A 55,008-nucleotide genomic window follows, 5' to 3' on the forward strand; every position below is an offset into this window, starting at 1 on the left:
CCAGCTCGACCGCCGCGGCCAGCGACGTCAGGGCCGCGACGTCCGCGGACACCGGGGCCTCACTCCGCACCGCCGCCCGCACCTCGTCGCGGAGCGCGGCCGCCGCCGCGGGTTCGCGGACCTCCGGCCGCCGGCGCGGGAACAGCCCCAGCACGCGGGACGTCCGCAGCGTGATCACGCCCGCCGCGTCGAGCTGGGCCTCCAGAGACTGCAGCGTCCCGCGCGCTCCGCGGCGCACCCGGGCACCCCACTTCCGGTGCGGGTCGGCGGCGAGCTCGGCGAGCAGGTCGTCGAGCACCAGGTGGCCGGTGCCGCCGTCACCGGTCACCGCCGGACGGCCGTCGTCGTCGGTGATCCGGCCGCGCAGCACCAGGTCCGTCAGCGCGGCCGCGCGCACCAGCAGCGCCACGCGCTCCCGGTCCGGCAGCCGGTCGCGCACGGTGTCGCACGCCAGCAGGTACGCCCGGGCGGGCAGGGAAAGCTCGCTCATGTCCCCAGTCCACCGCGGACCACCCCACGGGCGGAACCGGACGACGAGGGTGCTCGCGGCGACGAACGTTGCGCGCCCGCACGACCGGGTACAACCAAAGTTGCGCATCCGGGGCAGCGGCCCGCGGCAGCGGTTACCGTGACCGCGTGACCCCCGCCCGGCGGCCGCTGTGGCCGAGCCGCTCCGACGCCTGCTGGCTGATCTTCGCGGCCCTGGTGTTCACCGGGATGAACGTCCTGCTCTACGTCCTCGGCGACCGGACGACCGGCGCGTGGGGCCCGGCCGCCGGGCTGGTCCTGCAGATCGTCTGCGACCTCAGCCTGGTGCTGCTGTTCCGCTTCCCCGGCCCGGTGTGCGGGTTCCTCACCGCGGCGGCGGTCGCGATGCTCGCGGCCGACACCTTCGCGCCCGGCCTGCTCATGCCGCTCCACCCGCTCGCCTTGACGACCGTGCCGACGATCACCCCGGTGGTCCTGTCCCAGGCCGCACGCGTCCTGGACCGGCGGAGCGTGCTGCTGGTGGCCGGCGTCCTGGCCGTGATCGCCGCGCGGCCGTGGCCACCGAGCTGGGCGATCACGCCGTTCGGCCTGCTCAACACGGCGTTGCCGGCGCTGGCCTCGCTGTACTTCCAGACCCGGCGGCAGCTGCTGCAGTCCCTGCGCGACCGGGCGGAACGCGCCGAGCGCGAACAGCACCTGCTCGCCGAGCAGGCCCGGGCGGCGGAACGGCGCCGGCTCGCAGGCGAGATGCACGACGTCGTCACGCACCGGCTCAGCCTGATGGTGCTGCACGCCGGTGCGCTCGGCGTGACATCGGCGGACCCGGCCGCGCGGACGGCGGCCGAGGACATCCGCCGGGAAGGCGCGCTGGCCCTGGACGAACTGCGTGACCTGGTCGGCGTGCTGCGCAACGGCGCCGAAACCGGGCCGCGGACGCTCAGCCCGGAGGAGCCCGGCGACCCGGCCCGGCTGGTCGAGGAGTCCCGGTCGGTCGGGGTGGCGACGGACCTGGTGGTGGACGGCGATCCGGCGCAGGTGTCGCCGACCGTCGCGCGCACCGCGTACCGGCTCGTGCAAGAGGCGCTGACGAACGTGCGCAAGCACGCGCCGGGCGGGTCGGCGACGGTGTCCCTGCGCTACCACGCGGGTGGTCTGGACGTCTCGGTCGACAGCACGGCGGCGGCGCACCCGCCCGACCCGGCGCTGGCGGGCAGCGGGTCCGGCGCGGGCCTGGCCGGCCTGCGGCAGCGCGTCGAACTGGTCGGCGGGCGGTTCGACGCGGGCCCGCGACCCGGCGGCGGGTTCCGGGTCGGTGCGATACTGCCCGCCTACGTCCCGACGGCGGAAGGCACGCACTGTGATCCCGGTGCTCGTGGTCGATGACGAGCCGATGGTCTGCGCGCACCTGCGCACGATCCTGGGTTCGGCGGACGACATCGAGGTCGTCGCCCAGGCCGGCGACGGCGCCGAAGCCGTCGAGGCCGTGATCCGGCACCGGCCGCGGGTGGTGCTGATGGACCTGCGGATGCCGGGCGTGGACGGGCTGACGGCGATCGCGCGCATCACGGCGCTTCCCGAGCCACCGGCGGTGGTCGCCCTGACGACCTTCGACGCGGACACCTACGTGATCCGGGCGCTGCGGGCGGGCGCGGCGGGCTTCCTGGTGAAGTCGACGCCCCCGCAGGACCTGATCGGCCTGGTCCGGGTGGCGGCGGACGGCCACACGGTGCTCTCGCCGTCGGCCGCGCGCCGGCTGGTGGCGCTGTCCGCGGACGGCCGCGAACGCGGCGAAGACGCCCGCCGGCGCATCGCGGGTCTCACCGAACGCGAACGCGATGTGCTGGCCTGCCTCGGCGAAGGACTGTCCAATGCGGACATCGCCACCCGGCTGCACCTGGCCGAGGCCACGGTGAAGAGCTACGTCTCGCGGATGCTCGTCAAGCTGGACTGCGCGAACCGGACCCAGGCGGGACTGCTGGCCCACGAGGCGGGGCTGGTCGCCCGTCAGTGAAACAGCAGCGGCGCGGCGTGCCAGATCGCCCAGCCGTTGAGCAGGAACCACCCGCCGATCCACAGCGGCGACGGCATTTTGGTCTGCTTGGCCAGCTTGGCGGCGTCGTCCTTCAAGTCCTTGTACCCGTTCCGCTTGCGGTGGACGACCAGGATCCGCACGCCCCCGAGTTCACTGATCAGCAGCAGCCAGGCTTCGGTGTAGGCGATGGCGGTGCGGAGCCAGTCCGGGGCATGGCGCAGGGCCGCGTACACGACCGCCCCCACCAGGACGATCATGATCAAGGTGCGCAGGTCCCGGGCGAGCAGCAGGAGGAACACCATCGCGACGAGGGTCAGCACGAGCACGGCTTGGACGTGCCCGCGGTGCAGCAGGGCGGCCGCGCCCAGACCGGCCAGTGGCGGCATCGCGTAGCCGGCGGCGTAGACCAGGACTCTGGCGAGGCCCACATTGCCGCTGAACGCGGTGAAGCCGCCTTCGGCGTCTTCGATCTTGACGCGGGAGACGTTTCCGCCCATCAGCAGGGCCATCGCCGCGTGGCCGCCTTCGTGGAACAGCGTGGCCAGGACGTTGGCGTTGCGCAGCAGGCTCCGCCGCCCGTTGGGCGCCGTGACGACCGTAGTCAGCGACACCACGATGGCGAACAACGCGGTGAGGACGACAACTCCCCCGCCCGGCGCGGGGACGGTCTCGTTGAGCACCGCGACAGTGTCCCTGCGGACGGGGCGGCGGAACCCGTACCGGGACGGATTGTCCAGGAGCTGTCCACCGGCGCTAGGCCGACGCGGGCGTGTGCTCCGCGTCGTAGGCGTCCCGGGCCTCCTGGACCGAGGACATGTGCTGCCGGGCCCAGCGGTCCAGCATGTCCAGGGGCTCGGACAGGTTGCGCCCCAGCGCGGTGAGCTGGTACTCGACCTTCGGCGGGATCGTCGGGTACGCCGTGCGGGTGAGGATGCCGTCGCGGACCAGGCTGCGCAGCGTCTGCGTCAGCACCTTCTGGGAGATCCCGTCCACCCGGCGGCCGAGCTCGGTGAACCGCAGGGGGCCGCCGGAGAGGGCGCCGACGATCAGCACCGTCCACTGGTCGCCGATCCGGTCGAGGAGCTGGCGGGTCGGGCAGTTGCGGTCGTACGGATCGGGCCCCACGGCGTGCCTCCTCACTCTCCCGGGGAGAGTAACACGCCGATCAGGCCGTGGCGGCCAGCCCGGCGGCCACCCGCTTGACGAAGGAGCCGAGGAACCACCGGTAGAACCAGCCCGTGCCGGGGATCTTCGGGGTGAACGTCGAGTGCCAGTGGATGTCGGTGCCGCCGTCGCGGGGCGAGAGGTCGACGTAGGCGACGTAGTCCCGCAGCGGCAGGCCGCGCTCCAGCGAGTAACCGAACCGGCGGCCGGGCTCCAGCGCGACGATCTTCTCGTACGAGCTGATGCCGTTGGTCTTGAACAACCGGACCGCACCGAGACCTTCCGGCTCTCCCTCTCCTTCGCGGACCAGCTCGAACGACCCCAGCGGCGACCACGTGGGCCAGCTCGCGCCGTCTCGCAGCAGCTTGTACACGGCATCGGCCGGGGCAGCCGACCGGACGTGGACCGAAATGCGTTGTACCATTTGGTACGTGTACCATCTGGTACATGATCGACGCAAGCCCGCGTGCCAAGCTGCTCGACGCGGCGATCGACCACATCGCCCACCAGGGCGGGGCCGACCGGAGCCTGCGGGCGCTCGCCGCCGACCTCGGCACCAGCCACCGCATGCTGATCTACCACTTCGGCTCCAAGGAAGGCCTGCTCACGGCGGTGGCGCGGGAGGTCGAGGCCCGCCAGCGCGCCGCGCTCGAGGGCCTGGACCCGGCGGACTTCTGGCGCCGGCTCACCGACGACGACCTGCGCGCCAACGAAAAGCTGTTCTTCCAGCTCTACGGCCAGGCCCTCGGCGGCACCCCGGGCACCACGGAGTTCCTCGACGGCGTGATCGAAGACTGGCTCGGCCCGATCGAAGCCCGGCTCGGCGGGCTCGGCGTCCCGGAAGCCGACCGGCCGGCGCACGCCCGGCTCGGGCTCGCCGTGGCCCGCGGGCTGCTGCTCGACCTCGTCACGACCGGCGACCGCGAAGCCGTCGACGCCGCGATGGAGAAGTTCCTGGCGCTCTACGAAAAACCGTGATCCCCTGTCGGAATGCGACTGATACTGGGGTTCTTGGCCGCACTGCTCATTACTTCGGCGCTCACGCCGGCGGCTTCCGCAGCGCCTTCGGAGAGCCGCCCGGCCTATTCCTACGCGGACGCGATCCGCGAGACGGCGTGGGTGGAGACCGGCACGGACAACGACCACGACGGCCGGCCCGACCGGATCGCCGCCGACGTCATCCGGCCGGACGCGCGGGTGCGCGTCCCGGTGATCCTCGACGTCAGCCCGTACTACGCGTGCTGCGGGCGGGGCAACGAAATGCAGAAGAAGACGTATGCGCCGGACGGCACGCCGCAGCAGTTCCCGCTGTTCTACGACAACTACTTCGTGCCGCGCGGGTACGCCGTCGTGCTGGCCGACGTCGGCGGGACGAACCGCTCGTCCGGCTGCTTCGACGACGTCGCGTCCGGCATCGCGGTGGTGAACTGGCTGAACGGCCGGACGAAGGCCTTCGACGCCCCCGACGGCGGGCGCCCGGTGCGGGCGGACTGGGCCACCGGGGACGTCGGCGCGATCGGCAAGTCGCAGGACGGCGCCGCCGCGATCGGGATGGCCGCCTCGGGCGTCGCCGGGCTGAAGACGATCGTGCCGATCGAAGGCGTCGCGGACAACTACGCCCAGGTCATCGGCAACGGCGCGCCCTTCGCCACGCCGGAGAACACCGGGTCGCCCTTCACCTACAACGAGCGCGCGGCGGAGCTGTGCCGGCCGTTCGACGCCGAGCAGAAGGCGCGCGCGGGCACGAACGGCGACTACAACGCGTACTGGGAGAGCGTGGACTACGTGCCGCGCGCCGGGCAGGCGAGCGTGCTCATCGCGCAGGGCTTCGGGGACTGGGTCGTGGCGCCGAACCAGTTCGCCCGCTACTGGGACGCGCTGGGCCGGGCCGGCGTCCCGCGCAAGGCGTGGCTGAGCCAGGCCGGCCACACCGACCCGTTCGACCTGCAGCGCGCGCAGTGGGTCGAGACGCTGCACCGCTGGTTCGACCGCTGGCTGCTCGGCCTGCGCAACGGCGTCGAGCGCGAGCCCGCCGCGCACCTCGAGACCGCGCCGGACCGGTGGACCGACGTCCGGAGCTGGCCGCCCGCCACGGTCCCGGCGACGTTCCGCCCGTCGAGCGACGGCACGCTGGGCCGGCGCGGATCCGGCACGGCCACCGTGGCCGACGACCCCGCCGTCACCCGCGAGCAGTGGGCGGCCGGGGTGTCGGCGGCGAAGTTCACCGGGGCGCCCCTGCCGGCGCCGGTGCGGATCGCCGGCTCGCCGTCGGTGACGATCACGGCCGCGTCGGACAAGACCGCCGCCCGGCTCGGGGTCGCGCTCGTCGACTACGGGCCGGCCGAGCTGCGCAACACCGCCGAATACGGCAGCGGGGTGAAGAACCTGGCCACGCGGTCGTGCTGGGGCTCGAGCACCGGCGGTGACAGCGCGTGCTTCCTCGACACGGCCGCCGACGTGGTCGGTGTGGACCACCGGATCGTCGCGGCCGGCTGGGCCGACCTCGGGCACCACGCGTCGCTGCGGCACGGCGAACCCCTGGTCCCCGGACGGCCCTACACGATGACGTTCGGCCTCACCGCGCTCGACCACGTCGTCCCGGCGGGGCACCGGCTCGGGCTGCTGCTCGGCGGCACCGACGGGCTGCTGTTCGACCCCGCGCTGCCGGACTTCGGCGACACGCTGACGTTCGACCTCGCGCGGACGTCGGTCACCGTCGGCCTTACAAAGCCCGAACACTAGGCGGACGCCCTCCGAACACCACCCGGCCAAAGTTCTCCTCGTACCCGGAACACCGACGAGGAGAGACGATGCGAGGAACCACCTGGACGCGGCTGGCGCTGGCGGGCGGGGCGAGCGCGGCCTGCCTGCTGGTGGCGGCGCCGCTGGCGTCGGCCCAGACCACGTCACCGGCGCCGGTCGCGCCGATCACGCTCAGCCCCGAGGAGTCGCAGCAGGTCTGCGGGGACTGGGTGCCGAAGCTGCAGAAGCGCGCCGCCAACCTGGAGAAGCGGATCAACGGCGGTCCCGAGATCAAGGGCTCGGTCGCCAACCTCAAGGCGCGGGCGGCCGACCAGCGGGCGGCCGGGCACACCGCGCGCGCCGACCAGCTGGACCAGCGCGCCACCAAGCGGCAGGGCCGCATCGGCGAGCTGAACACGGCCAAGCAGAAGCTGGACGCCTTCGCGGCCGCGCACTGCAAGCCGGCCAAGTGAGGGGCGCGAGGGTCGCGGCGGCGGTCGGGGCCGCCGCGCTCATCGCGCTCGGTTGTTCGGCGTGCCGCGACAACCTGATGGGCTCGCCGGCTCCGTCGACGTCGCCGGTTTCGCCGTCTTCCGAGCTGAGCGGGATCGAGTCGACGCTGAACGGCATCGAATCCGACATGAACAGCGATGGCTCGCCCTGACCGGCTAGCGTCTCCCCTCTGAAGTCCGGCGGAGACGGGAGCAGGTATGGGGTCACCGGGACGCGGCCTCGTCCTCGTGGTCGAGGACGAGGCCGCGATCGCCGAGCTGGCGGCGCTCTACCTCAAGCGCGACGGCTTCGGCGTGCACGTCGAGGCCGACGGCGGCCGGGCCCTCGACGCCGTCCGGCGTCTCAAGCCGGTGGCGATCGTGCTCGACATCGGACTGTCCGGAATGGACGGCATCGAGATCTGCAAGGCGCTGCGCGCGGCCGGGGACTGGACGCCGGTGCTGTTCGTCACCGCCCGCGACGACGAGCTCGACCGCCTGCTGGGCCTGGAGATCGGCGCGGACGACTACCTCACCAAGCCGTTCAGCCCGCGCGAGCTCGCGGCCCGGGTCCGGACCGTGCTGCGCCGCGCCTCCGGGGCGGCCCCGGCCGCGTCGGTGCTGACCGTCGGCGGCGCACGGGTGGATCTCACCAGCCGCCGGGCCTGGGCGGGCGACGTCGAAGTTTCCCTGACGTCGACCGAGTTCGACCTGCTGACGCACCTGCTCCGGCACCCGGGGCAGGTGCTTTCGCGCGACCAGCTGCTCAGCGCCGTCTGGGGGTACGCCGCGGCGGCGGGCACGCGCACGGTCGACGTCCACGTGGCGCAGCTGCGGGCGAAACTGGGGCCGTCGAGTCCGATCCGGACGGTCCGGGGCATCGGGTACGCGGCGGACCCGGCATGAGAGGCACCTTGGCCGGCCGGATCACCCTGGTCTGCCTGGCGGTGGCCGGGGTGGCGGTGATCGTGGCGGGGCTCGTCGGAGCCCGGCTGATCCGGACGACGGCGGACAACGCGCTGCAGTCGTCGCTGGCCGCGCAGGCCGACGTGGTGGCGTCGCAATTGGACGAAACGGGCATCGGCAACCGGCTGGGCGTCGGCAAGGTGGCCGACGTCGTGCGCGGGCAGGGCATCTCGGTGGTGGTCCGCCGTGCGGGCGGGCAGGCGCTCGGGGACGCCGTCGCCGTGCAGGCCGCCGGGAAGCTCGGGCTGGCGGCGGACCACTCGGGGCGCGTCACGGTGGCGGGGTCGCAGTACCTGGTCGAGACGCGGGTGGTCGGCACGCGCGGGGCGGCGTTCGCGCTGGTCCTGCCCGCGCGGAACGCGCAAGCGACGCAACGCGCGCTGGTGCGCAACATCCTGCTGGCCTTGGGAATCGGGTTGCTGGTGGCGGCGGTCGCCGGCTTCGTCTCGGGGCGGCTGCTGGGCCGTCCGCTGCGCCGGGCCGCCCTGGCCGCGGGCTCGCTGCGGGCGGGACGGCGGGACGTGCGGGTGCCGGTGCAGGGGCCGCGGGAGGTGGCGGAGGTGGCGGGGTCGCTGAATTCGCTGGCCGACGCGCTGGCCGTCAGCGAGGCACGGCAGCGGGAGTTCCTGCTGTCGGTGTCGCACGAGCTGCGGACGCCGCTGACGGCGGTGACGGGCTTCGCCGAGGCGATCGCGGACGGCGTCGCGTCGGGGCCCGACGCCGTCCGGGCCGGGCAGACGATCCAGCGGGAGGCGGCGCGGCTTTCGCGGCTGGTCGAGGATCTGCTGGAGCTGGCCCGGCTGGGGGCGGACGAGTTCCGGCTGGACCCGGCTCCGCTGGACCTGGCCGCGCTGGTGCGCGACTGCGCGGAGGTGTGGCAGCTGCGGTGCGCGGGTGAGGACGTCCGGCTGTCGGTTTCGGTGCCGCCGGCGCCGGTTTTCGTGGTGGCGGACGCGCGGCGGCTGCGTCAGGTGGTCGACGGGCTGGCGGAGAACGCCCTGCGCGTCACGCCTTCCGGTGCGCCGATGGTGTTCTCGCTGTCGGTGTCCGACTCGTCGGCTTCGCTGGCCGTCCGGGACGGCGGTCCCGGCTTGGCGCCCGAGGACTACCCGGTGGCGTTCGAGCGGGGGGTGCTGAACGCGCGCTACCGCGACCGCCGTCCGGTCGGCTCCGGCATCGGGCTGGCGCTGGTCCACGCCCTGGTCACCCGGATGGGCGGGACGCTGACGGCCGGGCCGGCCCCGGAAGGGGGCGCGGCGTTCACCCTCACGTTCCCCTCAGCTGCGCCGCCCGGGCGGTGACGTCCATGAGGGCCCAGTGCTCGACGACCCGGTCGTCGCGGACCCGGATCATGTCCATGCTGGTGACGGCGTAACCGGGGCCGGAGCTGGTGTAGCGGTTCACCGAGAACTCGCCTTCGGTGACGTTCTGCTCGATCTTCACCGTGACGTCGGCCTTCTGGTCCCACTTCGCGCGCCAGGCGTCGACGCCGTGGTGGTCGCCGGCGGTGCCGCCGCGGTGGTCGACGACGTCGGGGTCGATGTAGCGCAGGCCTTCCTCGAAGCGTCCGGCCGTCCAGAGCTCGACCAGCCGCGCGTGGACTTCTGACGGGGTCATCGGCGCCTCCGTTAAGTGGGGAGTTCCCCAGTTTAGTGTCGCTAAGCTAACCGGGGAACTCCCCACTTGGCAAGGAGCACGGATGCCCGCACGAGCCCGCCGGTCCGACGCCCGGGACAACCGCGCGCTCCTGCTGGCGGCGGCGCGCGAGGTGTTCACCGAAGACGGGCCCGACGCCCCACTGGACCGGATCGCCCGGCGCGCGGGCATGGGCAACGCGACGATGTACCGGCACTTCCCCAGCCGTCGCGAGCTGGTCATCGCGGTGTACGCGGGCGAAGTCGATTCGCTGATTTCGGGGGCGCGTCTCGACGCGGCCGACCCGGGCGCCGAGCTGTTCGCCTGGCTGACGGCGTTCGTCGAGCACGTCCGGACCAAGCGCGACCTCGCGTTGTCCCTGACCACCCCGGCCGGCGACCACGAGACCCTCTTCGCCCACTGGCACTCGACGGTCAACGAGACCGCCGCCGCCCTCGTCGACCGCGCGAAGGCCGCCGGCGCCATCGCCCCGGACACCGACCCGCTGGACCTGCTCCTGCTGGCCACGGGCGTCGCCCTCGCCAACGTCCCGGCCCGCACCCCCCGCCTCCTGGACCTGGTCCGCCGCAGCGTGTCATCCCCCGATCCCCAGTGATGCCCCGCCAATCACACGTGATGCCCGCCCAATCACACGAGATACCCCTCCAGTCACGCGAACCGACCCTTCCGGTACGCAAGCCGACCCTCCAGGTACGCAAACCGACCCTCCGGGCACGCGAATCGTCCGTCCGGGTATGCGACTTCGCCGGTCCGGTACACGAGACTCGCGTGATCGGAGGGGTATCTCGCGTGATCGGAGGGGCATCTCGCGTGATTGAGGGGGCATCACTCGTGATTGGAGGAGCATCTCGCGCACCTGGAGGGTCGGGGTGCGTGCCTGGGGCGTCGGCCTGCGTACCTGGAGGGTCGGGTGGTTAGGGTCGGGGTATGGAGATGCTGCACCTGCGTTATTTCGTTGCGGTCGCCGAGGAACTGAACTTCTCCGCGGCCGCGCGGAAGCTGCACATGGCCGCGTCGCCGCTCAGCCAGCGGATCAAGGACCTGGAGCACGAACTCGGGCAGCAATTGTTCGACCGCAGCACCCACCACGTCACCCTCACCGACGCCGGGGCCGCCCTGCTTCCGCTCGCGCGGGACGTGCTCGAGCAGGTCAGCGCCATTCCGTGGAAGCTGGCCGAGGCAACGCGGCCGCAGCGGAGCACGCTCTTCCTCGGCATGCCCGCCGGCGTGCACCCCGACCTGCGGGAACGCGTCAACGCCCTCGCCGAACGCGTCAAGCAACGGTACGAGCTCAAGCGCTGGCCCGGCACCACCGCCGATCTCGTACAGGGCGTGCACGACGGCAAGCTGGCACTCACCCTGGCCCGGCTGCCGGTCACCGATCCCGCGCTGGAACAGCTGCCCGTGATGACCGAACGGCTCGGTGCCGTGGTGCCCGCCGACCTGTTCGCCGGCCGGGACTCCGTCAGCCTCGCCGAACTCGCCGACTTCCCGTACGTGGCCTCGCCCGAAGAAATCACGCCCGCCTATTTCGACCAGCTGGACCACCAATTGAGCGAACTCGGCGTCAAGAAACGCATCAGGCTGACGAACACCGGTTACGGCGGCACGTCGGAAATCATCTCCAGCGGCGAAGCCTTTTCCATTTCCATGCTCGACGCCAAGAGCCCGATGCACGGCTACCGGCTCGACAACGTCACCGTGCTTCCCTTCACGGATTTCCGCCCCCAGCTGGACACCGGCCTGCTCTGGCGGCGCGATCGCACCGACGGCGACCTGCGCGAGCTGGTCACCGCCGCACAAGAGATCTTCGCGACGCCACTCAGCACCTAGAAATGGTATGACCGCCAGAGTCGTACCATTGTTCGCATCATGATCATTCCCTTTCGCGCCGAACAAGCCTACGTTCGTAAGTAGAGCGAAACATCCAAGGCGCGAAAGGACGGAAAAGATGACGACCGGACCGCTGGACGGCGTGCGCGTGATCGACCTCTCGACCGTGGTCATGGGCCCGTACGCGGCCCAGATCCTGGGCGACCTGGGCGCCGACGTGATCAAGATCGAGTCCCCCGCGGACACCGTGCGGGTGGGCGAGTACCGCACCACGCCGGGCATGACGGCACTGAACCTCAACGTCAACCGCAACAAGCGCAGCGTGGCCCTCAACCTCAAGGACGAGACCGAGCGCGAGCGGGCCCTCAAGCTGATCGACACGGCCGACGTGCTGATCACCAACATGCGCCCTGGCGCGCTGGCCCGCCTCGGCCTGAACTACGCCGACGTCGCCGCGCGCAACCCCCGCCTGGTCTACGCCCACGCGCAGGGCTTCCGCAGCGACTCCGACCGCGCCGGGAACGCCGCCTACGACGAGACCGTGCAGGCCTCCTCCGGCCTGGTCGACGTGGCCAACCGGGCGCTCGGCGAGCCGGTCTACCTGCCGACGATCATCGGTGACAAGGTCTCGTCGCTGACCATCGCCTACAGCGTGCTCGCCGCGCTGGTCCACCGGGACAAGACCGGCCAGGGCCAGCAGATCGAGATCCCGATGACCGACACGCTGATCGCGTTCAACCTCGTCGAGCACCTCGCCGGGCACACCTTCGAGCCGGCCGAGAGCCCCACCGGCTTCGCGCTGTCGATGACGAAGGGCCACGCCGCGGTCCGCACCAAGGACGGCCTCGCCTGCGTCATCCCCTACAACCCGCAGAACTTCCGCGACTTCTTCGCCGCGGCCGAGCGCCCGGACCTCGCCGAGGACCCGCGCGTGAACGGCGACGCCATCAACCGCGCCGACAACGAGTGGCTGAGCGAGCAGATCGCGGCCTGCGCCCCCGCGCTGACCACCGAGGAGTGGGCCGAAGTGTGCGCCAAGCACAGCATCCCGATGGCCCCGGTGCTGGAGCTGGACAACGCCCACGAAGACCCGTACGTCCGCGACGGCCACCTGCTGGACACCGTCGAGCACCCGAGCGAGGGCACCATCCGCACGGTCGGCATCCCGGTGAAGTTCTCCGCGACGCCCGGCTCGATCCGCCGCCTGGCCCCGCTGGCCGGCCAGGACACCGCCGAAGTCCTCGCCGAACTGGCCTGAACCACGGTCACTTTCACGTGAAAGTGCCCCCTGGGAAGTGAAGAGTCATGAGTGAAGTACGCACCGAACGGATCGGCGGCACCCTGCTGATCACGATCGACCGGCCCCAGGCCCGCAACGCGGTCAACGCCGCCGTCGCGACCCGGCTGGCCGCCGCCCTCGACGAACTCGAGAGCGACCCCGCCCTCCGCGCCGGCGTCCTCACCGGCGCCGAGAACACCTTCAGCGCCGGCATGGACCTCAAGGCCGCCCTCCAGGGCGAGTCCCCGGAGATCCCCGGCCGCGGGTTCGGCGGCCTGACCGAAGCCGAGCTGACCAAGCCGCTGATCGCCGCCGTCGAAGGGTTCGCCATGGGCGGCGGGTTCGAACTGGCGCTGGGCTGCGACCTGATCGTCGCCGCGGAAGACGCCCAGTTCGGCCTCCCCGAGGTGAAGCGCGGCCTGATCGCCGCGGGCGGCGGCGTGATCCGGCTGCCGAAGCGGATCCCCCACCACCTCGCGATGGAGTTCCTGCTCACCGGCGAGCCCGTCACCGGCCGCCGCGCGGGCGAGTTGGGCCTGGTCAACCGGGTGACGCCGGCCGGCGACGCCGCCGCCGTCGCGCTCCAGCTGGCCGAAAAGCTGGCGGAGAACGCGCCCCTGGCGTTGGCCGCCGTGAAGAAGATCGTGCGCGGCTCGGAGGCGGAAGCCTTCGCCGTGCAGCGCGAAGAAACCAAGAAACTGATGCAGTCCCACGACGTCCGCGAGGGCATGACCGCCTTCGCCGAGCGCCGCGCTCCGAAGTGGACAGGCGAATGAAGATCGAAGAAGTCCGGCAGCACGTGACGACCCCGCTGACCGCCCCGGCGTTCGCGCCCGTCGTCCCGCGGTTCACGAACCGCGAGTACCTCAACATTGTCTACCGCACCGACGCCGACGCCCTGCGCGCGGTCGTCCCGGAGCCGCTGCGGGTCGAAGAACCGTTGGTGCGCTTCGAAGTCATGAAGATGGGCGACGTCTCCGGCTACGGCCCGTATACCGAGTCCGGCCAGGCGATCGAGGTCAGCTTCGACGGCGAGCGCGGCGAGTACCTGCACGCGATGTACCTCGACAACTTCCCGGCCACCGCGTCCGGGCGCGAGGTCAGCGCGTACCCGAAGACCGTCGGGAGCCCGGATCTCTATGTCGACAACGGCGTGCTGGTGGGCACGCTCGACTACGGGACGCTGCGGGTGGCCACGGCGACCATGGGCTACAAGCACCACGAGCTGGACGCCCGCGAGGCCGAACGCCAGATCACGGTCCCGACGTTCATGCTCAAGACGATCCCCGGCTACGACGGCGCCCCGCGCGTGCAGGAGCTGGTCCGCACCGAGATCACCGACGTCGTGGTCAAGGAGGCCTACACCGGCCCCGCGCGGCTGCAGCTGTTCCAGCACGTCCTCGCGCCGCTGGCCGACCTGCCGGTGCTCGAGGTCGTCTCCGCGAGCCACATCCTCACCGACCTGACGCTCGCCCCGGTCAAGCCGGTCTTCGACTACCTGAAGGGAGCCCAGGCATGAAGACCGCCGCAGTCATCGGCGCCGGCACCATCGGCCTGTCCTGGACGGCGCTGTTCGCCCACCACGGCCTGACCGTCCGGGTCACCGACCCCCGCCCCGACCTCGCCGAAGCCGTCTCGCAGGCGCTGGCCCAGTTCGCCCCGCACCTCGGCACCACCGCCGCGGAACTGGCGAGCCGCGTGCAGATCGCCGCCGACGTCACCGAAGCCGTGCGAGACGCGGATGTCGTGCAGGAGAACGGCCCCGAGAACGTCGAGTTCAAGAAGGCCCTGTTCAAGCAGCTGGTCGAAGAAGCGCCGGAGCACGCGCTGCTGCTGAGTTCGTCGAGCGCCATCCCGTCGACGGCGTTCACCGGCGACCTGCCAGCCGCCTCCAGGGTCCTCATCGGACACCCGTTCAACCCGCCGCACCTGATCCCGCTGGTCGAGGTCGTCCCCGGCGAGCGCACCAGCGACGAGTCCGTGCAGCAGGCCGTCGACTTCTACACCTTCCTCGGCCGCACGCCGGTCGTGGAGCGCAAGGAGATCGCCGGGTTCGTCGGCAACCGGCTGCAGAACGCGCTGAGCCGTGAGGCGATCTACCTCGTCGAGCAGGGGGTCGTCACGCCCGAGGACCTCGACAAGGTGATCACGAACTCGCTCGGCATCCGCTGGGCCACGGTCGGGCCGTTCCTCGGCTCGCACCTCGGCGGTGGCCCCGGTGGCTACCGGCACATGGCCGAGCACATCGGCAAGTCCATGAAGAAGATGTGGGCCGGCCTGGGCAACCCCAGTCAGAGCCCCGAAGAGCAGGAACAGCTCATCGAAGCTGTCGAAAAGGCTTACGGCTCCTCCACGTACTCGGAACTCGCCGAGACGCGCGACCGCAAGCAGCTCGCTGTCCTGAAGGCATTGGAGGAGAACTGACATGACCATGGAAGCACTCGAAGGCCAGCTGACCGCCGACTTCTACAACTACGAGACGCTGCTGAGCGACGAAGAGCGCAAGCTGCTGGTGAAGGCCCGCGACTTCATGCGCACCGACGTCAAGCCGCTGGTGAACGAGAACTGGGAAGCCGGCACCTTCCCGAAGGAGCTCATCGGGATGTTCCGCGACAGCGGTCTCGCGGGCCTGCCCTACGAGGGCTACGGCGAACACAAGCCCGAGGTCAGCCACCTGCTCACCGGCATGATGGCGATGGAGATGAGCCGCACGGACGCGTCGGTGGCGACCTTCTTCGGTGTCCACAACGGACTCGCGATGTACTCGATCTACAGCGGGGGCAGCCAGGAACAGCGTGACCGCTGGCTCCCGGAGATGGCCGCGATGGACAAGATCGGCGCGTTCGCGATGACCGAGCCGCTCGGCGGGTCCGACGTCGCGGGCGGCATGCGCACCACCGCGAAGCGTGATGGAGATTCTTGGGTCCTCAACGGCGCCAAGAAGTGGATCGGCAACGCGACTTTCGCCGACTACGTCGTGGTGTGGGCGCGTGACCTCGACGACAACCACGTCAAGGGCTTCGTCGTCGAGAAGGGCACGCCGGGCTTCGTGGCGGAGAAGATCCAGGGCAAGACGGCCTTCCGGATCGTCGAAAACGCCGAAATCACCCTGACCGACGTCCGGGTGCCGGAGGAGAACCGCCTGCAGGGCATCAACTCCTTCCGCGACGTCGCCGAGATCCTGCGCGCCACCCGCGGCGGCGTGGCCTGGCAGGCACTGGGCGTGATGGTCGGCGCCTACGAGCTCGCGCTGGACTACGCCAAGGAGCGCAAGCAGTTCGGCCGTCCGATCGCCCGCTTCCAGCTGGTGCAGGACCTGCTCGTGAAGAGCCTCGGCAACATCACCGCATCCTGGGGCATGCTGGTGCAGCTCGCCCGGCTGCAGGACGCGGGGATCTTCCAGGACGAGCACTCGTCGCTGGCCAAGGCGTTCGTCACCGCGCGGATGCGCGAGGTGGTCGCCTGGAGCCGGGAGATCTTCGGCGGCAACGGGATCGTGCTCGACTACGACGTCGCGCGGTTCTTCGCCGACGCCGAGGCGATCTACTCCTTCGAGGGCACGCGGGAGATGAACACCCTGATCGTCGGCAAGGCGATCACCGGGCAGAGCGCCTTCGTGTGAGTCTCTAGTTCACGCAGCCGGCGGCCGTACTGGCCGCCGGCTGTTTCGTGTCCGAACTGTTCGAAGTGTCCGAAGCGCCCGGCGCCTTCGTGCCGGTGGCGGCCACCGGCTTCACGCCGCCGGGCGTGTCGTCACCCGAAGCCTGGACCGCCGCGGTGCTGATCGCCGTGCGGACGAACTGCTGGACCTGCGCCGGGTCGACCTTGACCGCGTCGCCGTCGGACGGCGTGGCCAGCGAAAGGCTCTGCACCGGGATGGTGGCGAACGCGATCGCGCCCGAGGTCATCCCCCGCAGCTGCTGGGCGAAGCTCAGGATGTCCCATCCCCGGTCCAGCACCACGGAACCCTGCACCGCGCCGACCAGCGAGCCCAGCTTCGCCGGGTCGGTGAACGTGCCCGCGCTCAGCACCTTCTTCGCCATCCCCGACAGGAACGCCTGCTGGCGCGCGATGCGGTCGAGGTCGCCGTTGGTCAGCCCGTGGCGCTGGCGGACGAAGGCGAGCGCCTGCGACCCGGACAGCGTCTGCGGACCGGCCGGGAAGTCCGCGCCGGAGTAGCTGTCGTGCACCGGTGCCTTGAGGCAGACCTCGACGCCGCCGACGGCCTGCGACAGCGCGTCGAAGCCCGCGAGGTTGATCGCCGCGTAGTGGTTGATCGTCAGCCCGGTGAACTTCTCGACGGTCTGGATCGCCGTCTTCGCGCCGGCCTCGTTCGCCGCCACCTCCAGTTGCGCGCCGGACAGCCCCTGGGCGCGCAGGCCGGACATCGCGGCGTTCTTGCCGCGGCTGTAGGCCGAGTTGATCTTGTGCTTGCCGTACCCGCCCGCGATGTCCACATAGGAATCGCGCGGGATCGAGATCGCGGTGGCCGCGGCGCCGCCGGCCGGGATGTGGACGACGATCATCGTGTCGGTGGTATCGCCGCCGTCGTCGCCGCTACCGGCGTGGAGCGCGTCGAGCACGTTCTGTGGCAACGGGTTGCCGTACGCGTCGGTCCGCGCGTCGATCCCGACGAGCAGGATGTTCTGGGCGACCTTCAGCGGCTCACCGGCCGGGGTGTCGTCGTTGTCGATCTGCGCGGCCGGCGGGATGACGTCGGCGGTGACGATGCCGGCGTCGAGGGTGCTCAGCTGCGTCCACAGGTAGCCGGTGGCGCCGAGCACCGCCGTCGAGACGACGCCGAGCGCGACCCGGCGGCCGATCCGGTGCCCCCGCGACGACAACAGCACGGCTTTCCCCTTTTGCTTCCCTGTGGTGGTTCCCCCTCTTCGAGGATCACCGCGTTAGCTGGGAATCAGCTGAGAAAGTTGTCGGAAACCTGTGACGCTAGCCGATCGGCCGAGCGGAATCGCCGCGCCTGGCCCGATTTTGCCACGCACGGTGAGGACACGCGCACGGGAAAGTGCTGTGGCGCCAGCCACAGCGGTCCATGCAATCGCGTCACCGCGGCAGTTTGCGCCAGATCGCGCGCGGCAGGAGGCGCATGGCGAAGAAGACCGGACGGAGTATTCCGGGCACCCAGACGACCCCGCGGCCGCGGCGCAGCGCGGCCACGGTCGCCTCGGCCACCTGATCCGGGGTGCTGGAGAACGGCGCCGGCGGCATGCCTTCGGTCATCCGGCCGATGACGAACCCGGGGCGGACGAGCACCAGCTGGACACCGGAGCCGTGCAAGGCGTCGGCGAGGCCGCTCGCGAAGCCGTCGAGACCGGCCTTCGCCGAGCCGTAGACGTAGTTCGCGCGGCGCACCCGCACCCCGGCCACCGAGGAGAACACCACGAGCCGGCCGTGCCCCTGCGCGCGCAACAGGTTCGCCGCGTGGGTCAGCACGCCGACCTGGGCGACGTAGTCGGTGTGCACGATCGCGGCGGCGTGCGCGGCGTCGCGCTCCGCACGTGCCTGGTCGCCGAGGATGCCGAAGGCGAGCACGACGGTTTCGAGCGGTCCGTGCTCGGCCGCCACCTTCTCCAGGAAGGACTCGTGCGCGGCGAGGTCGTCGGCGTCGAACCCGGCCGTTTCGACCGTCTCGGCACCGGCCTCGCGCAGCGCGGCGACCTCCGCGGTCAGGTCCGCACCCGGCCGCGCGGCCAGCACGAACCGCCGGACGTCCCCGCTGACCAGGCGTTTCGCGACGGCCAGGCCGATTTCGCTGCGTCCGCCGAGCACCAATACCGTTCCGCTCACCCGAGCAGTGTCCCAGCCCGGGTGCGCTAGCGTGCCGGGGTGGGTCAGGACTTCGAGACGCTCGTCGAACAGCACCGCCGCGAGATCCAGGTGCACTGCTACCGGATGCTCGGTTCCCTGGCCGATGCCGAAGACCTCACGCAGGAGACGTTCCTGCGCGCGTGGAAGGGCCGCGACGGGTTCGAGGGCCGGGCGAGCGTGCGCACCTGGCTCTACCGGATCGCGACGAACGCGTGCCTCGACGTGCTCGCCCGCCGTCCGCGGCGCGTGCTGCCCGACCAGCTCGGCCCGGCCGGGGAGCCGGTCGGCCCGATCGAGGCCGCCGACCTGCCGTGGCTCGAGCCGTACCCGGACCGGCTGCTCGAGAGCGCGGGCCCGGACGACGCCGTCGTCGAGCGGGAAACCATCGAGCTCGCCTACCTCGCCGCCGTCCAGTACCTGCCGCCGCGCCAGCGGGCGGCGCTGATCCTGCGGGACGTGCTCGGCTGGTCGGCGAAGGAGGCGGCGGCGTCGCTGGAGACGAGCGTGGCATCGGCCAACAGCGCGCTCCAGCGGGCGCGGGCGACGTTGCGTGAGCGGTTGCCCGCGCGGCGTGCCGAGTGGACGGTCGGCGACCCGACGGCCGAGGAAACGGCGCTGCTCAAGCGGTTCATCGCCGCGTACGAGGCCGGCGACGTGTCGGCGGTGGCCCGGCTGCTGCACGAAGACGCCCAGGCGATCATGCCGCCGTACACGTTGTGGTTCGGCAACCGCGCTTCGATCGCCCGAGCGCTCTCGTTCTCGCTGGACCCGGCGTCGCCGGACTGCGTCGGGCGGTTCCGGATGCGGCCGGTGCGCGCCAACCGCCAGCCGGCGGTGGCCACTTACCTGCGGCGTCCGGGAGAGCACGATCACCGGTGGTTCGGGGTCACGCTGCTCACGATCGAGGACGGGCTGATCACGGCGATGGCCGCGTTCGAGTCGGCCACGGCGGCGGCGTGGGGCCTGCCGGAGACGTGGCCGGGAGAGCACGAAGGCCACGCACCCGGGGAAAAGATGCAAAACCGCGCATAGATATCGCGCGCAGAAAAAAGCCCGGGTGGGTGATTCACGCGGAATCACCCACCCGGGCGCGCACACGGCCGATTCGGATTTACTCCGTTTTCGGGGGTTGTGCTCGAGGCCGCCGGGAAGAGGTCACCGGGGCGGCGGTCAGGCCACTCGGTGCCGCTGCGGCGCGGTGCGCACCAGCCTGCGGCGTTCGTCCGCGGTGGTGCCGCCGAAGACGCCGTGGTCAAGGCCGTTGTCGAGCGCGTAGCCGAGGCATTCGGCGCGCACGGGGCAGCGCGCGCACACGGCCTTCGCCTGCGCCGTCTGCCGGGCGCCGGGGCCGACCTCGGAGATCGGGAAGAACAGTTCCGGGTCCTCGTCCTTGCAGGCCGCGAGTTCCGCCCAGCCCGTCATCGTGGCTTCCATTTCCTTCGTTCACCTCCTATCTCTTACTGCTTCCCATTGTTGGGGCGCGTCAACCGACTTAACCGCGGCGGACGCGCGAGCGTATCCGCTTGGGTCAAGGAGGTTTTGGCTTCGGTCCCCGGCTCACCCTCCGGGCAACCAAGACTGCAACACATGAGAGTACGCCTTTCTTCCGGGGATCTCGATGTCGATCACGTCACCCGATCGGCGAGGTCTGCGGCCGCCGACGGGCCCCGGACCGGGTGTCACCGGTCCGCTTCCTTGTTGTCCGGGAGGGGTTTCCGGTCGGGAGTGATCGAAACGTGGCCGTCGGGAACGCGGTCCGCCGCGTGTCCGGAACTCGCCGTTCGCGGCCGGTGACACGGACGTGCGCGCGGCCTTCGTCACCAGCCGTCACCGAGGCAACGCGGTGCATTACTCCTCCCGAGCAGTCTTGACCGGATCGTTACACGTGGCGGTCACCTCAGCGCACCTGTCCTTGTGAGGGCGAGGGGTGGTGGGGTGCCGTGTGCGGTCACGACGAGTTCGACGCGTTCTTCCGCGCCGACTTCCCGGCCCTCGTGGCGTTCCTCTGCAAGGCCGGGTTCGAGGTCGAGACGGCGCGGGACGTCGCCGCCGAGGCGATGCTGCACGCGCTGGAGGCGTGGCCGATCGTCGAGGACCCGCGGGCCTGGGTGCGCCGGGTCGCCGGGCGGCTCATCGAGGCCCCGGGCGACGCGCGGACGGACTGGGCACTGGCGGGCGACCCGCGGGACGACGAGAAGCTCGCGGGGCTGGTCGAGCAGCACGCGGGCCTCATCGAGCTGCTTTCCGCCCTCCCGGGCAAGCAGCGGATGGTCCTGGCGTGGTCGCTCGACGGGTTCACGCCGTCCCAGATCGCCGAGGCGCTCCGGGTCGCCCCCGCGACCGTCCGGTCCACCCTCCGCCACGTGCGGGAACGCCTCAGGCGACTCCGGGCCGCCCGGCCCGGTGACCAGCGGGACAGGAAAAGGTGAGCGAAATGCCGGCAACCGAGTACGGGGATCGGGCGATCACCGAGCAGCTGCGGGAGTCCAACGCCGCCCTGCATGACTCGCTGCGCGCCGGGCTCGACGTGGAGGGCACCCTGCTGCGGGTGCGCAGCCGGGCGCTGGTCCGCAAGATCGCGGCGACGCAGCCGGCCGAAGCGTTCCCGCCGCACTGGCGGCGCCACGACGAGCCGGTCGCCGCCGCGGCCGCCGGTGACGACGCCGCGACCGCGCGCCTGCTCGCCACCATCCGCCCGCTGGTGGTGCGCTACTGCCGGGCCCGCGTCGGACGGCACGAGCGGTCGTTCGCTTCGGCCGACGACGTCGCCCAGGAAGTCTGCCTCGCCGTGTTGACGGCGCTGCCGTCCTACCACGACCAGGGCCGCCCGTTCCTCGCGTTCGTCTACGGCATCGCCCAGCACAAGGTGGCCGACGCCCACCGCGCGGCGGCCCGCAACCGCGCCGACCCGGTGCCCGAAGTGCCGGACGGCGTCAGCGACACAGTCGGTCCGGAGCAGCGGGTGCTGCGCTTCGAGCTGAACGAGCGGCTCGGCCGGCTGCTGGACGTGCTGCCGCCGAAGCAGCGGGAGATCGTCGTGCTGCGGGTGGTGGTCGGGCTCTCGGCGGAGGAAACCGCCGCTGCGGTGGGGTCCACACCGGGCGCTGTGCGGGTGGCGCAGCACCGCGCGCTGGGTCGGTTGCGCCGCCTGTTGACGGGTGACGAAGTGTAATTGGGAGCGAAGCTCCTCCATTGAGGGTGGCGGTGGGGGCATCGGAGGACTAGCGCCGCACACGCTCCAAGATGAACTCCGCGAGCGCCGCCGCCGGGCCCTCCATCGACTCGCGCGCCAGCAGCACGAACTCGATGTCGCCCGGTTCGGGCAGGCCGTCGAGCTCGGCCAGGTCGGCCGGGACGAGGCTGCGCGCGTGCAGGGTGACGCCCAGCCCGGCCGCCGCCGCGGCGCGCAGGCCGGTCAAACTCGACGTCTGGCACGCCGCGCGCCACTCCAGGCCCGCGCGTTCGAGCACCTCCACCGCCAGCTGCCGCGTGATCGACGGCATCGGGTACTGCACCAGCGGCACCGGGCGGCCGGGTTCCAGCACCGTGGCCGCCGACCCGATCCAGACCAGGGGCTCCCGCCAGAGCAGCCGGCCGTGGTGCGCGCCCGGACGGCGTTTGCCCAGCGCCAGGTCGAGCTGCCCGGAGCGCAGCCGCTGCGCCAGGACGTCCGACAGCTCGACGGTCAGTTCGACGTCCACCAGCGGGTGACTGCGGCGCAGCCGGTGCAGGATCTCCGGCAGCTCGCCGAGCGCGAAGTCCTCCGAGACGCCGAACCGCACGCGGCCGCGGAGTTCGGCGCCGCGGAAGTGCCGCTCCGCGCGTTCTTCGGTGTCGACGACGGTCTGCGCGAACCCGAGCATCGCCTGCCCGCGCGCGGTGAGCTCGACGGTGTGGGTGTCGCGGGCGAACAGCAGGCCGCCGGCGTCGCGCTCGAGCCGTCGCACGTGCTGGCTGACGGTCGGCTGCCCGACCCCGAGCCGCCGCGCGGCCGCGGTGAAGCTGCGCGTCTCGGCGACGGCGAGGAACGAACGGCACAGGCGCGGGTCCAGCACCGGGGCAGCTTATCGCGGTTCACGATGACAGTCAGTCCGGTCATCGGGGTTCACAATGAGCGTGGCGTCGCCGAGAATTGCTGCGGAAGGAGATCCATGTCCCGCATCCGGCTCGACCCGTTCGTCCTCGCCATCCTCGCCACCGTCGGCGTCGCCACCCTGCTGCCCGCCTCGGGCGCGGTGGCCGACGGCTTCGGCGTCGCCACCACGATTGCCGTCGGCCTCCTGTTCTTCCTGTACGGCGCCCGGTTGTCGACGCAGGAAGCCCTCGAAGGGCTGCGGCACTGGCGGCTGCACGCGGTGGTGCTCGCGGCGACGTTCGTCCTGTTCCCGCTGCTCGGCCTGGCCTTGTTCCTGCTGCCGCCGTCGGTGCTGCCCGCCCAGCTGGCGGCGGGGGTGCTGTTCCTGGCGGTGCTGCCCTCGACGGTGCAGTCGTCGATCGCGTTCACCTCGATCGCCCGCGGCAACGTGGCCGCGGCGATCTGCAGCGCGTCGCTGTCCAACCTGGCCGGCATCGTGCTGACGCCACTGCTGGTCGCGCTGCTGCTGGCCGGGAAGGGCGCGGGCGTCGACGGTTCGGCGGTGCTCGGCATCGTGCTGCAGCTGCTGGCGCCGTTCGTGGCCGGCCAGCTCGCCCGCCGCTGGATCGGCGGCTGGATCACGCGCCACGCGGCGCCGCTGAAGCTGGTCGACCGCGGCTCGATCCTCCTGGTGGTCTACACGGCGTTCAGCGCGGGCATGACCGAGGGCATCTGGCACCGGCTCGACCTGGCGCACCTGCTGGTGCTGGTGGTGGTGTGCTGCGCGCTGCTCGCGGCGGTGCTGGCGGCGACGGGCCGGGGCGCCCGGCTGCTGGGCTTCGCCCGCGCGGACCGGATCACGATCGTGTTCTGCGGCTCGAAGAAGAGCCTGGCCAGCGGCCTGCCGATGGCGACGGTGCTGTTCGGGCACGCGCAGGTGGGACTGATCGTGCTGCCGCTGATGCTGTTCCACCAGATCCAGCTGATCGTCTGCGCCACCCTGGCCCGGCGGTACGCGGCCGAGGAGCAGCGGGAGCTGGTGCGGGCCTGACCGGGGCGCCGCAAGTCCTTTGTGGAGGGTTGCGGCAACCACCGTCCAGCACGACCGGAGCGGAATCCGCGCTTTCGCCCGGCCCGCCAAGGCTTTTCCGTCACCGCGGGCGGGGCGAGGGCTTCTTTTCCAGCTCTTCCGCGAAAATCTCGTCGATGCGCGAACCCGCGCGGCGCAACGCCCGCACGGCCGCGCGGATCAAGTAGCCGGCCGCGAACACGAGCAGCAGCGTCAAACCGATGACCCCGGGATTCGCCACGACGACCTCCCGGTACTCGTGCGCGAGGTAACCCAGCCCGGCCCCCACGGCGAACGCGTCCAGCCACGCCAGCCAGGCCGCCCGGGAACGGGACGGAGTGGCAGAGACCATTGCTTCCTCCCGCCGTTCCGGTCAGCGGTGACGCCCTTGCAACCTAGACGAGCGTGCGCCGGTCGGCGGCCACTTCAACCTGTTTGGCCTACCGGATCTGCCCGGATGGCCGCTGTGATAACTTGAAGCGAACTGAGTGTTCTGTGCACATGCAAAACCTCGTCCCGCTGAGGTGCCGAGGTGAGGGGGCGGTAGCTCAGTTGGTTAGAGCAGGGGACTCATAATCCCTTGGCCGCGGGTTCGAGCCCCGCCCGCCCTACCGGATCGAGGTGGGTGAGGTGTGCCCGCGGAACGCGCGTGCCCCTCCTCGATCCGCGTGTTTTCCGGGGGTGCAACCCCGGGCCCCGAGGTCCTCAGTGGACAGTTACCGGCGGTCAGCGGATGCGGTCGTAGACCGCTGCCATCTCCCCCAGGTCTCCGGCTTCGTGGTGGGTCAGCTGCCACTTCGAGGACGGCAGGCCGTCGTCGAACAGGCGGGGGCCGCCGCCCGCTATTTCCGGGCAGACCATCAAATACAGGCGGTCGAGCAGGTCCGCCGCGAGCAACGGCTTGATGATGCTCGCGCTGCTGTTCACCAGGATGTCGCCCCCGGCCGTCGTCTTCAGCTTCGTCACGACGTCCGCAGCCGGCGCGTTCACCAGCCGCGTGCGTTCCCAGGGCGCGTCGGACAGCGTGGTGGAGAAGACGACCTTTTCGGCGTCCACCAGCCATTGCGCATAGCCGCGGTCGCGCGGGTCGGCGTTCTCGTCGGCGGCGACCGTCGGCCAGAACCCCAGGAACCCCTCCGCGTTGCGGCGGCCGAGGACCGCCGTCGTCGCCCCCGCCCAGATCCGGCTCAGGTGACGCCGCGCGACTTCCGTCGTCGCGTACGGGAGGATCGCGGCCATGTCGGCGGGCCCCGCGGGCCCGTGGTAGCGCCCGTCGAGGGTGAGACTCAGGTTCGCGGTCACCCGGCGGCCGGTCGGTTCGGTCATGATTTCAGGCCTTTCGTTCGGAAAGCACGTCGGTGAGGCGGTCGAGCACCTGACTCCAGCCGGTTTCGATCCCGGCGACGAAGGGGACGGCCCCGACCGTGGTGGCGGAAATGCGCAGGCCCAGCCGCAGCCGGGTGCCGGCCGGGTCCGGGCGGAGCTCGAGGTCGTAGTGGCCGGTGAACGAAGCAGGACCGGTCACCGCGAGTTCGAACCCGAGGCGAGCGGGCTCCTCCGCGACGCGCACCCGGCCTTCGGCGTGGTACTCGCCGTCGGCGTCGCGGTACCCGAGCACGACCCGGCCGCCCGGCCGCGGCTCGAGGACGCAGGCGGCCACCGTCATCGACGGGGGAACCCACCAGGACGCCAGCAGCTCCGGGTCCGTCCAGTGCCGCCAGACGTCAGTGACCGGCGCGGGCAGCAGGCGGTCGAACGCGAACGTGCGCCCGTCCGCCCGCCGGTCGGCGCCCGCGGCCGCCGACTCCGCCTCGATGGCCGCCCGGTACCGCGCCACCGCGTCGCGCTCACCCGCGTGCGCCTCGGTGGCGTCGGCCAGCTCCTGCAGCCGTCCCGCAAACGCTTTCAGCGGCTCGGCTTCGAGCGCGTGGACCCGCCGCTGCCCCAGCGGGAAGACGGTGACCAGGCCGGCGCGGGCGAGGGTCTGCAGGTGCTTGGTGGTCTGGGGCTGCCGGAGCCCGGTCAGCTCGGCCAGCTCCCCGACCGAGCGGGGACGCTCGGCGAGGAGTTCGACGATGTGCCACCGCGCGGCGTCCCCCAGCGCTGCGGCAATCCGGTCCATGCCGTTAGTATTCACACAGCAGAATATTCACGTCAAGGAATATCTTCGCCGGGCAGCCAGCGCAGCCCGTACGCGTACCCCAGCTGAGGCGCGGCGAACTCCTGCGCGACCTCGTCCGCGCCGTCCAGCGGGAGCGGGTCGCCCGGCTGGGGCGGGTCGGCGAGCACCGAGGGCGGGACGCGGTCCAGCCGCCACACCACCCGCGGCGGCCGTCGCGGGTCGAAGCGGACGCGCACCTCGAACGACTCGCACGTCACCAGCGGCACGAACACGTACGACGGCCGGATCGGCCGGCCGTCCCGGATGCGGAACACCAGCGAGTACGTGTGGCTGTCCCCGCGGGAAAGGGGCCGCGGCAGGTCGAGCAGCCAGCGGAAGTGCCGCTGGCCGTCCCGGGTGCCGTCGCTGATCCGCACGCCGTGCCGGGCGTCCGCGGCGACGTCGCGCTCGCCGTCGCTCCCGTCTTCGGTGCGGGGCACCGTGAACTGCGCGGAAATCCGGCCGAGGGCGTCGCGGGTGGCCACGATCAGCCGTTCCTCGGTCACCTCCGGCTCGCCGGTGTCGAGCCGGACGAGCACCTTGAGCCGCTTGACGAACCAGCCCTCGTCCGGGTCGGGCCCGCCGTCGCCCGGCCGCGCGCCGGCCTCGATCTCCGCCGCGAGCCGGGCGAACGACCGGTCGACGCGGCGCCGGGCCGTGCGTTCCGAGACGCGCAACCGATCCGCGAGCACCCCGATCCGGTCGCTCAGCAGCGCGTGCTGCGCGCCGGGCGCGATACCCAGCGCGACGTTCACCGCCAACCGGTCGTCGGCCGGGAATTCCGCGATCGCGGCCGAAATCGCTTCGCGCAGAACCCGGCGGGCATCGCGGTCGCTCGTCGTCCGGTGGATTTCGCACCAGCCGGAAACGAGCGGGCCGAGCCTGCTGCGCAGCCGATCGGCCTCCAATCCCCAGCCACGCCGCAACGTGGTGAGTTCCCGGAGCACCCCGTCCTGTGCCATGGCCAGTTATTTTGACACGGGCACTTCTGCGCGATCGGCGGCACCGGCTGGGCCGATCGGGTGTTTCCGCGGTGGCCAGTCGTTGGCCAGTTCCTCGCGATTTCGGCCCGCGAGCGGCCTTTTCCGCATCGACGGCTGCCCGACTATTTTCCCGTCGACTTTCCGTCGGCATCGGGGAGGATGGGTGCTCGACACTACCGGCCCGGCCGACGTCGCCGGGGTCCGGCGGCTGGCCCGCGACGGCCTGCTCGCCGGTGCGGCGGCGGCCGCACGGCCCCGCGCACTGGCCCGGTTGCGCGGCGGGGTCTACACGGTGGCGTGGCCGCTGGTCTTCACGCGGATCACCAAGCCGCTGGAACACCGGCGCCGCCACGCGGACTGCGCCCGCGGGCTCGCAGGGCTGCGGCCCGACTGCCTCGACCGCTTCCACGACGACGTCGAGGCCGTGGTGGACCACGCGCTGCGGCGCGCGACGGGCCCGATCGAGAACCTGGAGGGCTGGCTGGCGACCCGCCTCACCCCGGCCACGGTCGACGCGCACCGCCGTCGCCGCGGCGAAATCGGCGCGCTGCAGCGGCCCCGCCTGCCCGCGTGGCTGGGCGACGCCCTCGGCGGCGACCCCTGGCTGTGCGACCTGGCGGTGCAGATCCTGGTCTGGGTGGGCGTGCCCGCCACGGCCGGTGCCGAGCTGTGGCCCCTGGACGGCTGGACGGCGCGGCGCACCGAGGTCACGGGCGAGCCGCCGGCCACCCGCGACACGCTCGATCGCGAGGTCGACCGGGTGCTGACCGCCATGCGCACCCGGCCGGCGTGGCACGCCGAACACGTCGAGCGCCCGCTGGGGCACAAACAGGCCCCGGTCGCCCCCCTGCCGGCCGAACTCCCGGCGCTGGAACTGGTCGCCGGGCACGAACTGGCGGACGCCCGGCTCGCGGACCTGGCCGAGCAGGCCCTGCGGACGATCGAGACCCGGCTGAACCGGGGCGAAGCACCGGCGAAGGCGGTGACGACGGTGGTCCGCACGGTGTTCGGCGAGCACGCACCGGCCGGCCCGGCCCGCGACGACTGGCTGACGGCAGCGCTGGCGGACCGCGAACGGCTGGCCGGGATCGTGGCCGAGGTCCTGGCGATCCTGGGCCGCTGAGGCCGGGCAGCCTCCGCGTGCCCTACCGCAGTCGCGCTTCCGGCGGGACCGGGCTCGGGAGCAGCAGCGGCTCGGTGGCCTCGCGGCAGCCGTACCGCTCGAACATCGCGCGTGCCTTGTCGCGCAGTTCGACGGCGCGCCGTTCGTTCCCGGACAACGCCGCCGCGATCGCCAGGTCGCGCAGGGTCCTGGCCTGCCAGACCGGCAGGTCGAGCGCCTGCCACCACTCCAGCGACCGCTGCAGGTGCGCCGTGGCGGCCGCCGGGTCCCCCGCCGCGAGCTCGAGCTCGCCGAGGGTGCGCAGGAGCAGCGCCTGGCCGAAGCCGTCCTGGAGCTCGTTGCAGGTGTTCAGCGTCTCCTCGAGCGAAGCCCGCACCTCCTCGCCTCGGCCCTGCCGGATGCGCACCTTCGCGAGCGCCTGGTCGGCGTAGGCGACGACGAGCCTGCTGCCGACGATCCGCAGTTCGGCCGCCGCCCGGGCACAGCAGTCGGCGGCTTCGCCGAGCCGGCCCGCGGCGCGGTGGATGATGCCGATCGACCGCAGGGCCAGCGCCGCGCCACGGCGGTTGCCCGACGCGCGCCAGTACTCGAGCGCCTTGGTCACCGACGCCACCGCGTGGTCGAGGTCGCCGGATTCGGTGAGGATCATGCCGAGGTTGTGCTCGGCCTGGGCGAGCTCCTCGTCGGTTCCTTCGCTCCGCAACACCGGGACCGCCTCGGTCAGCGCCCGTTCGGCGTCGGCGAACGAGCCGTGTTCGCGCAGCACGACGCTCATGCTCAACCAGGTCCTGGCCTGGGCGAGCCGGTCGCCGACTTCGGCGAACGCGGTGAGCGCCTGGTGGTAGTACGCCAGCGACTCGTCGAACCGGTCCTGTTCGAAGTACAGCGTCCCCATCCCGCTCAGCAGCAGGCCCTCGGCCGCGCGGTCGCCGGCCCGCCGGGCCGCGGCCAGCGCGGCGGTGTGGGTGCGCCGCCACTGGCGGAACTGGTTGCGGGCCGCGAAGCTCGACGACGACAGCGCGGACGCCAGCGCTGCCGCGGTGGCCACCAGGTCCCGTTCGCTGGTCTGCTCGACCACACTGACCAGCAGCTCCTCTTCGGCCTCGAACCAGGCGTCCGGATCGGTGCGGATGCCTTCGACGGCGGCCTGGTCCAGCCGCCCGGAACCGGACGGCTGCGGTGTCCGGCCGGACGCGCCGCGGACCAGGTCCAGTGCGTCCCGGCCCACCCGGTCCAGCGCCGCGCGGACGTCGGCGGCGGATTCCTCGGCTTCGCACAACTCCTGGGCGTACGCCCTGGTCAAGTCGTGGATGCGGTACCGGCTCAGCCCGGTGACGTCGGTGCCCGCCGGGTCGAGCAGCTGCGCGTCGACCAGCCTTTCGACCACGTCTTCGGCCTCGTCGACGGGGGTGTCCAGCAGCGGCGCGGCGAGCCAGCCGGCGAAGTCTTGGACGCCCGTCATGCCGAGGCGGCGCAGCAGGGTGCGCTCCGGCCCGCCGAGGCCGTCGTAGCTCACCGCGAGGCTGCCCCGGACCTCCAGATCGCCGAGCACGAGTTCGTTGAGCAGCCGCTGCTTGCGGCCCAGCCGCTGCGCCAGGCGGGCCACCGTCCAGTCCGGCCGGGCGGCCAGCCGGGCGCCCGCGATCCGGACCGCGAGCGGCAGGTGCCCGCACAGCCGCACGATCTCCAGCGCGGCCGCCGGTTCGGCGGCCAGCCTCGGCCCGACCAGCTTGGCCAGCAGTTCCAGGGTTTCCTCCTCGCGCAGCTCGTGCAGGTCGAGCAGCGCGGCACCCTCCAGCGCGGCCAGCCGGACCCGGCTGGTGAGCAGCACCGCGCAGCCGGCACCGGCGGGCAGCAGGGGCCGCACCTGCTTTTCGCCCGCCGCGTCGTCGAGCACCACGAGCACGCGCCGGTCGGCGAGCAGCGACCGGTACAGGCCGGCGCGCTCGGCGGTGCCGGCGGGGATCGCCGCGTCGGCCACCCCGAGCGCCCGCAGGAACCTGGCGAGCACCTCGGCCGGGTCGGCCGGGTCGGGGTGGTTGCCGTGGAGGGTGGCGTAGAGCTGCCCGTCGGGGTACTGGTCGCGGATCCGGTGGGCGGCGTGCACGGCGAGCGTGGTCTTGCCCGACCCCGGCTTGCCGGAGACGGCGCAGATCCGGGCGGCCGAGCCGGCCGGGCGCAATCCCTTCAGCACGTGGTCGACGTCTTCGCGCCGGCCGGTGAAGTCCGAGATGGTGGCGGGCAGCAGGCCCGGCGTGAGCGCCGCGACCGGCGGCGGTTCGTCCGCCGGCGCCGCTTCGGCCGCGGGTTCGGCGAGCACCGCCTGGAAGGCCGCCTGCAGCTGCGGTCCCGGTGCGACACCGAGTTCGTCGTCGAGCACCCGGCGCGCTTCGTGGAAGGTGGCCAGCGCGTCGGCCTGGCGGCCGGCCTGGTGCAACGCCAGCACCAGCTTGGCCCGCAACGGTTCACGCAGGGGATGCTCGGCGACCAGCCCGGTCAGCTCCCCGGCCAGCGCACCGCCGCGGCCGAGCCGGAAGTCCGCCTCCAGCCGCGCTTCCACCGCGACGAGCCGGGCCTCTTCCAGCTTCGTCCGCTCCCGCTCCGCCCACTCCCCTTCGGCTCCGCCGAGCGGGGACCCGGTCCACAGCCCGAGCGCGTCGGCCAGCGTCTCCGAAGCCCCTGGGGCGTCGCCGGCCGCGAGCGCTCGCCGTCCCGCGCCCACCGCCCGCTCGAACCGGACCAGGTCGATCGACTCGGGAGCCACGTCGAGCAGGTATCCCGGCGCCTGTCTTCGCAACGCGTCATCCCGGTCGCCGAGCATCCGGCGCAGCGCGGAAACGTACGTGTGGACGACCGAACGGGCGCTGTTCGGCGGTTTCTCGCCCCACAGCGCGGTGATCAGCGTGTCGACCGGCACCACGCGGCCGGCGTTGAGCACCAGCGCCGCCAGCAGGGTGCGCGGCTTCGGGCCACCGAGCGAGACCTGTTCCCCCGCAACGAGTACCGCCATCGAGCCCAGCAGCCGGAATTCCACGTTCGCCCCCACAGTCCGAGAAACCCTCCCTACAGACGGAAACCCCGCGGTGCCGTTGTCCCGATCGTCCCCGCTGTGACGATCCTGTGATCCTCCCGCACACGGCGGCCTCCAGAAAAGCTGAAAAGCCACTTGGAGGTTTCGTGGAGGGCCGCCCGGCAGAGTTCTCGGTGTCGGAACCAGCCGACAAAGTCCCGAGGGGGAAACCGCAATGAAGAACCTCGCTCGCCTCGCCGCTCTCGCTCTCGCCGTCGCCGCACCGCTCGTGCTCGCCGGCCCAGCGCACGCCGCCGACACCGGCTCCATCTCCGGCGACGTGTGGCTCGACAGCAACAGCAACGGCCTGCGGGAGGTGGGTGAGCCGGCGATCGCGGGGCACTGGATGGTGATCAACGGCACCAACCTCCAGACGCAGACGGACGCCAAGGGCCAGTACGAGTTCAAGAACCTCCCGGCGGGCAGCTACTCGGTGAAGTCGACCGACCGGTCCCTCTTGGCCGGCCAGGGCTGGACGACGGTGGGTGGCGACTCGAAGTTCCGCGGCGACAACGGCACGCTCGGGAATCCGGTGGTGCTGACCGCCGGCCAGCGGGTGACCGGCCTGAACAGCGGTTTCGCCACCGCCGAGGTCGACTACCGGGCCGGGCAGATCATCATCAGCAACACGGCCCCGAAAGTCGGCGACGTGATCGACATCGTCGGTTCCGCGGTCCCGGTCGGCAACGTCTACGACCAGTTCGGCGGCCAGCTTTCCTTGCCGGACGGCCTGCGCGTCGTCGAGCGCCTCGGTGGCATGCCGCAGTACTACGCGACCGAACCGGCCGGCAAGGTCACCGGGTTCTTCTACGACCGTCGTCACCCGGGTGCGTACGAGTTCGTCGGTGCGCGGGTGGTCGTCGAGAAGCCGCTGTCCGCCGCCGAGATCAAGCTCACCGCGTGGAAGGGCCTCTTCGGCAGCACCGACCCCGACCTGGCCAACGACGTCCTCTCGACGACGCTGACCACCAGCTGATCCACCGGCGAGGGGGGAGGAAGGCCCGGTTCCCTGGGAGGGGGAACCGGGCCTTCTTCATGCGTCCGCTTGCGGCGCGCCGGTCAGCCGTCCTCGACCGCACGGCGCCGGGTCTCGAACACCGCCGTCAGCGCCTCGGGGGAGCAGCCGGCGGCTCGCGCGCGCCGTCCCGCCGCCGTCAGCTCGGCGAGCAGGAGCGCGCGCACGGCCGCGCGGGTTGCCTCCGGGAGTCTCGAGCACGGGTCGGTCACCCTCGGCCTCCTCTCTCCCCTCGCACCAGGTTTCCCCTGACGGACACGCTGTCAGCGCCACCACGGCGGCGGGGGCACCGGGAGCACCAGGGGGCAGCCGGTGTGGCGGCCGGTCCAGCAGTCCGCCAGCCAGCGGGTCAGCGCCACCGGGCCGAGCAGGCTGTCCTCCCACACCGGCGTCAGTTCACCCGCCCGGCGCAGCACCGATTCCGCGGTGCCGCAGTAGGAAACCACCGCGGCGATCGCCGCATCGGCCCGCTCTCCGGGCCAGGCGACCGCGGCTCCGGGCAGCCGGGCCGGGATGGCCAGGCCGGTGCCGACGGTGCAGTTGCGCGCCAGCTGCACGGCGAGATCGAACTCGACCGCTTCGGCGTGACGCTGTCTGGCTCGCCAGCGGGGTGAAGAGGCCGCGGCGTACAGCCCGGCCAGCCGGGCGGCGACCAACCCGTCCCACACCGTCAAGAGCACCGCTCGCGTGTCGGCCGGAGGGGCGTCGGCGAGCTCGTGGGTGACGGCGCTGAGCCAGGCACACGGGTCCTTGACTTGACGATCAGCGGCGACGGTCACGGCAGTCAGTTTCCCACCGCCGTGCACGGGCAACCCCGAGATGATCATGGTTCACCCGAGGACCACCCGGTCGGTGGCGAACCGTTGAGCGGCGCGGTAACCCGATCGGGTACTGGGCGTGACCAAATCGTCACAGCTGTGCGACCATGTCGGCGCTCAGTGCCGAGCACGCCCTCCCGAAACCCCTTCCGCGAAAGGTCCCCGAGTGATCAAGATCAGCAAGAGCCGGGCCGGCACCCAGCGCGTCACCTTCAGCCTCCCGGTCGGCGCACCGCCCGGCCGGGTGAGCGTCGTGGGCTCGTTCAACGACTGGACCCCCGGCCGCCACCACCTCACGCCGCGGTCGAACGGCCGCCGGTCGGCTTCGGTCGACGTGGCGCCGGGCACCGTGCTGCAGTTCCGCTACCTCGGCGAGAACGGCCACTGGTTCGACGACCCCGACCTGCCCGACCGCGCCGACGGCAACTGCGTCTGCACGACCTCGTAGCGGCTCAGCCCCGCCTGCGCCGCTTCCCCGCGCCGCCGGTGCGCCGGGCCGGTTTCGCCGCGGCGGGCTTGCGTTGCGGGCGCTTGCGCTCCGCCGGCGCCTGCGGGCGCCCGCGCGTGCTGTTCACCGTCCGGCCGCGGACGATCCCGATGAACTGCTCCATCAGGTCCGTCGTCTCCTCCTCCAGCCACGACAGCGCGACGCTCGACTGCGGCGCGTCCTCGACCGGCCGGTAGGTGAGGTCACGGCGGTGGTGCAGCCGGGCCAGCGACTGCGGGACGACGAGCACCCCGACCCCGGCCGCGACCAGCTCGATCGCGTCCGCGGTCGTCTCGGGCCGCGAAACCGCCGGGCGTCCCGGCCGGGCGGCCCACTCCAGCGTGTCGTCGAGCGGGTGCAGCACGACCTCGTCCGCCAAGTCCACGGTGGACACTTCGTCCGCCGCGGCGATCAGGTGGTCCTTGGGCACCACGACGACCGTGGTCTCGGTGTAGAGCGGGATCGCGTGCAGGCCGTCGCGGTCGATCGGAGAGCGCAGCAGCGCCGCGTCGGCCTCCCGGCTGCGCAGCAGGGCCGCGGCATCGGCCGGGGCGACCGGGACGAGGGTCAGCGGCACCTCCGGCACCCGCTCGCCCCAGGTCCGCACCCACTTGGCGGGGGTCGCTCCCGGGACGTACGCGAGCTTGAAAGAGGTCACCGGGTCAGGTTACCGGGAGTGACGCTGGCTACCCTGGACGGCATGACGTCGCACAAGAGCACCCAGACGATGAAGCCCGCGACCGCGGCGAAGAAGCTGGGTGTGTACCTCGAAGCCACCCCCGCGGAGTTCCGGGAGGGCGTCGTGACGCGCGACGAACTGAACGCGCTGCAGGCCGACCCGCCGGAGTGGCTGCGGGAGCTGCGCCGCACGGGCCCCCACCCGCGGCCGGTGGTCGCGGCGAAGCTGGGCGTCTCGATCGGCGGCCTCACCCGCGGCGGCATCACCGAGCCGCTCACGACCGAGCAGATCGACGCGCTGAAGGCGGAAAGCCCCGACTGGCTGGTCCGGGAGCGCGCCACCCAGGCCGAGGTGCGCAAGGAAGCCGTGCGGGTGAAGGAACAGAACCGCTGACCGCCGCCGACCTCTCGCCCGAGGCCGCGGACCGCCTCGACGCCGAGGACGAGCTCGCCGGTTTTCGCGACCGGTTCGTCCCGATCACCGATCCCGGCGTCATCGCCTACCTCGACGGGAACTCGCTGGGCCGTCCGCTGCGCGCCACCGCCGAGCGGCTGCAGGAGCTCGTCGCGCACGAGTGGGGTGCCCGGCTGATCCGGTCCTGGGACGAACGCTGGCTGAGCCTGCCCGAGGAGATCGGGGACGAGCTGGGCCGCGTCGCCCTCGGGGCCGCTCCGGGACAGACCATCGTCGCCGACTCGACGTCCGTCTGCCTCTACAAGGCGCTGCGGGCCGCCGTCGCCCTGCGGCCCGGCCGCGACGAGATCGTCACCGACGCCGCGAACTTCCCCACCGACCGGTTCCTCGTCGAGAGCGTGGCCGCCGAACTCGGGCTGACCGTGCGGTGGGCCGGCAGCGAAGACGTCGCCGCGGCCGTCGGACCGCGGACCGCGGTCGTCACCCTGTCCCATGTGGACTACCGGACGGCCGCGATCACCGACCTGGCCGCCGTCACGCGGCTGGTGCACGAACGCGGCGGGCTCGTCGTCTGGGACCTCTGCCACAGCGTCGGCTCGATCCCGGTCGAGCTGGACGCCGCCGAGGCGGACTTCGCCGTCGGCTGCACGTACAAGTTCCTCAACGCCGGGCCGGGCGCGCCCGCGTTCCTCTACGTCAACGCGCGCCACCACGAAACCTTCGGCCAGCCCATCACCGGCTGGATGGGCGCCGCCGACACCTTCGGCATGGCCGCGGAGTACGTCCCCGCGCCCGGCATCCGGCGCGCGCTCTCCGGCACGCCACCGGTGCTGGGCATGGTGGGCGTCCGGGAAGGCGTGGCGCTGCTGGCGGAAGCGGGTATCGACCGCGTGCGGGCCAAGGCCGTGGCGCTGGGCCGGTGGGTGATCGCGCTGGCGGACGCGTGGCTCGTCCCGCTCGGGTTCACGGTCGCCTCGCCGCGCGAGGACGACCGCCGGGGCGGCCACGTCACCCTCCGCCACCCGGACGCCGAACGGCTTTCGCGGGTGTTGATCGAGCACGGCGTGCTCATCGACTTCCGGCGTCCCGACGGCATCCGCATCGGGCTGAGCCCGCTGACCACCGGCTTCGCCGAGGTGCGGCGGGCCATGGACCGCATCCGCGAGCTCGCCGGCTGAACCGCGTCGCACCGGCCGGGCCCGGCGGCGCGGGAAATAGTAGCCATGTAATTAGTAGCCATGTACAGTATTCGGCATGAGCACTCCCGGGCACCTGATCTGGCGGCTTTCCACGAAGTGGCGGGTCGCGGTGGACCGCGCCCTCGCCCCCGCCGGGCTGACGCACGCGCAGTACGTCTTCCTGTCCTCGCTCTTCGGCCTGGAACGCGCCGGCGCGAACCCGAGCCAGCGGGAGCTGGCCGACCACACCGGACTGGAAGCGCTCTACGTCTCCAAACTCGCCCGCACGCTCGACGCCGAGGGGCTCGTCGAGCGCACCCGCGACCCGGCCGACACCCGGACCGTCCGGCTGCGCCTCACCACCCGCGGCCGCGAGGTGACCGAGCCGGCGATCGCCACCGTGGCCGAGCTGCTCGACCGGCTCCTCGCCCCGCTCGGCGGCCGGCGCGGCGAGCGCACCGCGGCGCTGACGCGCGAGCTCACGCTGCTCCTCGACAACCCATTGGAGTCCTGAAGTGATGCTGCACCACGAAGAAACCGGCACCGGCACGCCGATCGTGTTCCTGCACGGCAACCCGAGCTCGTCGCACAGCTGGCGCCACGTCCTCCCGCACATCGGCGGCGGACGGCTGCTGGCCCCCGACCTCATCGGCATGGGCCGCTCGCCCAAGCCGGACATCGCGTACACGTTCGCCGACCACGCCCGCCACCTCGGCACGTGGTTCGACGCGCTCGGCCTGGACGACGTCGTCCTCGTCGGCCACGACTGGGGTGGCGCGCTCGCCTTCGACTGGGCCGCGCGGAATCCCGGCCGGGTCCGCGGGCTCGCGTTCTTCGAAACCATCGTGAAGCCCATGGCGTGGGAGGATCTGTCGCCGCAGGCGGCCGAGCGGTCGCGGAAGATCCGCACCCCGGGCGTCGGCGAGGACATGGTGCTGACCCAGGACCTGTTCATCCGCCAGGCGTTCACCGGCGGCGTGCGCACCCCGGTGAGCGACGACGACCTGGCCGCCTACCTCGCCCCGTTCCCGACCCCCGAAAGCCGCCGCCCGGTGCTGGCCTGGGCGCGTCAGCTGCCGCTGGGCGGCGACCCGGCCGAGCTGGTCTCGCGCATCGAGGCCTACGACGAGTGGCTGGCCACCAGTGACGGCACGCCGAAGCTGCTCATGACGTTCGAGGGGTCACCGACGCTGCTGATCGGCGAGAAGATGGCGCAGTGGTGCGCGGAGAACATCGCCGGGCTCGAGGTGGTCGCGTGCGGGGAAGCCGGGCACCACGCGCAGGAGGACCGGCCGAAGGAGATCGCCGCGGAAATCGCGGCGTGGCTGGACCGGCACGGACTGCGGTAGGGCGTCCGCACCGGTGCGCCGTGCCAACCGGGTACGGGGCGTGGGCGGCGGTTTCCGGGGTAGTTCCGGCGGCGGACCCCCAACGGGGATGGGTGTGGGCCCGTAGCCGTGTGGCTGCGGGCCGTTCCGATGTTCACGCTGCGAAGGGCAGCGGCTCGTGGAGGTTGTTGCGCCGAGGTTTTCGGCGACGGTCGATGAACTCCGGTGGGAGGAACTCGGGGAGGCCGTCGGCGGCTATGCGGACTTCCCAGCCCGAGCGGTGCAGCAAGCGGTGGTGGTGGGCGCACATCAAGACCAGATTGTTCAGGTTGGTGGGGCCGCCGTCGGCCCAGTGGCGGATGTGGTGACCTTGGCAGTGCCGGGGTGGCCGATGGCAGCCCGGGAATGCGCAGCCCCGGTCCCGCAGGAACAACGCCCGCCGCAACCCGGCGGAGATCAGGCGGCGCAGGCGGCCGAGGTTGAGAGGTTCGCTCTTCGCGCCCAGGACTGCGGGGATGATCATGGCGTCGCAGGCATGCACCCGAGCTTCAGCGGCCGAGAGGGTGCCTGTGTCGCCGAGCGTCGCGGTCCCGACTCCGGTCTTCAGGTGATCGAGGGAGACCGCGACCATGACGTGGGCGCGTTCCCCGGCCTGCATCGGCAAATCCGGAGAGTTCAAAGCCAGGTCGACCGCGTCGGAGAAGGCATCCCCGTAGCGCTGGGGCAGTGTCCGGAGATCGGGACCCTCATCACCGGTCCGGCGCTCGGCCAGAACATCCAACAACGCACTGGCTCGGGTACCGGTCTCGTCATCGAACCTGCCACGCAAGTCCCAGACCCCGGATCGCTTGCGCCGCAGGAACAACTCCCGGGTCGGCGCCACCGGTTCGGTGTCGACAGGCTCCTGACCGCCGGGGTTCACGTGGGCCAGAATCCGTGCTCCCAAAGCAGCGACTTGCTTGTGTCCGGCCTCGGCAGCAAAAGTAACAAGGTGGGTCTCGGCGCTTTCCCGGTGTTCCACAGGAACATCGGCGAGCACACCGGTGATCACATCGATCATCGGATTGCTCAACTGCCCAGCCAGGGCAGCAGCACCGGTTGCAGGCGCCAAAGCAGGGATCGGACTGCCATCGAGGTTGCGGCCAGGGTTCAGCAAGCGGGCGCGCTTCACCAACCGTTCAGCAGCAGCCTTGGGAATGTCGGCGAGGTGTTCCAGCAGCCGGGCAACAGAGCGATACCCGAACACCTCCATCACTCCGCGCTGCTCGATCTCCACCAGCAGCGCACCGAGTCCGGCTTCAGCCGACCGCATGCACGCGACGAACTCACCAATGCGGTCGGCCAGAGCCACCGCCTCGGAGGAACACAGAGTCGCGTCGCTGTTCATACCTCCAAGCTACCGAGATTCGAACACATGTCATCACTCGATTAGGTAGGTCCACAAGCGACTGTCCGCATCGCAGAACAGGCGCGCATCCGGCAGCGGGGCATTGCGGTGGTGCCCCGGAAGACCTTCCACACCTAGGTGTGCCGCAGCGGGGGGTTCGCCGTCGCCCCGAGAACCCGTGCGACCACCCACGCCACGCCGTCGGCCGTGCGGGCCGGGGTTTCCGATGGCTGCATGACGTGGCTCAGCACCGTCCGGACGACCAGGTCGATCACCACGTCCACCTGCTCGGCGGTCAGCGGCGGCCGGTAGCTCGCCACCCGCGCGGCCACCACCGCCTTCGCCCGGCCGAGCAGCTCTCCGGAATCGGTGGTCAGCAGCGGCAGGAGCTCGGGGGCCGTGCCGTGGGTCGCGGAGGCGATGGCGCGCAGCAGTGTGTTGTCGTCGGCGAGTTCGAGGACCCCGCGGACGGCGTCGTAGATCGCCTCGACCAGGTCGTCCGGGTGGCGGTCGAAGGCGGCGCCGACGACCGAGAGGAACCGGCCGAGCTCGTGCGCGACCATCGCTTCGGCCAGCGCGGCCTTGGAGCCGATCTCGTTGTACACGGTCTGGCGGCTGACGCCGGCCAGCTCGGCCAGCCGGGCCATCGTCACCGCCTGCCAGCCGGACCGCGCGGTCAGCTCGATCGCCGCGGCGATGATCGGCTGCCGGTGCTGACCACCTTCCGCCGGCACCGGAACCGCCCTGCTCATGATCCGCATTCTAGGCCGGGCCCACCCGCCCCGGTGCGACGAAGTCGACCTTCTCACGCACTCCGCAGTCCGGGCAGCACCAGGAATCCGGGATCGCCGTCCACGGCGTGCCGGCCGGGAAGCCCTCCCGCGGGTCGCCGCGCTGTTCGTCGTAGACGTACCCGCAGCCGGGGCACATGCCGCCTTCGGTGGCGTCGCCGCGGGTGTCGGCGGCCTCGGGGGCGGCCGCCGTGACGCGGGTTCCGTAGCGGGCCAGGACCTTCTCGCGCCGGGCGGGCTGGATGTTGGCGCGCGAGATGTCCCCGCCGTAGTGGGCGAGCACGCGCGGGTCCATCACCCGGCGCCACAGCGGCGGCACGAGCGCCAGCACGATCATCCCGGCGTACCCGGCGGGCAGCACCGGCGATTCGGCGAAGTCGCGCAAGGTCTGGTATCGCCGCGTCGGGTTGGCGTGGTGGTCGCTGTGCCGCTGCAGGTGGTAGAGCAGGACGTTCGTGGCGATGTTGTTGGAGTTCCAGCTGTGGCTCGGGTCGACGCGCTCGTACCGGCGCCGCCCGGGCACGCCGACCCGCTGCCGCAGCATGCCGTAGTGCTCCATGTAGTTGACCACCTCCAGCAGCGAAAACCCGACGACGGCCTGGAGCACCAGGTAGGGCAGGATCTCCACGCCGAGCCAGGCGACCGTCGCCGCCCACAGCACCGCGGACATCAGCCAGGCGTTCAGCACGTCGTTGCCGAGCCGGTACGGGTGGCGGTCGCGCCGGGCGTAGCGCTTGCGCTCCAGCCGCCACGCCGACTTCAGCGAACCGAAGACCGTCCGCGGCCAGAAGCGGTAGAAGCTTTCGCCGACGCGGCTGCTCGCCGGGTCCTCCGGGGTCGCCACGCGGACGTGGTGGCCGCGGTTGTGCTCGATGTAGAAGTGGCCGTACCAGCTCTGCGCCAGCGCGATCTTCGACAGCCAGCGTTCGTGGCTCTCCTTCTTGTGGCCCAGTTCGTGCGCGGTGTTGATGCCGATCCCGCCGACGCACCCGATCGACACGGCGAGCCCGATCTTGTCGGCCACGGTGAGCTCGCCCCGCGCGATCAGCCAGAACGCCGCCGCGAAGCCGAGGTACTGGACGGGCAGGAAGGCGAAGGTGATCCAGCGGTAGTAGCGGTCGTTCTCCAGCCGCGCGATGACGTCGTCGGGCGGATTGCTCCGGTCCAGCCCGGCGACCAGGTCGATGGCCGGCACGATCACCAGGATCACCACCGGCCCGATCCAGAACCAGCCACCCCACCCGGTGGCGGCGTGCAACCCGATGGCGAGGAACGCCAGGGAGGGCACGACGAGGCCGATCAGCCAGAGGTAGCGCTTGCGGTCACGCCAGAGCTCGGTGGAACCGGCGGGCAGGGTCCCGGTCGCTTCGCTCATCACACCCTCCTTGGCGGCTGAGTTGACAGGAGAGTAACGGTTGTAAAGCTGATTCGACAAGTTCCGCTTCTCTGTCAAGGAGCCGGTCGCAGAGGACACCGGGGCCGCAGTGAATGACTCATTCCTGGCGCCGGATGCCTGGAATGAGTCATTCACTGCAACCGTCGCCGGCCGCGCGCGGCGAACCGGCAGGCGCGACTTTCACCCGTTCGGCCCAGTGGACAAGCCGTCGAAATGTGTCCCAGGCCTGCTACCAGAGCAAATGGCGGTAATCGTCTCCGAACAGAAAGTAAACACCGTTCGCCGCAGACCGGACGAGTGTCCGGAAGCCGGGTCGCACCCACCGGGTGTCAGGGGTTCGTGGTAAAAAACGGACCCTGATCGATTCCGCGGCAACACGGAGGGTGAGGCGAAGACGGGTGACGGCGGCCGCTGTGTCCCATCGTCGTGTCCGCTTCCTCGTCCGGGTCCCCTTTCCTCGCCGACCGTCACTCAGGAGTTCGTGAACCGCCGTGCTGAACAAAGACCCCAGGGACGAGTCGGACAAGCCGTACGACAAGTCGATCCGCAAAAGGCTGACCAGGACCGTTCTCATTCCCAGTGTGACGCTGCTGGTGCTGTGGATCGCGGTCTCGTCCTACTTCCTCTTCAATGGCGTTTACGTCCGCCTCGTCGCCGCTTCCGTGCGCGAGGTGTCGATCCCCGCCGCCACCGCGCTGGCCGAGTTCCAGAAGGAACGCCAGACCGCGCTGCAGTACCTCGACGACCCGGCGCTCGGCCCGGCCCGGCTCCAGCAGCAGCAGAAGGCCACCGACGCCAAGCTTTCCGAGCTGAAGGACGCGTTCGCCGCGACCATCTCCAACGCGCCGGACGAGATCGCGTCCAAGGTGAACGCGCTGAAGTCGCAGTTCGACCAGCTGCCGGTGCTGCGCTCGCAGATCAGCTTCCGCAGCATCGACCGCGCCCAGGTCAACACCTACTACAACGGCGTGATGGACACCGCGTCCAACCTCTTCGACACCCAGGCCCGGATCGTCCCCGACGCCGAAGCCGCGACCGGCGGCATCACGGCGACGTCGGTGTTCCGCGCGGGTGACATGATGTCGCGCGAGACGTCGCTGGTCTCGACCGCCTTCTCCGCCGGGACCTTCGCCCCCGACGACTTCGCCCAGTTCGCGCGGCTGTCCGGCCTCTACCGGACGCAGCTGGCGCAGATCGAGCCGTTCCTCGACCCGAGCGTCCGCCAGAAGTACCAGGCGCTGGCCACCGGGACGGCGTGGCGGCAGCTGGCGACGGCCGAGGAGGCGCTCGTCAAGCACGGCCCTTGGTCGGCGGGCGAGCAGAAGTCCGTGCCGGTGTCCGAAACGGACTGGGAGCACGCGACGACCCAGGTCGCCCAGGGCCTGAACGACCTGGCGATCACCCAGGCCGACAAGGTTTCGGCCGCCGCGATCGACGCCGGTGACGCCCAGCTGCGCAACGTCATCATCGGCTCCATCGTCGCCCTGCTCGCCTCGCTGGCGGCGATCATCGTCGCGGTGCGGGTGTCCCGCTCGCTCGTCGACCGCGCCCTGATGACGCGCCTCGCCCGGCTGCGCAACGACTCCCTCGACCTCGCCCGCAACCGGCTGCCGGACATCGTGGAGCGGCTGAAGAGCGGCGAACCGGTCGACCTGAAGGACGAGCTCCCCCGGCTCGACCACGGCCGCGACGAGATCGGGCAGGTGGCCGAGGCGTTCAACGTCGCCCAGCTGACCGCGGTCAACGCCGCGGCGAGCGAGGCCAAGGCCCGCAGCGGCGTGCACAACGTGTTCCTCGGCATCGCGCACCGCAACCAGGTCCTCGTCCACCAGCAGCTGCAGATCCTCGACGAGATGGAAGCCCGCGAAGAGGATTCGACGCAGCTGGCGTCGCTGTTCCAGCTCGACCACCTCGCCGCCCGCGCCCGCCGCACCACCGAGAACCTGATCATCCTCGGCGGCAAGCAGCCCGGCCGCCGCTGGCGCAAGCCGGTGCCGCTGATGGAGGTCCTGCGCGCCGCGGTTTCGGAAACCGAGCAGTACGCGCGGGTCCAGGTCGAGCAGGTGCCCGACGTCTCGATCGTCGGCGCCGCGGTGGCCGACACGATCCACCTCGTCGCCGAGCTGGTCGACAACGCGACGTCGTTCTCGCCGCCCGGCTCGCCGGTCGAGGTGACCAGCCGGATGGTCGCGCGCGGTGTCGTCGTCGACGTGTCGGACCAGGGGCTCGGCATGAAGGACGGCGTCCGCGAGTGGGCGAACGCGATGATGGCCGAAGCCCCCGAGTTCGACGCGATGGCGCTGCGCGCGGACTCCAGCCTCGGCCTGTTCGTGGTCGCGCGGCTGGCGGCCCGGCTCGGCATCACCGTCACCTTCGACCCGTCCCGCTACGGCGGGCTGCGCGCCACCGTCCTGATCCCCACCCAGCACCTGGCCGGCGAGGACGGCGGCCCCGGGTCCACCCCCGCGGAGGACACCGCGGTCCTCGCCCCGGTGGGCGCGCCGGCGCCGCAGGCAGAAGAAAGCCCGCTCCGCACGATGGACACACCCAGCTCGTTCAGCGGTCAGATCCCGATGAAGCGAGACACCAAACCGAGGCCGTACCCGGCACGCGCCCTCACCCCGCCCGACGCCCTCCCCTCGGTGCCGGCGGCGCCGCCGGAGCCGGCGGCCATCACCCCGGCAACGGACGTGCAGCCGACCGACAACCGGCCCCGGCTGCCCCGGCGGGAGCCGCAGCAGAACCTCGTCGCCCAGCTCGAGAACGAACCCGACGACAGCCAGGACGAGGTCGTGGCCCCGGGCGAAGGCACCGCGCGCACGCTCGCGGCGTTCCACAAGGGCACCCGCCGCGGGCGCGGCGGACCGGACGACGCGTAATCCCCGACCACACACCGGAAAGTCCACAAAGGAAAGTCAGGGTCTGAAGTCGAATGAACGAGTACGGGAGCCCCAAACCCGATCTCAACTGGCTGCTCGACGACATGGTGAACCGCGTGGTCGGCGCGCAGAACGCCATCGTGCTGTCCGCCGACGGGCTGCTGATCGGCAAGTCGGCCGGGATGAGCAAGGACGACTCGGACCAGCTTTCGGCCATCGCCTCCAGCCTGCAGAGCCTGGCCAAGGGGGTGAGCAAGCAGTTCAACCGCGGTCCGGTGCTGCAGAACATGATCGAGATGGAACGCGGTTACCTGTTCGTCTCCGCGGCCGGTCAAGGTGCCTGCCTCGCCGTGCTGGCGGCGGACAACGTCGACGTCGAAATGATCGCCTACGAGATGAGCCGGCTCGTCAAGCGCGTCGGTGACTACATGGCGTCCGCGCCGCGAGAAGCGGCGTCGGTGCTGCGGGAGGCCACATGAGTGCCGAAGACGGCTGGTACGACGAAGCCGCCGGACCACTGGTCCGGCCGTACACGATCACCAGCGGCCGGACCCCGGCCGGCGCTGCGCGGCTGGACCTGTCCACGCAGGTGATGACCCTGCGGTCGGAGCAGGAACCGGCCGGGCTGGGCCCGGAGCACGTGGCGATCGTGCAGCTGTGCCGCCACCCGGTGTCCGTCGCCGAGATCGCCGTCTACGTCAAGATCCCGCTCGGGGTCGTGCGGGTGCTCGTCGGCGACCTGATCGAACGCGGCCTCGTCATCACGCGGTCGCCCACCCATAACCCGGCGCAGTCGCCGGACCTCGAAACACTCCAGGCGGTTCTCGATGGCCTCATCAAGTACTGACGGCACAGGGGCGGACATGGTCCCCACGCCGGTCAAGATCATCGTCGCGGGCGGTTTCGGCGCGGGGAAGACCACGATGGTCGGTTCGGTCAGCGAGATCCCCCCGCTGACCACCGAAGAGGTGCTCACCGAGGCGAGCGCCGGCGTCGACGACCTGTCCGGCGTCGAGCGGAAGACGACCACGACGGTCGCGCTGGACTTCGGCCGGATCACCATCTCGCCGCGGCACGTGCTGTACCTGTTCGGGACGCCGGGCCAGGCGCGCTTCTGGTTCATGTGGGACGACCTGGCCCGCGGGGCGATCGGGACGGTCGTGCTGGTCGACACCCGGCGGCTGGAGACCAGCTTCGCCGCGATCGACTTCTTCGAGCGCCGGAAGATCCCGTTCGTCGTCGCGGTGAACTGCTTCGACAACGCACCCCGCTACACCGCCGACGAGATCCGCGAGGCGCTGGTGGTCCCGGACCGTGTGCCGATCGTCATGTGTGACGCACGCGACCGTGACTCCAGCAAGCTCGCGCTGATCCGGCTCGTCAAGCACGCGATGACCGTGGTGCCCGCGCGGGTCTGAGACCTGCGCGTTGTCCGGTCTTGTCCTGACTGGACAACGCCGGTGTCCGTTGTGGCCCTCCGTGGCCGCGGCGGGCACCGGCGTACCCACATGGCGCAATTGACTGGACCACCCGGGTGCAGCCTTTTAGTTGAGCAAGCATCCAACTGATAGCATCCGCTCGTGACGAGTCGCGCGCCGGAGTTTCCTGAATATATAAGGGAAAACTATCCGGCGCAGGGTCGTCTCTTCGGCGACTTCCTGTGCGGGTTGTGGTCCACCGCCTGCGAAGCGCTCGACGTCCCCGTGGAGCAGTCCGTCCGGACCACCCGGATGTTGCGGTCGCTGCTGCCGCCGTGGGCGCACGAGCGGATCGGGCCGTCCCCCGTCCAGCCGTCCTATGTGGCGGACGACGGGTTCCCGGCCGAGATGTCGGTCAACTGGTCCGGCGACCGGCCGGAGCTGCGCGTGCTGTTCGACAGCCTCGGCCACGAGGTGGTCTGGCCTGGTGACAGCGTTTTCCGGACCCGGCGCCTCGACCACGTGCGCGAGACGTTCACCCCGCGCGCGGGCCGCCCGTCGCCGGCCCCGCTGTGGCATTCGATCGCCTGGCGGCCACCGTCCGGCTTGGTGCACAAGACGTATTTCGGCCTGTACTCGTGGCCCCACGCGCAACGCGAGGCCGCGGTGGCCGAAGCCATGGCCCAGCTCGGTCTCGGCGAAGCCTGGGCCGACACGCGCCGCCGTGTCGAAACTGTCGAAGGCGACCGCGAGATCGAGTTCTTCGCCGTCGACCTGACCGACGACGCCCAGGCCCGGGTCAAGATCTACTACCGCAACCACGACGCGGGCCTCGCCGAAGTCGAGCGGGTCGCTTCGGTGGCCCTGCACCACGACTCCGGCCGCGCACAGAGCGCTTACCGGACGCTGGCCGGCGACGGCGAGGGCGCCGGGGAGGCGGCGTTGAGCTGCCTGGCCTTCCGGTCCGGTGTGGACCGCGCCGCGGAGTCCACCACGTACCTGCGGCTGCCCGCCCTGGTGCCCGACGACCGCGAAGCCGTGGAGCGCACGGCCGCGTTGCTGCACGACCAGGGCGTGGACCCCGGGCGGTTCCGCACGCTCGCCGCCGCGCTGGCGCCCGGGCCGCTGAGCGGCAGCCGGGGTGTGCTGGAACTGGTGAGCTTCCGCGCGGCGGGCCGGGCCGGCGACGTGACCACCTACTTCCGCTTCCCGGTCTTCGACCGGCCGCCGCCCTCCCCCCTTTCGCCCGTCGACCTCGGATAGACCGACCTTGAGGAGCAGATCGTGACCGAGCAGGACGTCGAGCGCGTGGCCCGCCACAACGAGCAGCGGCAGCGGGAGTACGAGGGGTCGGACCTGATCCGGCTGCTGACCGACGAGAGCACCCCGGCCGAGACGAAGAAGGCGGTGCTCACCTACCTCCAGCCGTGGTCGAACGCCTTCCAGCGGATGATCAGCGCCCGCGTGACCTTCGAGAGCGACCCGGAGCTGCGCGCGCTCGCGTGCGAGCACCAGGCCGAAGAGGTCGGGCACGACAAGATCCTGGCCCGCAGCCGCGCCGACGACCGGGAGCTCGTCTGGGACCCGGTGATCGAGATGGGCGCGTCCTGGTTCGTCGACCAGTTCGCGATCCTGCCCGGCGTGCAGCGCGCGGTCCTGGCGCACCTGGCCCTCGAGGCCGGCAGCCTCGTGTTCAGCCAGGCGGGCACGAAGGCGTTCCCCGACGACGAATACTTCGAGCTGCACGACGAAGCGGACGTCGAGCACCTCGAGATGGGCTACGAAGTGCTGCGGCGGCGCACCGACTGGACGCCGGAAGCGGCGATCACCGTGCTGGACCGGGCGTGGCAGGTGATCGGCGTGGTGTCCGACCGCATCGCGGAGTGCGCTCGGCGCGATACGGTGGCGGCGTGACGACCACCGAACCGGCCGACGCCGCCCGGGAAATCGCGCTCGAGGCCGCCGGAGCGTACCGGGAAGCGTTGGGAGAGCGCCTGATCGGCGCCTACCTGCTGGGCAGTTTGGCCTACGGCGGTTACTCCGCGGCCGCGAGCGACATCGACCTGGCCCTGGTGCTCACCGAGAGCGACAGCGGCTCGCTGGTCGAGAACACGACGAAGGAGCTGCAGGAGCGAAGCCCGTTGCACCGCAAGCTGTCGGTGTTCTGGGCGTCCTTGCCGGCGTTGCGCGAAGGCCGCGACGACGGCCGCTTCCCGGCGCTGGACCGCCTGCAGCTGGCCGACGACGGCCGGGTGCTGCTGGGTGACGACGTCCGCGCGGAGGTCGCCCGCCCGTCGGCGGCGGAGCTGTTGCTGGAAAGCGCGCGCTTCGCGATCGCGGTGCTGGCCACCGACGAGGTGACGGCCGAGTTCCGCACGCCGAAGCGGCTGCTGGTGGACAAGGTCTGGTTCACGAAGGCGGTGTTGTTCCCGGTCAGGTTCCGCTACTCGGGAACGACGCCGACGGGCCGCGCGGCGAACAACGACGAAGCGATCGAGTGGTACTTGAGCTCGGCCGACGCTCCGGCCGCGTCACTGGTCCGGCTGGCGCGGCAGGTGCGCGCGGGTCACCCGCTGGACCCGGCCGAGGTGGAGCCGGAGCTGGCGGCGGGGCTGGTGCCGTTGTACCGGGCCTACATCGAGGCGGAAGTCCGCCGCCTGCGGGACACCGGGGCGCCGGAGGACCTGGTGAACGCGTTCGAGGACTGGAACAAGCGGCTGGGGTGAAGCGGAACCGGCGGTGTGCGGGGAAGCACGCCGCCGGCTCCCGTGCTCAGTGGATCCCTCAGCGCAGGGTCAACGGCGTCTCCGACGCCACCCGCGTCAGCTTCTCCGGGTTCCGGACGAAGTACAGCCCGCTGATCCGGCCGCCCTCGACGCGGACCGCCATGACGCCGTCGAACGCGCCGTCCACGTGCAGTGCCAGGCCCGGGTTGCCGTTCACGGTCATCGGCACGCCGGTCACTTCGATCTCCGTCTTGCCGATCCCGCCCACGATGAAGCGGCCCACCTTGTCCGCTCCCGACACCGGGCGCAGGGCCGCCTGCTTCACGCCGCCGCCGTCGCTCAGCAGCACCACGTCCGGCGCCAGCAAGTCCAGCAGCCCCTGCAGGTCACGGCCCTCCAGAGCCCGCTGGAACGACTCCAGCACCGCCCGGGTCTCCTGGGCCGAAACCACCTCCCGCGGACGTCGCGCGTCGACGTGCTGCCGGGCGCGATGAGCGATCTGCCGGACCGCCGCCGGGGTCTTCCCCACCGCCTCCGCGATCTCGGCGTAGCCGACGTCGAACACCTCACGCAGCACGAACACCGCGCGTTCGGTCGGCGAGAGCGTCTCCAGGACCAGCATCAACGCCATCGACACGCTTTCCGCGAGTTCGACGTCCTCGGCCACGTCCGGCGTCGTCAGCAGCGGCTCCGGCAGCCACGGCCCGACGTACGCCTCCTTGCGGCGCTGCATCGTGCGCAGCCGGTTGAGCGAAAGCCGGGTCGTGATCCGGACCAGGTACGCGCGCTCGTCACGCACCTCCGACAGGTCGACCTCGGCCCAGCGCAGCCACGTCTCCTGGAGGACGTCCTCCGCGTCGGCCGCCGAGCCGAGCATCTCGTAGGCCACCGTGAACAACAGGTTCCGGTGGGCGACGAACGCCTCGGTCATCCCGTCTCCTCCCCTCATGCCGGAAACCGGCCCCAGGCCACGAACGCCGCCACGGCCAGGTAGGCCAGGTTCAGCACGGCGAACCCGGCACTGCCGTGGCGGACGTGGGTGATCATCGCACCCACCATCAGCAGCACCCAGCAGGCGGCGGTCACCGGCACCAGCACCGGCGCGATACCGGTCACCGCGGGCAGGACCAGGCCGAGTGCGGCGAGCAGTTCCAGCGCGCCGAGGCTCTTGACGAAGCCGGGAGCGGCGTCGGCGGTCCATTCCCCGCCCGGCGCGGCCGCCAGTTTCTCCCTGCGCACGAACACTTTGCCGGCGCCTCCGGTCAGCGCCACGACGGCCAGCAGGCCGGCCGCGATCCACAGGGCCAAGTCCACGACGTTCTCCTCTCGAGCGTGTCCAGCCTCAAGACACCGCCCGGCGGAGAAGTGTGACAGCGTTGATTCTGTACCTACTAGTATGTACAGTCAGCGCCCATGGGAACCCGGGACGAACTCGTCGAGAGCGCCCGCGAGCTGCTGTGGGAACGCGGCTACGTCGGCACCAGCCCCAAGGCCATCCAGCAGCGCGCGGGCGCCGGCCAGGGCAGCATGTACCACCACTTCGCTGGCAAGAAGGACCTCGCGCTGGCCGCCGTGCGGCGCAGCGCGGAAGAACTGCTGGCCGCCGCCGACGAGCAGCTGCGCACGCCCGGCACCGCCGTCGAGCGCATCACCGCGTACCTGCGGCGCGAGCGCGAAGTGCTCAAGGGCTGCCCGATCGGCCGGCTCACCCAGGACCCCGACATCATCGCCGACCCGGAGCTGCGCGCCCCGGTCGACGAGACGCTGACCCGCGTGCGCATCCGGCTGGCCGAAGTCCTCGACGAAGGCCGGGAAGCGGGTGAGCTGTCCGCCTCCCTGGACACCGCGGCCCTGGCCGCCACGATCGTCGCCGTCCTGCAGGGCGGGTACGTGCTCGCCCGCGCCGCCGGCTCCCCCGAGCCGTTCGACCAGGCCGTTTCCGGCGTGCTCGCGCTGCTCACCGCCCACTGACCCGAGGAGACCCGTCATGCACGTCCGCCGCGTTCCGGCCACCAGCACCGCCGCCCCCGCCGAGGCCGTCACCGGCAGCGCCTGGATCACCTCGCTCGCGGTCCCCGAAGGCCCGTCCCGCACCCGGGTCGACCGCGTCCAGTTCGCCCCCGGCGCCCGCACCCGCTGGCACCGGCACCCGCTCGGCCAGGTCCTCGTCGTCACCGAAGGCACCGGGTACGTCCAGCGCCGCGGCGGCCCGGCCCAGCTGATCCGGCCGGGCGACACGGTCCGCGTCGCCGCCGGCGAGTGGCACTGGCACGGCGCCACCGACACGACGCCGATGACCCACCTGGCGATCGAGGAGCTCCCCGCCGACGGCACCCCGACCGAACTGGGGGACCCGGCCGGCGATGGCGAGCCCGCCGCCGTCCCGGCCTTCACCCGCACCCTGCTGGTGGACCAGCAGCTGGCGGCGCCCCGCGTGATCGATCACGTCGAAATCCGCCGGATCACCATCGCGCCGGGCGAACACCTCGGCCCGCACGTCCACAACGGACCGGTGTTCGGCAGCATCGAAACGGGCTCGGCCGTTTACCAGATCGAAGGGGAACCCGAAACCGTGCTCACTCCGGGCGACGTCTTCCACGAGCCCGAATCGGCGCGCATCGCCCGGTTCGACCCCGAAGGCGACGGCGTCACGTTCCTCGCCTACTTCCCCGTCGGACCAGGCGAGACGCCGACCCTGACCATGCTGGACGACTGAGGCCCGCACTCCACGCTTCACCGGGGTACACGGCTGCGGGTTCACGGCGGTTCACCACATTTCCGATCTCTTTCCTCACGCGACAAAGCACTGGACAACGGGACGCGCACGGGTCACGATTACGCCGTGCCCGCCCCCCGTTGAGTCGCCCGGAAAGAATCCGTCGACTCTTCACGAGGTGGACATTGTTATCGCTAACAGAGAACCGCTCCACTGGTGTCGGGCCAGTGGAATCTCTTCCCTTTGAACCCCCTGGAGCCCCTGCATGCCCGGAACCGCGGGAAAGCACCGCATCTCCCGACGAACCAAGATCGCCACCGGCGTCATGGCCCTGGCCGTGGCCGCCGGCGGCATCACGGCGGCGACCACCTTCGGCGCGTCCGACCAGGCCAGCGCCGACGAAGCCGACCCGGCGCTCTACATCGACATCCTGAAGGTGAAGCCGAACAACTTCGAGCCCGCGAACTCGCGCGGCGCGTCCACCGGCACCTTCACCGTCGACTGCGGCCGCAACGAAAACCAGCACTTCAACCCGGACAACTTCGTCGCGCAGCCCGGCGTCCGCAACGGTGCCCAGCACCTGCACGACTACGTCGGCAACCTCTCGTCGAACGCGGACTCGAACAACAAGAGCCTCGAAGCCGCCGGAACCACCTGCAAAAACGGCGACAAATCCGCCTACTTCTGGCCGGTTGTCCGCATCGACACCGGTGACGAAGAGAAGAACCCGCCCGCGAAGTCCCCGGACGGCGACCGCGACCAGGCGGCCCAGGCCGCCGCCTCCCCGGTGATCACCTGCCCGGACGTGGCCAGCCGGCTCCCGGACGTCCCCGACTCGGCGATGGCCGAGGTCAACCGCAACCTCGACCTGCTCGACACCCAGATCGACGAGGCCAACAAGCGGCTGATCAGCACGCGCGGCCAGGGCGGCCCCAACTTCGTCCAAAACGCCATCCTCGGCCCGCTCAAGGACAAGCGCGTCGCCACCATCGACCGGATGGCCATCGCCATCGGCCGCACCGCCGCCAAACCGCAGGGCCTCGACGCCCTCGCCCCCTGCACGCTCAAGGAACAGGCCGGCACCGGCGGCAACCCCGCGAGCAACGGCGGCGGCGCCCCCGGCGGCGCGGCCCAGCAGATCACCTGCCCGGACGTCGCGAGCAAGCTGCCCGCCGTCCCGGCGTCGGCCAAGGCCGAAGTGGACCGCAACCTCCAGCTGCTGAACACGCAGCTCCAGGAGGCGAACCAGCGGCTGGTCAGCACCCAGGGCCAAGGCGGCCCCAACTTCGTCCAGAACGCCATCCTCGGCCCGCTCAAGGACAAGCGCGTCGCCACCATCGACCGGATGGCCATCGCCATCGGCCGCACCGCCGCCAAACCCCAGGGCTTCGACGCCCTCGCTCCCTGCAGCCTCGGCCAGGGCGGCAACAACGGCAACAACGGTGGCGCCACGGCGACGCCGCCGCTGCCCGGCCCGGACGCGAACAACGAGCTGCCGGAGAACGACGGCCGGATCCAGCGCCCGGCCAAGGTCGGCATCACCTTCCGCGGCAGCGCGGCCGGCAAGGTCGTCGCGATGCCGAAGTTCCTGCGCGCCCTGTCCGGTGACGCCAAGCCGTCGATCAACGGCACGAAGAACACCCGGGCCGCGTGGACCTGCACCGGCTTCGAGAACCGGCTGACCGACAAGTACCCGATCTGCCCCGAAGGCAGCAAGGTGGAGCGGATCCACGACTTCCCGAGCTGCTGGGACGGCAAGAACACCGACAGCGCCAACCACCGCACGCACATCGTGTTCCCGGACCGGAACGGCCGCTGCGCCGCCGGGTTCACGGCGGTGCCGCAGCTGCGGACCACGCTGGTCTACGACATCCCGCACGACATCCAGGTCAAGAAGCAGTACAAAGTGGACTCGTTCCCGTCCGAAAAGCACAATCCCCTGTCCGACCACGACGACTTCGCGAACGTGATGTCGCAGAGCATCATGAACCAGGTCGTCAACTGCATCAACCGCAACAAGACCTGCACCGCCTGATCCCCGCGGGGTGCCCGCCGCGGACGGCGGCGGGCAACCTTAGGGAGACACGATGACGGTCCCGATCGTGCCGGGCTTCCACCCCGACCCGTCGATCTGCCGGGTCGGCGACACGTACTACCTGGCGAACTCCAGCTTCGAGTACGTGCCGGGTGTCCCGATCCGGCGCAGCACCGACCTCGTCTCGTGGGAGCTCATCGGCCACGCGCTGACCCGGCCCGGCCAGCTGCCGCCGAGCGAAGGCGCCGCGAACACCGGCATCTTCGCGCCGACGTTGCGGCACCACGACGGCCGCTTCCACCTGATCACCACGAACATCCTCGAAGGCCGCGGCCACCTGATCGTGACGGCGGCGGACCCGGCCGGCCCGTGGTCCGACCCGGTGCACGTGCCCGGCACCGACGGCATCGACCCCGACCTCTGCTGGGACGACGCCGGCGTCTGCCACCTCACCTGGGCGTCCTTCCGGCCGGACCTGCCGGGCATCGCGAGCGTCCCGATCGACCCCGGGACGGGCGCGATGCTCGGCGAGCCACGGCTGCTGTGGAACGGCACGGGCATGGCCGCGCCGGAAGGCCCGCACCTCTACCGCGTCGACGGCTGGTGGTACCTGCTGCTCGCCGAAGGCGGCACCGAACGCGGCCACGCCGTCACCGTCGCGCGCGCCCGCGCACTGGAGGGCCCGTACGAACCGGCGCCCGCGAACCCGATCCTGACCCACCGCAGCAGCACCCACCCGGTGCAGAACACCGGGCACGCCGATCTGGTCGAGTGCGCCGACGGCAGCTGGGCGATGGTGTACCTGGGCGTCCGGCCGCGCGGGAAGACCCCGCAGTTCCACGTCAACGGCCGGGAAACCTTCCTGGCCGGGGTGGACTGGGTCGACGGCTGGCCGGTCGTGGCCGAGGACCGGTACCCGGTCCCGCCGGCGGACAACAGCTTCACGGACGACTTCGCCGAGCCGCACCCGCGCTGGGTGGCCCCGGGTGCCGGGCCCGAGACCTTCACCCGCCGGGCCCGACCGGGCGAGCTGGTCCTCACGACGGGACGCCCCCTGCTGACCCGCGCCCTCGACGAGTACTGGACGGCGGTGGCCAGCCTCGACGTATCCCGCGGCACGGCCGCGTTCGTGGTCCGCCTCGACGACCGCCACTGGTACGGCCTGATCGCCGACGGCGCCAAGGTGGCGGCCACGCTGGCGATCGGCCCGGTCGTGCAGGCCGTCACCGAGGTGGCGGCGGGGCCGGTCGTGTCGCTGCGGATCCGGGCGCTCCGGCCGGATCCGTCCGGCCCGCTGCACGAAGCCGACGAGCCGGACCTCCTCGAGCTGTCGGTGCTCGGCGAGGAAGACCGGGTCCTCGGCGCGTTCGACGGCCGCTACCTCTCCACCGAGGTCGCGGCCGGGTTCACCGGTCGCATGATCGGCGTCGAAGCCCGCGCCGGAACGATTGCCCTGCGCGAGTTCCGCTACCGCAGCGAGCATCGGCAGAACTTATCGAGTTGAGCAGTTTTCATTGCTTTTCACGATGAGCTCCGGCTCATAACGTCACCGCTATGACCCCACAGCACGCGCTCTGGCTCCCGCTGTTCGGCGAACTGGCCGACCCGGCGCTCGTCGCCCGCCTCGCCGCCGAAGCCGAGGATGCGGGCTGGCACGGCGTCTTCGTGTGGGACCACCTCCGCTGGCGTGAGCCGGTGACCGCGGTGGCGGATCCGTGGATCACCCTGGCCGCGATCGCCACCACGACGTCGCGGCTGCGCTTCGGGCCGATGGTCAGCCCGATCACCCGCCGCCGTCCCGCCCGGCGAGGAGTACGGCGCCCGGGTGCGCGCCCGCGTGCTCGACGAAGCCTGTCGTAGGTGTCCAGCAGCAGCCGGAAGAGCATCGTTGCCGTCGGTGGCGCGGCCGGGCTTCATCAGCACCGTGGTCAGTGGCGCGTAGTTCAGCACGACGGACGGTGCCCGCGCGCATGCCGAACCCCCGATCCGTGACGCCGATCTTGTGCACTTCCCGGCCGCCGGGCGAGCAGGCAGGCGACGATCAGCGCAACGGTCCGCGGCGACTTGGTCGCGTGCAGGGCCACCCGGCTGCCCTCCGGGGCGTGCAGCGCCTCGATGCCGTGGTAGGCCGACATGCCATGGCGGCGAGCTCGGCGCAGGTCACCCGCTCGGCCCCCATGACGAGCACAAGGGATTCGGATCGGGTTTCGGCGAATTCGGCCAGACAGCCGAGCAACTCACGTGAATAGGGCACAACGGTCTCCCCAGTGCCCACTGCTGTTTCCAGGTGGCACGCACGAGTCGGTGGAACTCCCCAGTTAAACTTGTTTCGACCGCCGGAACCGCCGAAGCGCGGTCCCACGTAGGACTCAAGTTAGCCTCGCCGCCGGTGCTTGGCTCATTGGTTCGTGCTCTTTGTGGACTGTCCGGTCAGGACAGCGATCGCCACTGTCGACTGTGGAGTCCACAATTCGCGAACCACCGGTTCTGTGGAAACTTCGCCGGATATCGAGCAGCTGAGTAAAACGTCCGCCGAATCACGCCATGGCGTACGCGGATTGTCACGATCCGTCCGGATCGCCCTTTTCGAGCGTGCTTTGCCGACGCCACCACTGGTGTGCGGCGCGGGTGGTCATCTCTCGCACCTCGATGTTGGCCGAAGCGGTCGACCGACCGGTCCGCTCAGGGCAACAGCCCGCTCCAAGCCTGCACAGGTCACCCGGCGACGCCTACTGTGTGATGCAGCAAGCAGGCCGCCACCATGCCTCCACCCTGTGAACGC

At 71.4% G+C, this 55,008-nt stretch carries 60 protein-coding genes and 1 tRNA gene; 39 read left to right on the forward strand and 22 right to left on the reverse strand.

The features are described 5' to 3' along the window. A partial coding sequence (locus IE317_RS29475; protein WP_191314615.1) for a GOLPH3/VPS74 family protein occupies window positions 1-490 on the reverse strand: 490 nt, incomplete at its 3' end. A gap of 146 nt (window positions 491-636) precedes the next feature. Here IE317_RS29475 and IE317_RS29480 point away from each other — a divergent pair. Together IE317_RS29480 and IE317_RS29485 are read left to right on the forward strand one after the other, a co-directional pair. Then, on the forward strand, window positions 637-1,872 hold the full coding sequence (locus IE317_RS29480; RefSeq protein WP_191314616.1) for a sensor histidine kinase: 1,236 nt from the start codon (window positions 637-639) through the stop codon (window positions 1,870-1,872). Further along, window positions 1,847-2,500 carry a response regulator gene (locus tag IE317_RS29485; protein ID WP_191314617.1) on the forward strand — a complete coding sequence of 218 codons (654 nt, stop codon included), beginning with the start codon at window positions 1,847-1,849 and terminating at the stop codon, window positions 2,498-2,500. Before IE317_RS29480 ends, IE317_RS29485 begins: the two co-directional genes overlap by 26 nt. Here the strand turns inward: IE317_RS29485 and IE317_RS29490 are convergent. The 3 genes from IE317_RS29490 to IE317_RS29500 all read right to left on the reverse strand — a co-directional run bounded on the left by IE317_RS29490 (window position 2,494) and on the right by IE317_RS29500 (window position 4,109). Next, window positions 2,494-3,201, reverse strand: coding sequence for a M50 family metallopeptidase (locus IE317_RS29490; protein WP_191314618.1), 708 nt, complete (start codon window positions 3,199-3,201; stop codon window positions 2,494-2,496). The two genes, IE317_RS29485 and IE317_RS29490, sit on opposite strands and share 7 nt — an antisense overlap. A 73-nt stretch (window positions 3,202-3,274) precedes the next feature. Next, a complete protein-coding gene (locus IE317_RS29495) occupies window positions 3,275-3,646 on the reverse strand; it encodes a winged helix-turn-helix transcriptional regulator (RefSeq protein WP_191314619.1) in 372 nt (123 codons plus the stop codon). Window positions 3,647-3,686: 40 nt separating this feature from the next. Beyond that, entirely contained in the window at window positions 3,687-4,109 is a 423-nt protein-coding gene (locus tag IE317_RS29500; RefSeq protein ID WP_191314620.1) for an SRPBCC family protein, read from the reverse strand. Window positions 4,110-4,132: 23 nt separating this feature from the next. Here IE317_RS29500 and IE317_RS29505 point away from each other — a divergent pair, with 23 nt between their 5' ends. From IE317_RS29505 to IE317_RS29530, 6 genes are all read left to right on the forward strand, one after another. Beyond that, the gene (locus IE317_RS29505) at window positions 4,133-4,663 is read left to right on the forward strand and encodes a TetR/AcrR family transcriptional regulator (protein ID WP_191314621.1); all 531 of its coding nucleotides are present in this window, start codon (window positions 4,133-4,135) and stop codon (window positions 4,661-4,663) included. Between the two features lie 12 nt (window positions 4,664-4,675). After that, window positions 4,676-6,427, forward strand: coding sequence for a CocE/NonD family hydrolase (locus IE317_RS29510; protein WP_191314622.1), 1,752 nt, complete (start codon window positions 4,676-4,678; stop codon window positions 6,425-6,427). 68 nt (window positions 6,428-6,495) lie between these two features. Next, entirely contained in the window at window positions 6,496-6,900 is a 405-nt protein-coding gene (locus IE317_RS29515; RefSeq protein ID WP_191314623.1) for a hypothetical protein, read from the forward strand. After that, window positions 6,897-7,091, forward strand: coding sequence for a hypothetical protein (locus tag IE317_RS29520; RefSeq protein ID WP_191314624.1), 195 nt, complete (start codon window positions 6,897-6,899; stop codon window positions 7,089-7,091). The genes IE317_RS29515 and IE317_RS29520 overlap by 4 nt, the downstream gene beginning before the upstream one ends. Before the next feature lie 46 nt (window positions 7,092-7,137). Beyond that, window positions 7,138-7,824 (forward strand): response regulator transcription factor, encoded by a 687-nt coding sequence (locus IE317_RS29525; protein WP_191314625.1) that lies wholly within the window; start codon window positions 7,138-7,140, stop codon window positions 7,822-7,824. Then, complete coding sequence (locus IE317_RS29530) at window positions 7,821-9,185, forward strand: HAMP domain-containing sensor histidine kinase (RefSeq protein WP_191314626.1); 1,365 nt, start codon at window positions 7,821-7,823, stop codon at window positions 9,183-9,185. Before IE317_RS29525 ends, IE317_RS29530 begins: the two co-directional genes overlap by 4 nt. On the opposite strand, the gene IE317_RS29535 is transcribed toward IE317_RS29530, so the two are convergent. Beyond that, window positions 9,151-9,501 (reverse strand): ester cyclase, encoded by a 351-nt coding sequence (locus IE317_RS29535; RefSeq protein ID WP_191314627.1) that lies wholly within the window; start codon window positions 9,499-9,501, stop codon window positions 9,151-9,153. The genes IE317_RS29530 and IE317_RS29535 overlap by 35 nt on opposite strands. Before the next feature lie 82 nt (window positions 9,502-9,583). Between IE317_RS29535 and IE317_RS29540 the strand changes: the two genes are divergently transcribed. From IE317_RS29540 to IE317_RS29570, 7 genes are all read left to right on the forward strand, one after another. Further along, window positions 9,584-10,135, forward strand: a complete 552-nt coding sequence (locus IE317_RS29540; protein ID WP_191314628.1) for a TetR/AcrR family transcriptional regulator — start codon at window positions 9,584-9,586, stop codon at window positions 10,133-10,135. A gap of 332 nt (window positions 10,136-10,467) precedes the next feature. Continuing rightward, on the forward strand, window positions 10,468-11,373 hold the full coding sequence (locus tag IE317_RS29545) for a LysR family transcriptional regulator (protein ID WP_191314629.1): 906 nt from the start codon (window positions 10,468-10,470) through the stop codon (window positions 11,371-11,373). 118 nt (window positions 11,374-11,491) lie between these two features. Continuing rightward, window positions 11,492-12,631: a CaiB/BaiF CoA transferase family protein gene (locus IE317_RS29550; RefSeq protein WP_191314630.1), complete on the forward strand. Its 1,140-nt coding sequence runs from the start codon at window positions 11,492-11,494 to the stop codon at window positions 12,629-12,631. Between the two features lie 47 nt (window positions 12,632-12,678). Then, on the forward strand, window positions 12,679-13,428 hold the full coding sequence (locus IE317_RS29555) for a crotonase/enoyl-CoA hydratase family protein (RefSeq protein ID WP_191314631.1): 750 nt from the start codon (window positions 12,679-12,681) through the stop codon (window positions 13,426-13,428). Continuing rightward, window positions 13,425-14,171, forward strand: a complete 747-nt coding sequence (locus IE317_RS29560; RefSeq protein WP_191314632.1) for an acetoacetate decarboxylase — start codon at window positions 13,425-13,427, stop codon at window positions 14,169-14,171. The genes IE317_RS29555 and IE317_RS29560 overlap by 4 nt, the downstream gene beginning before the upstream one ends. Further along, a complete protein-coding gene (locus IE317_RS29565) occupies window positions 14,168-15,076 on the forward strand; it encodes a 3-hydroxyacyl-CoA dehydrogenase NAD-binding domain-containing protein (RefSeq protein WP_191314633.1) in 909 nt (302 codons plus the stop codon). Before IE317_RS29560 ends, IE317_RS29565 begins: the two co-directional genes overlap by 4 nt. A 1-nt stretch (window position 15,077) precedes the next feature. Beyond that, window positions 15,078-16,274 (forward strand): acyl-CoA dehydrogenase family protein, encoded by a 1,197-nt coding sequence (locus tag IE317_RS29570; protein ID WP_191314634.1) that lies wholly within the window; start codon window positions 15,078-15,080, stop codon window positions 16,272-16,274. Between the two features lie 4 nt (window positions 16,275-16,278). Here IE317_RS29570 and IE317_RS29575 read toward each other — a convergent pair whose 3' ends face one another. Both IE317_RS29575 and IE317_RS29580 read right to left on the reverse strand, forming a co-directional pair. Continuing rightward, the gene (locus IE317_RS29575; protein ID WP_191314635.1) at window positions 16,279-17,502 is read right to left on the reverse strand and encodes an LCP family protein; all 1,224 of its coding nucleotides are present in this window, start codon (window positions 17,500-17,502) and stop codon (window positions 16,279-16,281) included. A 211-nt stretch (window positions 17,503-17,713) separates the two neighbouring features. Further along, window positions 17,714-18,457, reverse strand: coding sequence for an SDR family NAD(P)-dependent oxidoreductase (locus tag IE317_RS29580; RefSeq protein WP_191314636.1), 744 nt, complete (start codon window positions 18,455-18,457; stop codon window positions 17,714-17,716). A 39-nt stretch (window positions 18,458-18,496) separates the two neighbouring features. Between IE317_RS29580 and IE317_RS29585 the strand changes: the two genes are divergently transcribed. Further along, on the forward strand, window positions 18,497-19,510 hold the full coding sequence (locus tag IE317_RS29585) for an RNA polymerase subunit sigma-70 (RefSeq protein ID WP_191314637.1): 1,014 nt from the start codon (window positions 18,497-18,499) through the stop codon (window positions 19,508-19,510). A gap of 138 nt (window positions 19,511-19,648) precedes the next feature. Here the strand turns inward: IE317_RS29585 and IE317_RS29590 are convergent, their stop codons facing one another. Further along, window positions 19,649-19,912, reverse strand: a complete 264-nt coding sequence (locus IE317_RS29590) for a WhiB family transcriptional regulator (RefSeq protein WP_091315704.1) — start codon at window positions 19,910-19,912, stop codon at window positions 19,649-19,651. A gap of 506 nt (window positions 19,913-20,418) precedes the next feature. Between IE317_RS29590 and IE317_RS29595 the strand changes: the two genes are divergently transcribed. Together IE317_RS29595 and shbA are read left to right on the forward strand one after the other, a co-directional pair. Next, window positions 20,419-20,907 (forward strand): RNA polymerase sigma factor, encoded by a 489-nt coding sequence (locus IE317_RS29595; RefSeq protein WP_191314638.1) that lies wholly within the window; start codon window positions 20,419-20,421, stop codon window positions 20,905-20,907. A 146-nt stretch (window positions 20,908-21,053) separates the two neighbouring features. Then, window positions 21,054-21,650, forward strand: coding sequence for an RNA polymerase sigma factor ShbA (gene shbA / locus IE317_RS29600; RefSeq protein ID WP_191314701.1), 597 nt, complete (start codon window positions 21,054-21,056; stop codon window positions 21,648-21,650). 49 nt (window positions 21,651-21,699) lie between these two features. Here the strand turns inward: shbA and IE317_RS29605 are convergent, their stop codons facing one another. After that, window positions 21,700-22,533, reverse strand: coding sequence for a LysR family transcriptional regulator (locus tag IE317_RS29605; RefSeq protein ID WP_191314639.1), 834 nt, complete (start codon window positions 22,531-22,533; stop codon window positions 21,700-21,702). A 96-nt stretch (window positions 22,534-22,629) separates the two neighbouring features. On the opposite strand from IE317_RS29605, the gene IE317_RS29610 reads away from it, so the two are divergent. Then, window positions 22,630-23,604 (forward strand): bile acid:sodium symporter family protein, encoded by a 975-nt coding sequence (locus IE317_RS29610; protein WP_191314640.1) that lies wholly within the window; start codon window positions 22,630-22,632, stop codon window positions 23,602-23,604. Between the two features lie 100 nt (window positions 23,605-23,704). Here IE317_RS29610 and IE317_RS29615 read toward each other — a convergent pair whose 3' ends face one another. Then, the gene (locus IE317_RS29615; RefSeq protein ID WP_191314641.1) at window positions 23,705-23,974 is read right to left on the reverse strand and encodes a hypothetical protein; all 270 of its coding nucleotides are present in this window, start codon (window positions 23,972-23,974) and stop codon (window positions 23,705-23,707) included. 185 nt (window positions 23,975-24,159) lie between these two features. Here IE317_RS29615 and IE317_RS29620 point away from each other — a divergent pair. After that, window positions 24,160-24,233 (forward strand) — tRNA-Ile (locus IE317_RS29620). Window positions 24,234-24,348: 115 nt separating this feature from the next. Here the strand turns inward: IE317_RS29620 and IE317_RS29625 are convergent. Genes IE317_RS29625 through IE317_RS29635 form a run of 3 tightly spaced genes read right to left on the reverse strand, consistent with a single transcriptional unit; the run spans window position 24,349 to window position 26,745 of the window. Continuing rightward, window positions 24,349-24,948, reverse strand: coding sequence for a dihydrofolate reductase family protein (locus IE317_RS29625; protein WP_191314642.1), 600 nt, complete (start codon window positions 24,946-24,948; stop codon window positions 24,349-24,351). 4 nt (window positions 24,949-24,952) lie between these two features. Beyond that, window positions 24,953-25,744, reverse strand: coding sequence for a metalloregulator ArsR/SmtB family transcription factor (locus tag IE317_RS29630; RefSeq protein WP_191314643.1), 792 nt, complete (start codon window positions 25,742-25,744; stop codon window positions 24,953-24,955). 32 nt (window positions 25,745-25,776) lie between these two features. Beyond that, on the reverse strand, window positions 25,777-26,745 hold the full coding sequence (locus IE317_RS29635; protein WP_191314644.1) for a hypothetical protein: 969 nt from the start codon (window positions 26,743-26,745) through the stop codon (window positions 25,777-25,779). A 184-nt stretch (window positions 26,746-26,929) separates the two neighbouring features. On the opposite strand from IE317_RS29635, the gene IE317_RS29640 reads away from it, so the two are divergent. Further along, window positions 26,930-27,889, forward strand: a complete 960-nt coding sequence (locus IE317_RS29640; RefSeq protein WP_191314645.1) for a hypothetical protein — start codon at window positions 26,930-26,932, stop codon at window positions 27,887-27,889. 22 nt (window positions 27,890-27,911) lie between these two features. Here the strand turns inward: IE317_RS29640 and IE317_RS29645 are convergent, their stop codons facing one another. Beyond that, on the reverse strand, window positions 27,912-30,935 hold the full coding sequence (locus IE317_RS29645) for an AfsR/SARP family transcriptional regulator (RefSeq protein WP_229902992.1): 3,024 nt from the start codon (window positions 30,933-30,935) through the stop codon (window positions 27,912-27,914). 199 nt (window positions 30,936-31,134) lie between these two features. On the opposite strand from IE317_RS29645, the gene IE317_RS29650 reads away from it, so the two are divergent. Then, complete coding sequence (locus tag IE317_RS29650) at window positions 31,135-31,935, forward strand: SdrD B-like domain-containing protein (protein ID WP_191314646.1); 801 nt, start codon at window positions 31,135-31,137, stop codon at window positions 31,933-31,935. An 83-nt stretch (window positions 31,936-32,018) separates the two neighbouring features. Here the strand turns inward: IE317_RS29650 and IE317_RS29655 are convergent, their stop codons facing one another. Then, the gene (locus IE317_RS29655) at window positions 32,019-32,186 is read right to left on the reverse strand and encodes a hypothetical protein (protein ID WP_191314647.1); all 168 of its coding nucleotides are present in this window, start codon (window positions 32,184-32,186) and stop codon (window positions 32,019-32,021) included. Between the two features lie 51 nt (window positions 32,187-32,237). Further along, complete coding sequence (locus IE317_RS29660; RefSeq protein ID WP_191314648.1) at window positions 32,238-32,753, reverse strand: hypothetical protein; 516 nt, start codon at window positions 32,751-32,753, stop codon at window positions 32,238-32,240. Window positions 32,754-32,958: 205 nt separating this feature from the next. Here IE317_RS29660 and IE317_RS29665 point away from each other — a divergent pair, with 205 nt between their 5' ends. Then, window positions 32,959-33,240, forward strand: a complete 282-nt coding sequence (locus IE317_RS29665; protein ID WP_191314649.1) for an isoamylase — start codon at window positions 32,959-32,961, stop codon at window positions 33,238-33,240. Between the two features lie 4 nt (window positions 33,241-33,244). Here IE317_RS29665 and IE317_RS29670 read toward each other — a convergent pair whose 3' ends face one another. Next, complete coding sequence (locus IE317_RS29670; RefSeq protein ID WP_191314650.1) at window positions 33,245-33,937, reverse strand: LysR substrate-binding domain-containing protein; 693 nt, start codon at window positions 33,935-33,937, stop codon at window positions 33,245-33,247. A gap of 42 nt (window positions 33,938-33,979) precedes the next feature. Between IE317_RS29670 and IE317_RS29675 the strand changes: the two genes are divergently transcribed. From IE317_RS29675 to IE317_RS29690, 4 genes are all read left to right on the forward strand, one after another. After that, window positions 33,980-34,351, forward strand: coding sequence for a DUF5997 family protein (locus IE317_RS29675; RefSeq protein ID WP_191314651.1), 372 nt, complete (start codon window positions 33,980-33,982; stop codon window positions 34,349-34,351). Continuing rightward, on the forward strand, window positions 34,348-35,550 hold the full coding sequence (locus IE317_RS29680) for a kynureninase (protein WP_191314703.1): 1,203 nt from the start codon (window positions 34,348-34,350) through the stop codon (window positions 35,548-35,550). Before IE317_RS29675 ends, IE317_RS29680 begins: the two co-directional genes overlap by 4 nt. A 76-nt stretch (window positions 35,551-35,626) precedes the next feature. Further along, window positions 35,627-36,064, forward strand: a complete 438-nt coding sequence (locus IE317_RS29685; protein WP_191314652.1) for a MarR family winged helix-turn-helix transcriptional regulator — start codon at window positions 35,627-35,629, stop codon at window positions 36,062-36,064. Between the two features lie 4 nt (window positions 36,065-36,068). Next, window positions 36,069-36,899 carry a haloalkane dehalogenase gene (locus IE317_RS29690; RefSeq protein WP_191314653.1) on the forward strand — a complete coding sequence of 277 codons (831 nt, stop codon included), beginning with the start codon at window positions 36,069-36,071 and terminating at the stop codon, window positions 36,897-36,899. A gap of 133 nt (window positions 36,900-37,032) precedes the next feature. Here the strand turns inward: IE317_RS29690 and IE317_RS29695 are convergent, their stop codons facing one another. The 3 genes from IE317_RS29695 to IE317_RS29705 form a co-directional block, all read right to left on the reverse strand. Continuing rightward, window positions 37,033-38,265 carry an HNH endonuclease signature motif containing protein gene (locus IE317_RS29695; protein WP_191314654.1) on the reverse strand — a complete coding sequence of 411 codons (1,233 nt, stop codon included), beginning with the start codon at window positions 38,263-38,265 and terminating at the stop codon, window positions 37,033-37,035. Window positions 38,266-38,399: 134 nt separating this feature from the next. Next, entirely contained in the window at window positions 38,400-39,026 is a 627-nt protein-coding gene (locus tag IE317_RS29700) for a TetR/AcrR family transcriptional regulator (RefSeq protein WP_191314655.1), read from the reverse strand. Between the two features lies 1 nt (window position 39,027). Beyond that, a complete protein-coding gene (locus tag IE317_RS29705) occupies window positions 39,028-40,431 on the reverse strand; it encodes a fatty acid desaturase (RefSeq protein ID WP_191314656.1) in 1,404 nt (467 codons plus the stop codon). Window positions 40,432-40,943: 512 nt separating this feature from the next. On the opposite strand from IE317_RS29705, the gene IE317_RS29710 reads away from it, so the two are divergent. The 7 genes from IE317_RS29710 to IE317_RS29740 all read left to right on the forward strand — a co-directional run bounded on the left by IE317_RS29710 (window position 40,944) and on the right by IE317_RS29740 (window position 47,475). Further along, complete coding sequence (locus IE317_RS29710; protein ID WP_191314657.1) at window positions 40,944-43,331, forward strand: sensor histidine kinase; 2,388 nt, start codon at window positions 40,944-40,946, stop codon at window positions 43,329-43,331. 53 nt (window positions 43,332-43,384) lie between these two features. Continuing rightward, complete coding sequence (locus IE317_RS29715; protein ID WP_013228184.1) at window positions 43,385-43,810, forward strand: roadblock/LC7 domain-containing protein; 426 nt, start codon at window positions 43,385-43,387, stop codon at window positions 43,808-43,810. Beyond that, a complete protein-coding gene (locus IE317_RS29720; RefSeq protein WP_191314658.1) occupies window positions 43,807-44,178 on the forward strand; it encodes a DUF742 domain-containing protein in 372 nt (123 codons plus the stop codon). The genes IE317_RS29715 and IE317_RS29720 overlap by 4 nt, the downstream gene beginning before the upstream one ends. A gap of 16 nt (window positions 44,179-44,194) precedes the next feature. Next, window positions 44,195-44,749, forward strand: a complete 555-nt coding sequence (locus IE317_RS29725) for a GTP-binding protein (RefSeq protein WP_103348102.1) — start codon at window positions 44,195-44,197, stop codon at window positions 44,747-44,749. A 162-nt stretch (window positions 44,750-44,911) separates the two neighbouring features. After that, window positions 44,912-46,012, forward strand: a complete 1,101-nt coding sequence (locus IE317_RS29730) for a hypothetical protein (RefSeq protein ID WP_229902993.1) — start codon at window positions 44,912-44,914, stop codon at window positions 46,010-46,012. A 21-nt stretch (window positions 46,013-46,033) separates the two neighbouring features. Continuing rightward, window positions 46,034-46,663 (forward strand): hypothetical protein, encoded by a 630-nt coding sequence (locus IE317_RS29735; protein ID WP_191314659.1) that lies wholly within the window; start codon window positions 46,034-46,036, stop codon window positions 46,661-46,663. Next, complete coding sequence (locus tag IE317_RS29740; protein ID WP_191314660.1) at window positions 46,660-47,475, forward strand: hypothetical protein; 816 nt, start codon at window positions 46,660-46,662, stop codon at window positions 47,473-47,475. The genes IE317_RS29735 and IE317_RS29740 overlap by 4 nt, the downstream gene beginning before the upstream one ends. Before the next feature lie 58 nt (window positions 47,476-47,533). Here the strand turns inward: IE317_RS29740 and IE317_RS29745 are convergent, their stop codons facing one another. Beyond that, window positions 47,534-48,406 (reverse strand): RNA polymerase sigma-70 factor, encoded by an 873-nt coding sequence (locus tag IE317_RS29745; protein ID WP_191314661.1) that lies wholly within the window; start codon window positions 48,404-48,406, stop codon window positions 47,534-47,536. Between the two features lie 14 nt (window positions 48,407-48,420). Continuing rightward, the gene (locus IE317_RS29750; protein ID WP_191314662.1) at window positions 48,421-48,789 is read right to left on the reverse strand and encodes a DoxX family protein; all 369 of its coding nucleotides are present in this window, start codon (window positions 48,787-48,789) and stop codon (window positions 48,421-48,423) included. A gap of 99 nt (window positions 48,790-48,888) precedes the next feature. On the opposite strand from IE317_RS29750, the gene IE317_RS29755 reads away from it, so the two are divergent. The 5 genes from IE317_RS29755 (at window position 48,889) to IE317_RS29775 (ending at window position 54,086) form a co-directional block, all read left to right on the forward strand. Then, window positions 48,889-49,446 carry a TetR/AcrR family transcriptional regulator gene (locus IE317_RS29755; RefSeq protein ID WP_191314663.1) on the forward strand — a complete coding sequence of 186 codons (558 nt, stop codon included), beginning with the start codon at window positions 48,889-48,891 and terminating at the stop codon, window positions 49,444-49,446. Window positions 49,447-49,462: 16 nt separating this feature from the next. Next, a complete protein-coding gene (locus tag IE317_RS29760; RefSeq protein ID WP_191314664.1) occupies window positions 49,463-50,191 on the forward strand; it encodes a cupin domain-containing protein in 729 nt (242 codons plus the stop codon). Window positions 50,192-50,456: 265 nt separating this feature from the next. After that, window positions 50,457-52,226: a DUF1996 domain-containing protein gene (locus tag IE317_RS29765; protein WP_191314665.1), complete on the forward strand. Its 1,770-nt coding sequence runs from the start codon at window positions 50,457-50,459 to the stop codon at window positions 52,224-52,226. Window positions 52,227-52,278: 52 nt separating this feature from the next. After that, a complete protein-coding gene (locus IE317_RS29770; RefSeq protein WP_191314666.1) occupies window positions 52,279-53,730 on the forward strand; it encodes a glycoside hydrolase family 43 protein in 1,452 nt (483 codons plus the stop codon). 50 nt (window positions 53,731-53,780) lie between these two features. Beyond that, window positions 53,781-54,086, forward strand: coding sequence for an LLM class flavin-dependent oxidoreductase (locus IE317_RS29775; protein ID WP_229902994.1), 306 nt, complete (start codon window positions 53,781-53,783; stop codon window positions 54,084-54,086). The last annotated feature ends 922 nt before the right edge of the window (window positions 54,087-55,008 follow it).

It is taken from the genome of Amycolatopsis bullii (assembly GCF_014654205.1).
GTDB lineage: Bacteria > Actinomycetota > Actinomycetes > Mycobacteriales > Pseudonocardiaceae > Amycolatopsis > Amycolatopsis plumensis.

Bases quoted from the DNA above. Each gene is read 5' to 3' on its own strand.
- IE317_RS29500 (WP_191314620.1), bottom strand. From the start codon at position 4,109: ATGGTACAACGCATTTCGGTCCACGTCCGGTCGGCTGCCCCGGCCGAT.
- IE317_RS29505 (WP_191314621.1), top strand. From the start codon at position 4,133: ATGATCGACGCAAGCCCGCGTGCCAAGCTGCTCGACGCGGCGATCGAC.
- IE317_RS29510 (WP_191314622.1), top strand. From the start codon at position 4,676: ATGCGACTGATACTGGGGTTCTTGGCCGCACTGCTCATTACTTCGGCG.
- IE317_RS29515 (WP_191314623.1), top strand. From the start codon at position 6,496: ATGCGAGGAACCACCTGGACGCGGCTGGCGCTGGCGGGCGGGGCGAGC.
- IE317_RS29525 (WP_191314625.1), top strand. From the start codon at position 7,138: ATGGGGTCACCGGGACGCGGCCTCGTCCTCGTGGTCGAGGACGAGGCC.
- IE317_RS29530 (WP_191314626.1), top strand. From the start codon at position 7,821: ATGAGAGGCACCTTGGCCGGCCGGATCACCCTGGTCTGCCTGGCGGTG.
- IE317_RS29535 (WP_191314627.1), bottom strand. From the start codon at position 9,501: ATGACCCCGTCAGAAGTCCACGCGCGGCTGGTCGAGCTCTGGACGGCC.
- IE317_RS29540 (WP_191314628.1), top strand. From the start codon at position 9,584: ATGCCCGCACGAGCCCGCCGGTCCGACGCCCGGGACAACCGCGCGCTC.
- IE317_RS29545 (WP_191314629.1), top strand. From the start codon at position 10,468: ATGGAGATGCTGCACCTGCGTTATTTCGTTGCGGTCGCCGAGGAACTG.
- IE317_RS29550 (WP_191314630.1), top strand. From the start codon at position 11,492: ATGACGACCGGACCGCTGGACGGCGTGCGCGTGATCGACCTCTCGACC.
- IE317_RS29555 (WP_191314631.1), top strand. From the start codon at position 12,679: ATGAGTGAAGTACGCACCGAACGGATCGGCGGCACCCTGCTGATCACG.
- IE317_RS29560 (WP_191314632.1), top strand. From the start codon at position 13,425: ATGAAGATCGAAGAAGTCCGGCAGCACGTGACGACCCCGCTGACCGCC.
- IE317_RS29565 (WP_191314633.1), top strand. From the start codon at position 14,168: ATGAAGACCGCCGCAGTCATCGGCGCCGGCACCATCGGCCTGTCCTGG.
- IE317_RS29570 (WP_191314634.1), top strand. From the start codon at position 15,078: ATGACCATGGAAGCACTCGAAGGCCAGCTGACCGCCGACTTCTACAAC.
- IE317_RS29590 (WP_091315704.1), bottom strand. From the start codon at position 19,912: ATGGAAGCCACGATGACGGGCTGGGCGGAACTCGCGGCCTGCAAGGAC.
- IE317_RS29610 (WP_191314640.1), top strand. From the start codon at position 22,630: ATGTCCCGCATCCGGCTCGACCCGTTCGTCCTCGCCATCCTCGCCACC.
- IE317_RS29615 (WP_191314641.1), bottom strand. From the start codon at position 23,974: ATGGTCTCTGCCACTCCGTCCCGTTCCCGGGCGGCCTGGCTGGCGTGG.
- IE317_RS29625 (WP_191314642.1), bottom strand. From the start codon at position 24,948: ATGACCGAACCGACCGGCCGCCGGGTGACCGCGAACCTGAGTCTCACC.
- IE317_RS29630 (WP_191314643.1), bottom strand. From the start codon at position 25,744: ATGGACCGGATTGCCGCAGCGCTGGGGGACGCCGCGCGGTGGCACATC.
- IE317_RS29635 (WP_191314644.1), bottom strand. From the start codon at position 26,745: ATGGCACAGGACGGGGTGCTCCGGGAACTCACCACGTTGCGGCGTGGC.
- IE317_RS29650 (WP_191314646.1), top strand. From the start codon at position 31,135: ATGAAGAACCTCGCTCGCCTCGCCGCTCTCGCTCTCGCCGTCGCCGCA.
- IE317_RS29675 (WP_191314651.1), top strand. From the start codon at position 33,980: ATGACGTCGCACAAGAGCACCCAGACGATGAAGCCCGCGACCGCGGCG.
- IE317_RS29685 (WP_191314652.1), top strand. From the start codon at position 35,627: ATGAGCACTCCCGGGCACCTGATCTGGCGGCTTTCCACGAAGTGGCGG.
- IE317_RS29690 (WP_191314653.1), top strand. From the start codon at position 36,069: ATGCTGCACCACGAAGAAACCGGCACCGGCACGCCGATCGTGTTCCTG.
- IE317_RS29695 (WP_191314654.1), bottom strand. From the start codon at position 38,265: ATGAACAGCGACGCGACTCTGTGTTCCTCCGAGGCGGTGGCTCTGGCC.
- IE317_RS29700 (WP_191314655.1), bottom strand. From the start codon at position 39,026: ATGCGGATCATGAGCAGGGCGGTTCCGGTGCCGGCGGAAGGTGGTCAG.
- IE317_RS29705 (WP_191314656.1), bottom strand. From the start codon at position 40,431: ATGAGCGAAGCGACCGGGACCCTGCCCGCCGGTTCCACCGAGCTCTGG.
- IE317_RS29715 (WP_013228184.1), top strand. From the start codon at position 43,385: ATGAACGAGTACGGGAGCCCCAAACCCGATCTCAACTGGCTGCTCGAC.
- IE317_RS29720 (WP_191314658.1), top strand. From the start codon at position 43,807: ATGAGTGCCGAAGACGGCTGGTACGACGAAGCCGCCGGACCACTGGTC.
- IE317_RS29725 (WP_103348102.1), top strand. From the start codon at position 44,195: ATGGTCCCCACGCCGGTCAAGATCATCGTCGCGGGCGGTTTCGGCGCG.
- IE317_RS29745 (WP_191314661.1), bottom strand. From the start codon at position 48,406: ATGACCGAGGCGTTCGTCGCCCACCGGAACCTGTTGTTCACGGTGGCC.
- IE317_RS29755 (WP_191314663.1), top strand. From the start codon at position 48,889: ATGGGAACCCGGGACGAACTCGTCGAGAGCGCCCGCGAGCTGCTGTGG.
- IE317_RS29760 (WP_191314664.1), top strand. From the start codon at position 49,463: ATGCACGTCCGCCGCGTTCCGGCCACCAGCACCGCCGCCCCCGCCGAG.
- IE317_RS29765 (WP_191314665.1), top strand. From the start codon at position 50,457: ATGCCCGGAACCGCGGGAAAGCACCGCATCTCCCGACGAACCAAGATC.
- IE317_RS29770 (WP_191314666.1), top strand. From the start codon at position 52,279: ATGACGGTCCCGATCGTGCCGGGCTTCCACCCCGACCCGTCGATCTGC.
- IE317_RS29775 (WP_229902994.1), top strand. From the start codon at position 53,781: ATGACCCCACAGCACGCGCTCTGGCTCCCGCTGTTCGGCGAACTGGCC.